The organism is Acidovorax sp. SRB_14, from assembly GCF_012932145.1.
Classification (GTDB): Bacteria; Pseudomonadota; Gammaproteobacteria; order Burkholderiales; family Burkholderiaceae_C; genus Simplicispira.
In genome coordinates, this window is record NZ_MWOK01000010.1 from 1 (window position 1) to 57,671 (window position 57,671).

47 protein-coding genes (1 of these 47 running past the window's edge) are annotated in these 57,671 nt (G+C 62.1%); 12 read left to right on the forward strand and 35 right to left on the reverse strand.

All coding sequences use genetic code 11. The features are described 5' to 3' along the window. Positions 1 to 139: 139 nt before the first annotated feature. Positions 140 to 1,300, reverse strand: a complete 1,161-nt coding sequence (locus tag B2J86_RS18405) for a diguanylate cyclase domain-containing protein (RefSeq protein ID WP_173025366.1) — start codon at positions 1,298 to 1,300, stop codon at positions 140 to 142. 48 nt (positions 1,301 to 1,348) lie between these two features. Further along, positions 1,349 to 2,113, reverse strand: coding sequence for a ParA family protein (locus B2J86_RS09515; RefSeq protein ID WP_173025367.1), 765 nt, complete (start codon positions 2,111 to 2,113; stop codon positions 1,349 to 1,351). Positions 2,114 to 2,311: 198 nt separating this feature from the next. On the opposite strand from B2J86_RS09515, the gene queA reads away from it, so the two are divergent. Together queA and B2J86_RS09525 are read left to right on the forward strand one after the other, a co-directional pair. Then, entirely contained in the window at positions 2,312 to 3,412 is a 1,101-nt protein-coding gene (queA, locus tag B2J86_RS09520; RefSeq protein ID WP_173025368.1) for a tRNA preQ1(34) S-adenosylmethionine ribosyltransferase-isomerase QueA, read from the forward strand. 180 nt (positions 3,413 to 3,592) lie between these two features. Then, entirely contained in the window at positions 3,593 to 4,498 is a 906-nt protein-coding gene (locus B2J86_RS09525; RefSeq protein WP_371736361.1) for a DMT family transporter, read from the forward strand. Between the two features lie 79 nt (positions 4,499 to 4,577). Here the strand turns inward: B2J86_RS09525 and B2J86_RS09530 are convergent, their stop codons facing one another. Together B2J86_RS09530 and B2J86_RS09535 are read right to left on the reverse strand one after the other, a co-directional pair. Continuing rightward, positions 4,578 to 6,206 carry a gamma-glutamyltransferase family protein gene (locus B2J86_RS09530; protein WP_305792580.1) on the reverse strand — a complete coding sequence of 543 codons (1,629 nt, stop codon included), beginning with the start codon at positions 6,204 to 6,206 and terminating at the stop codon, positions 4,578 to 4,580. A 10-nt stretch (positions 6,207 to 6,216) separates the two neighbouring features. Next, on the reverse strand, positions 6,217 to 7,200 hold the full coding sequence (locus tag B2J86_RS09535; protein ID WP_173025370.1) for a tripartite tricarboxylate transporter substrate binding protein: 984 nt from the start codon (positions 7,198 to 7,200) through the stop codon (positions 6,217 to 6,219). A gap of 187 nt (positions 7,201 to 7,387) precedes the next feature. On the opposite strand from B2J86_RS09535, the gene B2J86_RS09540 reads away from it, so the two are divergent. Then, positions 7,388 to 8,374 carry a LysR family transcriptional regulator gene (locus B2J86_RS09540; protein ID WP_173025371.1) on the forward strand — a complete coding sequence of 329 codons (987 nt, stop codon included), beginning with the start codon at positions 7,388 to 7,390 and terminating at the stop codon, positions 8,372 to 8,374. Here the strand turns inward: B2J86_RS09540 and B2J86_RS09545 are convergent. From B2J86_RS09545 to trpE, 8 genes are all read right to left on the reverse strand, one after another. Then, positions 8,301 to 9,044: a uracil-DNA glycosylase gene (locus B2J86_RS09545; RefSeq protein WP_173025372.1), complete on the reverse strand. Its 744-nt coding sequence runs from the start codon at positions 9,042 to 9,044 to the stop codon at positions 8,301 to 8,303. The two genes, B2J86_RS09540 and B2J86_RS09545, sit on opposite strands and share 74 nt — an antisense overlap. A gap of 60 nt (positions 9,045 to 9,104) precedes the next feature. Beyond that, on the reverse strand, positions 9,105 to 9,905 hold the full coding sequence (gene trpC, locus B2J86_RS09550; RefSeq protein ID WP_169170445.1) for an indole-3-glycerol phosphate synthase TrpC: 801 nt from the start codon (positions 9,903 to 9,905) through the stop codon (positions 9,105 to 9,107). Next, positions 9,902 to 10,087: a hypothetical protein gene (locus B2J86_RS09555; protein ID WP_169170436.1), complete on the reverse strand. Its 186-nt coding sequence runs from the start codon at positions 10,085 to 10,087 to the stop codon at positions 9,902 to 9,904. Before B2J86_RS09555 ends, trpC begins: the two co-directional genes overlap by 4 nt. Further along, entirely contained in the window at positions 10,087 to 11,121 is a 1,035-nt protein-coding gene (trpD, locus tag B2J86_RS09560) for an anthranilate phosphoribosyltransferase (RefSeq protein WP_173025373.1), read from the reverse strand. The genes B2J86_RS09555 and trpD overlap by 1 nt, the downstream gene beginning before the upstream one ends. Positions 11,122 to 11,153: 32 nt before the next feature. Then, positions 11,154 to 11,804, reverse strand: coding sequence for a LysE family translocator (locus B2J86_RS09565; protein ID WP_173025374.1), 651 nt, complete (start codon positions 11,802 to 11,804; stop codon positions 11,154 to 11,156). A gap of 103 nt (positions 11,805 to 11,907) precedes the next feature. After that, positions 11,908 to 12,492: an aminodeoxychorismate/anthranilate synthase component II gene (locus B2J86_RS09570; protein ID WP_173025375.1), complete on the reverse strand. Its 585-nt coding sequence runs from the start codon at positions 12,490 to 12,492 to the stop codon at positions 11,908 to 11,910. A 5-nt stretch (positions 12,493 to 12,497) separates the two neighbouring features. Then, positions 12,498 to 12,827 carry a chorismate mutase gene (locus B2J86_RS09575; RefSeq protein ID WP_173025376.1) on the reverse strand — a complete coding sequence of 110 codons (330 nt, stop codon included), beginning with the start codon at positions 12,825 to 12,827 and terminating at the stop codon, positions 12,498 to 12,500. Then, positions 12,827 to 14,326, reverse strand: coding sequence for an anthranilate synthase component I (trpE, locus tag B2J86_RS09580; RefSeq protein ID WP_173025377.1), 1,500 nt, complete (start codon positions 14,324 to 14,326; stop codon positions 12,827 to 12,829). The genes B2J86_RS09575 and trpE overlap by 1 nt, the downstream gene beginning before the upstream one ends. Positions 14,327 to 14,686: 360 nt before the next feature. Here trpE and B2J86_RS09585 point away from each other — a divergent pair, with 360 nt between their 5' ends. After that, positions 14,687 to 15,274 (forward strand): chalcone isomerase family protein, encoded by a 588-nt coding sequence (locus tag B2J86_RS09585; protein ID WP_173025378.1) that lies wholly within the window; start codon positions 14,687 to 14,689, stop codon positions 15,272 to 15,274. A gap of 84 nt (positions 15,275 to 15,358) precedes the next feature. Here the strand turns inward: B2J86_RS09585 and gph are convergent, their stop codons facing one another. From gph to B2J86_RS09630, 9 genes are all read right to left on the reverse strand, one after another. After that, positions 15,359 to 16,084 carry a phosphoglycolate phosphatase gene (gph, locus tag B2J86_RS09590; protein WP_173025379.1) on the reverse strand — a complete coding sequence of 242 codons (726 nt, stop codon included), beginning with the start codon at positions 16,082 to 16,084 and terminating at the stop codon, positions 15,359 to 15,361. Between the two features lie 78 nt (positions 16,085 to 16,162). Beyond that, the gene (locus tag B2J86_RS18410; protein WP_173025380.1) at positions 16,163 to 17,821 is read right to left on the reverse strand and encodes a nucleotidyltransferase family protein; all 1,659 of its coding nucleotides are present in this window, start codon (positions 17,819 to 17,821) and stop codon (positions 16,163 to 16,165) included. A 7-nt stretch (positions 17,822 to 17,828) separates the two neighbouring features. After that, positions 17,829 to 20,606 carry an XrtA/PEP-CTERM system TPR-repeat protein PrsT gene (gene prsT, locus B2J86_RS09600; RefSeq protein WP_173025381.1) on the reverse strand — a complete coding sequence of 926 codons (2,778 nt, stop codon included), beginning with the start codon at positions 20,604 to 20,606 and terminating at the stop codon, positions 17,829 to 17,831. Between the two features lie 22 nt (positions 20,607 to 20,628). Then, the gene (gene prsR, locus B2J86_RS09605) at positions 20,629 to 21,990 is read right to left on the reverse strand and encodes a PEP-CTERM-box response regulator transcription factor (protein ID WP_169167525.1); all 1,362 of its coding nucleotides are present in this window, start codon (positions 21,988 to 21,990) and stop codon (positions 20,629 to 20,631) included. A gap of 8 nt (positions 21,991 to 21,998) precedes the next feature. Then, complete coding sequence (prsK, locus tag B2J86_RS09610; protein WP_173025382.1) at positions 21,999 to 24,080, reverse strand: XrtA/PEP-CTERM system histidine kinase PrsK; 2,082 nt, start codon at positions 24,078 to 24,080, stop codon at positions 21,999 to 22,001. A gap of 22 nt (positions 24,081 to 24,102) precedes the next feature. Further along, positions 24,103 to 25,491, reverse strand: a complete 1,389-nt coding sequence (locus B2J86_RS09615; RefSeq protein WP_173025383.1) for a TIGR03013 family XrtA/PEP-CTERM system glycosyltransferase — start codon at positions 25,489 to 25,491, stop codon at positions 24,103 to 24,105. Between the two features lie 172 nt (positions 25,492 to 25,663). Beyond that, a complete protein-coding gene (locus B2J86_RS09620; RefSeq protein WP_254068036.1) occupies positions 25,664 to 27,463 on the reverse strand; it encodes a hypothetical protein in 1,800 nt (599 codons plus the stop codon). A 131-nt stretch (positions 27,464 to 27,594) separates the two neighbouring features. Further along, positions 27,595 to 28,800, reverse strand: coding sequence for a pyridoxal-dependent decarboxylase, exosortase A system-associated (locus tag B2J86_RS09625; RefSeq protein WP_173025385.1), 1,206 nt, complete (start codon positions 28,798 to 28,800; stop codon positions 27,595 to 27,597). After that, the gene (locus B2J86_RS09630) at positions 28,772 to 30,394 is read right to left on the reverse strand and encodes an acyl-CoA ligase (AMP-forming), exosortase A system-associated (protein ID WP_254068050.1); all 1,623 of its coding nucleotides are present in this window, start codon (positions 30,392 to 30,394) and stop codon (positions 28,772 to 28,774) included. The genes B2J86_RS09625 and B2J86_RS09630 overlap by 29 nt, the downstream gene beginning before the upstream one ends. Before the next feature lie 171 nt (positions 30,395 to 30,565). Between B2J86_RS09630 and B2J86_RS09635 the strand changes: the two genes are divergently transcribed. The 3 genes from B2J86_RS09635 to B2J86_RS09645 are packed head-to-tail and all read left to right on the forward strand — an operon-like array spanning position 30,566 to position 32,522. Then, positions 30,566 to 30,826 (forward strand): phosphopantetheine-binding protein, encoded by a 261-nt coding sequence (locus B2J86_RS09635; protein WP_169167520.1) that lies wholly within the window; start codon positions 30,566 to 30,568, stop codon positions 30,824 to 30,826. Next, entirely contained in the window at positions 30,823 to 31,674 is an 852-nt protein-coding gene (locus tag B2J86_RS09640) for a hydrolase 2, exosortase A system-associated (protein ID WP_173025387.1), read from the forward strand. Before B2J86_RS09635 ends, B2J86_RS09640 begins: the two co-directional genes overlap by 4 nt. After that, positions 31,671 to 32,522 carry a hydrolase 1, exosortase A system-associated gene (locus B2J86_RS09645; protein WP_173025388.1) on the forward strand — a complete coding sequence of 284 codons (852 nt, stop codon included), beginning with the start codon at positions 31,671 to 31,673 and terminating at the stop codon, positions 32,520 to 32,522. The genes B2J86_RS09640 and B2J86_RS09645 overlap by 4 nt, the downstream gene beginning before the upstream one ends. Before the next feature lie 107 nt (positions 32,523 to 32,629). Here the strand turns inward: B2J86_RS09645 and B2J86_RS09650 are convergent, their stop codons facing one another. From B2J86_RS09650 to B2J86_RS09665, 4 genes are all read right to left on the reverse strand, one after another. After that, entirely contained in the window at positions 32,630 to 34,072 is a 1,443-nt protein-coding gene (locus B2J86_RS09650; protein WP_173025389.1) for a hypothetical protein, read from the reverse strand. Between the two features lie 6 nt (positions 34,073 to 34,078). Then, entirely contained in the window at positions 34,079 to 34,804 is a 726-nt protein-coding gene (locus B2J86_RS09655; protein ID WP_173025390.1) for a PEP-CTERM/exosortase system-associated acyltransferase, read from the reverse strand. Positions 34,805 to 35,063: 259 nt separating this feature from the next. After that, positions 35,064 to 36,071 carry a GNAT family N-acetyltransferase gene (locus B2J86_RS09660; RefSeq protein ID WP_254068037.1) on the reverse strand — a complete coding sequence of 336 codons (1,008 nt, stop codon included), beginning with the start codon at positions 36,069 to 36,071 and terminating at the stop codon, positions 35,064 to 35,066. Positions 36,072 to 36,094: 23 nt separating this feature from the next. Beyond that, a complete protein-coding gene (locus B2J86_RS09665; RefSeq protein ID WP_173025391.1) occupies positions 36,095 to 37,417 on the reverse strand; it encodes a UDP-glucose/GDP-mannose dehydrogenase family protein in 1,323 nt (440 codons plus the stop codon). 1,215 nt (positions 37,418 to 38,632) lie between these two features. Here B2J86_RS09665 and B2J86_RS09670 point away from each other — a divergent pair. Beyond that, positions 38,633 to 40,870: a hypothetical protein gene (locus B2J86_RS09670; protein ID WP_173025392.1), complete on the forward strand. Its 2,238-nt coding sequence runs from the start codon at positions 38,633 to 38,635 to the stop codon at positions 40,868 to 40,870. 13 nt (positions 40,871 to 40,883) lie between these two features. Here the strand turns inward: B2J86_RS09670 and B2J86_RS09675 are convergent, their stop codons facing one another. Genes B2J86_RS09675 through B2J86_RS09685 form a run of 3 tightly spaced genes read right to left on the reverse strand, consistent with a single transcriptional unit; the run spans position 40,884 to position 44,142 of the window. Next, a complete protein-coding gene (locus tag B2J86_RS09675) occupies positions 40,884 to 42,107 on the reverse strand; it encodes a TIGR04063 family PEP-CTERM/XrtA system glycosyltransferase (protein ID WP_173025393.1) in 1,224 nt (407 codons plus the stop codon). Between the two features lie 25 nt (positions 42,108 to 42,132). Continuing rightward, on the reverse strand, positions 42,133 to 42,939 hold the full coding sequence (locus B2J86_RS09680) for a glycosyltransferase family 2 protein (protein ID WP_173025394.1): 807 nt from the start codon (positions 42,937 to 42,939) through the stop codon (positions 42,133 to 42,135). A 12-nt stretch (positions 42,940 to 42,951) separates the two neighbouring features. Then, a complete protein-coding gene (locus B2J86_RS09685) occupies positions 42,952 to 44,142 on the reverse strand; it encodes a glycosyltransferase family 4 protein (protein WP_216842345.1) in 1,191 nt (396 codons plus the stop codon). 203 nt (positions 44,143 to 44,345) lie between these two features. Between B2J86_RS09685 and B2J86_RS09690 the strand changes: the two genes are divergently transcribed. From B2J86_RS09690 to B2J86_RS09705, 4 genes are read left to right on the forward strand one after another with little or no spacing between them, the layout of a single operon-like run. Next, positions 44,346 to 45,683: a FemAB family XrtA/PEP-CTERM system-associated protein gene (locus tag B2J86_RS09690; protein ID WP_216842346.1), complete on the forward strand. Its 1,338-nt coding sequence runs from the start codon at positions 44,346 to 44,348 to the stop codon at positions 45,681 to 45,683. A 5-nt stretch (positions 45,684 to 45,688) separates the two neighbouring features. Further along, the gene (locus tag B2J86_RS09695; RefSeq protein ID WP_216842347.1) at positions 45,689 to 46,858 is read left to right on the forward strand and encodes a glycosyltransferase family 4 protein; all 1,170 of its coding nucleotides are present in this window, start codon (positions 45,689 to 45,691) and stop codon (positions 46,856 to 46,858) included. Positions 46,859 to 46,916: 58 nt separating this feature from the next. Further along, a complete protein-coding gene (locus B2J86_RS09700; protein WP_173025396.1) occupies positions 46,917 to 48,071 on the forward strand; it encodes an acyltransferase in 1,155 nt (384 codons plus the stop codon). A 43-nt stretch (positions 48,072 to 48,114) separates the two neighbouring features. Beyond that, positions 48,115 to 48,963 (forward strand): hypothetical protein, encoded by an 849-nt coding sequence (locus tag B2J86_RS09705; protein WP_169167510.1) that lies wholly within the window; start codon positions 48,115 to 48,117, stop codon positions 48,961 to 48,963. 15 nt (positions 48,964 to 48,978) lie between these two features. Here the strand turns inward: B2J86_RS09705 and B2J86_RS09710 are convergent, their stop codons facing one another. The 7 genes from B2J86_RS09710 to wecB form a co-directional block, all read right to left on the reverse strand. Next, positions 48,979 to 49,698 carry a class I SAM-dependent methyltransferase gene (locus tag B2J86_RS09710; protein WP_173025397.1) on the reverse strand — a complete coding sequence of 240 codons (720 nt, stop codon included), beginning with the start codon at positions 49,696 to 49,698 and terminating at the stop codon, positions 48,979 to 48,981. Positions 49,699 to 49,753: 55 nt separating this feature from the next. Next, a complete protein-coding gene (locus B2J86_RS09715; RefSeq protein ID WP_173025398.1) occupies positions 49,754 to 50,770 on the reverse strand; it encodes a hypothetical protein in 1,017 nt (338 codons plus the stop codon). A 24-nt stretch (positions 50,771 to 50,794) separates the two neighbouring features. Next, positions 50,795 to 51,739 carry a GNAT family N-acetyltransferase gene (locus B2J86_RS09720; protein WP_173025399.1) on the reverse strand — a complete coding sequence of 315 codons (945 nt, stop codon included), beginning with the start codon at positions 51,737 to 51,739 and terminating at the stop codon, positions 50,795 to 50,797. Then, a complete protein-coding gene (locus tag B2J86_RS09725) occupies positions 51,736 to 54,021 on the reverse strand; it encodes a polysaccharide deacetylase family protein (protein ID WP_173025400.1) in 2,286 nt (761 codons plus the stop codon). Before B2J86_RS09725 ends, B2J86_RS09720 begins: the two co-directional genes overlap by 4 nt. Then, positions 53,999 to 55,300, reverse strand: a complete 1,302-nt coding sequence (locus B2J86_RS09730; RefSeq protein WP_173025401.1) for a putative O-glycosylation ligase, exosortase A system-associated — start codon at positions 55,298 to 55,300, stop codon at positions 53,999 to 54,001. The genes B2J86_RS09725 and B2J86_RS09730 overlap by 23 nt, the downstream gene beginning before the upstream one ends. Before the next feature lie 191 nt (positions 55,301 to 55,491). After that, on the reverse strand, positions 55,492 to 56,712 hold the full coding sequence (gene wecC, locus B2J86_RS09735; RefSeq protein WP_169167504.1) for a UDP-N-acetyl-D-mannosamine dehydrogenase: 1,221 nt from the start codon (positions 56,710 to 56,712) through the stop codon (positions 55,492 to 55,494). Continuing rightward, a protein-coding gene (gene wecB / locus B2J86_RS09740; RefSeq protein ID WP_173025402.1) for a non-hydrolyzing UDP-N-acetylglucosamine 2-epimerase crosses the window boundary here: on the reverse strand, positions 56,713 to 57,671 show its 3' portion. Its footprint extends 181 nt past the window's final position; only the last 959 of its 1,140 coding nucleotides appear in the window; its start codon lies beyond the right edge, outside the window; its stop codon occupies positions 56,713 to 56,715.

The following is a 57,671-nucleotide window of genomic DNA, read 5'->3' on the forward strand; positions in this document are numbered from 1 at the left end:
GGCCGCGGGCGCGGCCGCCCTGCTGGAGCCGGGCACGGCCCTGGCCCAGGCGGCCGACGTGCGGCGGCTGCACCGCCAGGTGGTGGTGGAGGCGGTGTAACAGCGCAGGCGCGGCGCCGGCAGGCTGCGCGCGCGGGGGTCAGTACGGCGGCGCCAGCAGCCAGCAGTTGCGGCCCGCGGCCTTGGCCTGGTAGAGGGCGCTGTCGGCCTCGGCCACCAGCTGCGCGCCGGCATCCTGCAGGCGCGGCACACGGCCGACCGCGCCCACGCTCACGCTGACATGCGGCGCCACCGAGGCCGGGTGCGGCAGGCGCAGCGCCGCCACGGCGGCCACCACGCGCGCGGCGACGGCGGCGGCGCCGGCTGCATCGGTGTCGGGCAGGAGGACGGCCAGCTCCTCACCGCCGTAGCGGGCCACCAGGTCGGTGCTGCGCTGCATCGCATGCTGCACCGCACGGGCCACGGCCTGCAGGCAGGCATCGCCCGCGGGGTGGCCGAACTGGTCGTTGTAGCGCTTGAAATCGTCGACGTCGATCATCAGCAGACCGAGCGGCACTTGGCGCCGGAACGCGCTGGCGCAGGCCTGCGCCAGGCGGTCGTCGAAGCAGCTGCGGTTGGCCACCTGCAGCAGCCCGTCGGTGCGGGCATAGGCCTCGAGCCGTTCGTTGGCCTGCTGCAGCGCGACGTTGGCCTGCGCCAGCTCGGCCGTGCGCTGCGCGACGCGGTCTTCGAGGCGCTGGTTGGCCTGCACCAGCTCGTCGTTCTGCGCCGACAGCACCTGGTAGAGCTTGCCGATCATCTTCAGCAGCACCTGCGTGCTGTTGTCGTGCGCCGACATCTCGCGCTCATAGGCCTGGGCGGCCGGCAGGCCCTGCGCGATGGCCGCGATCTGGCGCGCCAGCGACTGGTCGATGCCCAGGATGTGCAGGCCCAGCCATGCGGTCAAGAAGTGGACGATGGATTCGGCCGGCGCGGCCATGGTGGCGCGCGTGGCCCAAAAGGTGTGCACCTGCTGCACGAACTGCCGGTGCAGCGCCACGTGCGCCTCGGTGTGCCGCGCATCGACGCCGGCACTGTGCATCAGGGCCTCTTCCTCGCTGAAGTGGTATTCGGTGTAGGCCACCAGGCGCTCGAAGATGCCGCGCAGCAGCGCTTCGCGGCCGACGCCGGGATCGGTGTCGGCCTCCGAGACGAACAGCGAGCGGCTGAGCTCGTTGAACAGGTCCACCAGGCCCCGGTGCTGCTCGTCCACATCGGGCAGGCCGGTCACGAAATGCTGGTCCCAGACGAAAGTTTCCACGCGCTCAAGCCCTTCTTTGACAGTGTGAATTTCCCAGTATGGCGGCGGCTATGCGAGCACGCCGTGGATCGCCACCAGCGCCTGCGTGAGCTTGTGCCCGGGGTCGAGGTGGATCATGGGCCGCGCCAGCTGGTGCGATTCGCGCACCTTGACCGACTGCGGCAGGTAGGGCTGCAGCACCGGCAGGCCCTCGTCGAGCAGCTCCTGCACGAGCCGCTGGGGCAGCTTGGCGCGCGCCTGGAACTGGTTGACCACGATGCCCTTGATCGCCAGCTGGGGGTTGTGGTCGGCGCGGATCTCCTGCACGTTGGCCAGCAGCGTGTAGAGCGCCTGGCGCGAGAAGTCGTCGCAGTCGAACGGGATCAGGCAGCCGCGCGCGCCCATGAGCGCCGAGCGGGTGTAGAAATTGAGCGCCGGCGGGGTGTCGATGTAGATGCGGTCGTAGTCCTGGCCCAGCTGCGCCAGCGCCTCGCGCAGCTTGTAGATCTTGTGGCGCGATTCGAGCTTTCCCTGCAGCTCGTCGAGCCGCGCGCTCGACGCCATCAGGTCCAGGCCCTCGAACGGCGTGCGCACGGTGAACGCGGACGGCGGCGCCGGCGTGAAGCTGAAGCCCAGCGTCTGCTCGAAGAACCCGGCCACGCCGGGCAGGTCCGCGGGCGGCGCGGTGCCCAGCAGGTAGGCGCTCGAGTTGCCCTGCGGGTCCAGGTCGATCACCAGGGTGCGCAGGCCCTGGTGGGCGCTGATCGCGGCCAGGTTGCACGCGATGGTGGACTTGCCCACCCCACCCTTCTGGTTGAAAACGACGAGCGGCATGGAGGTTCCTTGTGGCGTGGCGTGTGCGGGCAGCCGAAAAGCGGGCCGTGCGGCGCGGCCCCAACGGCGCGCGGTCGCAGGCAATTATGGAATACCGGCCATGGGACAATCGCCCTCCGCCCACAGCGGCAGCGCCCCGCGCCGCGCCGCTGCCACCGCTTTTCCCTTGGCACGGGCCTGTCCGGCCCTCAAGCACCCATGACCGATACGGCACCGACCTACACGCTCAGCGATTTCGATTTCGCGCTCCCCCCCCACCTGATTGCCCAGCACCCCGCGCCCGAGCGCAGCGCCTCGCGCCTGCTCGACGGCCGCGCCACGCAGCCCGCGGACCGCATCTTCAAGGAACTGCCCGGCCTGCTGCGGGCGGGCGACCTGCTGGTGTTCAACGACACGCGCGTCGTCAAGGCGCGGCTCTTTGGCGAGAAGGCCAGCGGCGGCAAGCTCGAGCTGCTGATCGAGCGTGTGCTCGAGGGCGGCGAAGTGGTCGCCCACATGAAGGTCAGCAAGAAACCCCAGCCCGGCACCGTCGTGCACATGGCAGGCGGGCTGCACGGCGGCGGCTTCGACGCGCTGCTGCTGGGCCGCTGGCCCGACGGCGACGGCCCGCTGTTCCGCTTCGCGCTGCGCGGCCCGGCCGGCGAGACGCCCTGGGAGCTGATGGAGCGCCACGGCCACCTGCCGCTGCCGCCCTACATCGAGCGCCAGCAGCAAGGCGGCAACGACCCCGACGCCGCCGCAGACAGCGAGCGCTACCAGACCGTGTTCGCCCGCGCCCCCGGCGCCGTGGCCGCACCGACGGCGGCACTGCACTTCGACGCGGCCGTGCTGGCCGATCTGGCCGCGCGCGGCATCGACACTGCCTGCGTCACGCTGCACGTGGGCGCCGGCACCTTCCAGCCCGTCAAGACCGAGAACCTGGCCGAGCACCAGATGCACAGTGAGTGGTACGAGGTGCCGCTGGCCACGCTCGCCGCGCTCGAGCGCTGCCGCCAGCGCGGCGGCCGCGTCGTGGCCGTGGGCACGACGACGGTGCGCACGCTCGAATCGTGGGCGCGCAGCGGCCAGGCCTCGGGCGACACCGCCATCTTCATCACGCCGGGTTTCAGGTTCCAGGTGGTGGACCTGCTGCTGACCAACTTCCACCTGCCCAAGAGCACGCTGATGATGCTGGTCTCGGCCTTCGCGGGCTACGCGCATGTCATGCAGCTGTACCGCCACGCCATCGCCCAGCATTACCGCTTCTTCAGCTATGGCGATGCCATGCTACTGGAGCGCCTCCCGGCCGACCGCTCCTGAAGGAGGAGCAGCAGGCGCCCACCCTGCCTGCCTTTGAAAGCCGTATGGCGTTGAAATGCAGGCACCACCAGCGCCATGCGCTCCTGATCCATGAGCAGGCGCGCCCTACAATGCCCTGCGCCGCGCTCCCCGCGCCGGTCCCCGCCGGGGGCCTCGGGCCGCCGGCTGTCTGCCTGCCCCGTGACCTCCGACCGCACTTTCAGGCCCGCCGCTGCGGCCCACCGCTCCGCCCTGGGGGGCATCGCCCTGGCCACCGCGGCCTGCGCCCTGTTCGCGCTGCTGGACAGCGCCACCAAGTTCAGCGGCCAGGTGCTGCCCATGCTGATGGTGCTGTGGCTGCGCTTTGCGGCCCAGGCCCTGGTGACCACGGCCATGGTGCTGCCGCGCCACGGCTGGGCCGCCTGGCGCACGGCCCACCCGCGCTTCCAGATCGGCCGTGCGGCCAGCGGCTTTCTGACCTCGGTCTTCGCCTTCTTCTGCATCCAGAGCATGCCGCTGGCCAACTTCACCGCCACCTGGTCGGCCGTTCCCCTGCTCATCGTCGTGGCCTCGGCCTGGCTGTTCGGCGAACGCGTGAGCCCCGCGCGCTGGGGGCTGCTGCTGGTGGGGCTGGCCAGCGTGATCGCCATCGTGCGGCCCGAGGGCGCCGGCCAGGCCCTGGGCTGGCGCGCCCTGCTGCCCCTGGGCCTGCTGCTGTGCGGCACCACCTACCAGCTGCTGGGCAGCCGCATGGCGCGGCTCGATCCGCCCACCACCACCCAGCTCTACACGACCTGGCTGCCGCTGCTGGCGACCACGCCGCTGCTGCCGCTGTTCTGGCAGAGCGTGCCCGACGGGCCGGTCTGGGCCGCCGTGGCGGTGATGGGGGTGTGCAGCGGCGTGGGCCATTTGCTGCTGCTGCAGGCCTATGCGCACACCACGCCGGGCGCCATCGCGCCGTTTCTCTACAGCCAGATCGGCTTTGCCATGGCCATGGGCTGGCTGTTCTTCGGCCAGAGGCCCGACGCCCAGTCCCTGGCCGGCATGGCCGCGATCACGCTGTGCGGCCTGGCCAGCGTGTGGCTCAGCGTGCGCGGGCGCAGCTAGGTGCCGGACGCCGGTCTTCTGACGCTATCCGGCGCTGGCGCTTGCCGCATCAGCGCCGGACGCTCTGTTTTTGAGAGCATCAGAACGCCACGGCGCACCCGTCCTTGCGCGGGTCCGATCCGCCCACATAGTGCCCGCCCTCGCGCAGCACCAGCTGGGCCCCGCCGAAGGCGAAGACGCCGTTGCCCTCTTCCACCGTGACCTCGTGGCCGCGCGCGCGCAGCCCGGCCACCACGGCCGGATCGAAGCGGGGCTCCACGGCCACGCCCTTGCCGCCCGTGACACGCCAGCGTGGCGCATCGGCCGCGGCCTGCGGGTTCTGGCCATAGCGCAGCACGCGCAGCGCCATCTGCAGGTGGCCCTGCGACTGCATGGGTCCGCCCATGACGCCAAACGCCATTTGCGGCGTGCCATCGGCGTGCATGGCGAAGGCCGGAATGATGGTGTGGGACGGCCGCTTGCGCGGGCCGACTTCGTTGGCATGGCCGGGAACCAGATTGAAGCCATGGCCCCGGTTCTGCAGGCTGATGCCCGTGCCCGGCACGACCACGCCCGAGCCAAAGCCCATGTAGTTGGACTGGATGAACGACACCATCATCCCGGACGCGTCCGCCGCCGCCAGGTACACCGTGCCGCCGGGGCGCGGCGCGCCGCAGGACGGATCGCCCGCGCACGCGGGATCGATGAGGGCCGCACGGCCGCGCAGGTAGTCGGCATGGAGCAGATCGGCCGGCGCCACCTGCATGGCATCGATGTCGGCGTTGTACTGCTGCAGGTCGGCCAGCGCGAGCTTCATGGCCTCGATCTGCAGGTGCACGCTGTCCACACCATCGAGCGGCTGCTGGCCGACGCCCACGGCATCGAGCATGCCCAGCGCCATCAGCGTAGCGATGCCCTGGCCGTTGGGCGGGATCTCGTGGATGACCGAATCGCCGAAGCGCTGGCTCACCGTGCCGACCCAGTCGGCCCGGTGTGCAGCGAGGTCGTCCAGGGCCATGGCGCCGCCGTGCGCCTGCGCGTGGGCCACCATCTGCCGGGCCAGATCGCCGCGGTAGAACGCCTCGCCCTCGGTGGCGGCGATCAGCTCCAGTGTGCGCGCATGGGCTTCGCTGCGAAACATCTCGCCCGCGCGCGGGGCGAGGCCGCCGGGCAGGAAGCACTCGGCAAAGCCCGGCTGGGCGCCGAGCTTGGCAGCGCCCAGCGCCCACAGCCGCGCGATAGTCGGCGAGACCGGAAAGCCGCGGCGCGCGTAATCGATGGCGGGCTGCGCCAGCTGCGCGAACGGCAGCTTGCCCAGGCGCTTGGACAGCGCCACCCAGGCCGACACGGCGCCGGGCACGGTGACGGCATTCCAGCCCTTTTCGGGCATGCCACCGCGCTCGGCGAAATACTGCGGCGTCCACGCGGCAGGTGAGCGGCCCGAGGCGTTGAGGCCGTGCAGTTCCTGGCCGTCCCAGACGATGGCGAAGGCGTCGCTGCCCAGGCCGCAGCCCGTGGGCTCGACCACGGTGAGCGCCATGGCGGCGGCGAGCGCGGCGTCCACCGCATTGCCGCCCGCCAGCAGCATGCGCAGGCCGGCCTGGGCCGCCAGCGGCTGCGAGGTGCTGACGATGTTGCGCCCCATCACCGCGCTGCGCTGGGAGGCATAGGGCAGCGCCCAGTCCATGGCGGAGGGACTGGCGTGGAGCGCAGAGGCGCGGTCGTTCATGGCATGCCTTTCATTCGAGTGTGATCTTGTGCTGGCGGATGACGCTGGCCCAGCGCGCGCTGTCGGTCTGCACCATGGCGCCGAACTGGGCCGGGCTGCTGGGCGCTGCAGGCTCGACCCCCAGCTTGGCCAGGCTGGCAGCCACCTCGGGCGCCAGCATGGCCTTGGCAAAAGCCTGGTGCACACGGCTGACCAGAGCTGGCGACGCACCGGCCGGCAGGTACACGCCAAACCAGGTCACCGAAGAATAGCCAGGCAGGCCCGATTCGGCCAGGGTGGGCAGCTCGGGCGCCAGCGCCGTGCGCTTTTCACTGGTCACGGCCAGGGCGCGCAAGCGGCCGCTGCGCGCATGCGGCATGCCGGTGGGCAGGGAGTCGAACAGCACATGCACCTGGCCGGCCACCAGATCGGGGATGGCCAGCGCCGTGCCCTTGTAGGGCACGTGCGTCATCTCGATGCCCGCCTGCGCGCTGAAGGCGGCGGAATTGAGGTGCACGATGGTGCCGTTGCCGCTGGTGGCGTAGTTGAGCTTGCCGGGATGGGCTTTGCCGTACGCCACCAGCTCCGCCACGGTCTTGACCGGCAGCGACGGGTTGACCAGCACCACGCTGGGCGCGTCGGCCAGGTGCACGACCGGGGTGAAATCCTTGCGCGCGTCGTAGGCCAGGCGCGGCAGAAGGTGCGGCGATATCGCATGCGTGCTGCTCGTGGTCAGCAGCAGCGTGTAGCCGTCGGCCGGCGCCTTGGCGGCCTCGGCCGTGCCGATGGTGCCGCCGGCCCCCGGGCGGTTGTCCACCACCATCTGCTGGCCCAGGTCGGCCGCCACGCGCTGCGTGACCACACGCGCCACCAGGTCCGTGGCGCCACTGGCCGGAAACGGCACGATCACCCGTACCAGCTTGTCCGGCCACGCGGACTGCGCATGGGCCCCTGCCGCCAGCGCCACGCACAAGGACACCGCCAGCGCACCGTGGCGCGAGGAAAACAAACGCATGGAAACACTCCAGAAAGGATGGATCGGGGCACGCAGCCGGCCGCCAGGCCGAGCCAAGGTAGTTATCACGGCCTATCTTAGAAATGCGCCATGCCGATGACCACCAGCAAATAGGCAAACAGGTTTGCCGAAACAGCAAACCGATCGATACTTTCCATCTCCGATCAGCAACACACTGCGACCCGCCATGCGACCCCACCTCCTGCTCGACACGGCGCTGCGCTACTTTCTCGAAGTGGCGCAGAGCGGCTCCCTGACGCTCGCGTCCGAGCGGCTGCATGTGGCGGCCTCGGCGCTGAGCCGCCAGATCGCCGGCCTCGAGGGCCAGCTGGGCACGCCCCTGTTCGAGCGCCATCCGCGCGGCATGGTGCTGACGGCGGCCGGCGAAATCCTGGCGCGCCATGCGCGCCGCACCGGGCTCGATGCCGAACGCGCGCTGGGAGAGATCGGCGCCCTGCAGGGCCTGCACGCCGGGCAGGTGCGCCTGGCCACGTCGGACGCGTTTGCGAACGATCTGGTGCCGCGCCTGTGCGTGGACTTCAAGCGCCTGCACCAGGGCATTCAGTTCAGCGTGCAGACGCTGCCCACGGCCATGGTTCCGACGGCGGTGCGCAGCGGCGCGGTCGATATCGGCCTGTGCTTCAGCAGCGCGCCGCACAAGGACGTCGTGGTGGTCTACCGCCAGAGCGCGCCGGTGCTGGCGCTGCTGCCGCCGCAGCACCCGCTGGCCGGCCAGCCGCGGCTCACCCTGGCGCACCTGGTCCCGCACGCGCTGGGGCTGCCGCCGCCCGAGACCACGGTGCGGCAAATGATCGACATGGCCTGCAGCCGCCAGGGCCTGCGGCTGCAGCCGGTGCTCGTGAGCAACCATGTGCAGACCCTGATGAACTTCGTGGTGCAGGGCGGCGGCGTGGCCTTGTCGAGCGAAATCGCGGCACGCCACCTGATGGCCTCGGGCGCCCTCGTGGCCCGGCCCGTGAGCGACGAGGGCATGGACCTGCGCGACGTCGAGGTGCAGACCCTGGCTGGGCGCAGCCTGCCGGTGGCGGCGCAGGCTTTCCTGGCGCTGCTGTCCGAACGGCTGCCGGGGCCGCAGGACGTCAGTGCGGCGGCGGCGTGTGCGCCTGCGCCTGGCGAAACGCCCGCGCCCGGCCGAAGTGCGCGCAGCCGATGAACGGCACCGGCGGGCGCAGCGCCGACAGTGGCGAGGGGTGGTTGGCGCACAGCACCAGGTGGCCGCGGTCTGCGGGGATCAGGGCGCGCTTGCTTTGCGCGTGCGCGCCCCAGAGCATGAACACCACCGGGCGCGGGCCCTCGGCGACCTGCGCGATCACGGCGTCGGTCAGCACCTCCCAGCCCTTGCCGGCGTGGCTCGCGGGCCGGCCCTCTTCCACCGTCAGCGTGGTGTTGAGCAGCAGCACGCCGTTCTGCGCCCACTTGACCAGACTGCCGCCGGGGTTCGGAAAGGCCGGCGGCGGCGTGCCCAGGTCGCGCTCGATTTCCTTGAAGATGTTGCGCAGCGAGGGCGGCAGGCGCACGCCGGGTGCGACCGAAAATGCCAGCCCCTCGGCCTGGCCACGGCCGTGGTACGGGTCCTGGCCGAGGATCACGACGCGCACCTGATCGGGCGGCGTGAGTTCGAGCGCGCGCAGCGGCCGCGGCGGAAACACCACCGCGCCCGCACCGAGCCGCGCCTGCAGGAACGCGCACAGGCGCTGGCCGGTGGCGCTGGCAAAAAAATCACCGACCAGCGGCTGCCAGCCGGGCGCCACCGGCCAGTCGGCCGGGTTCGCGGTTTGCAGCTGCGTGGCGCCACCGGCGCCGGGGTGGGGCAGATCGTTCATGGTCAAAATGGCCTCCAGCGCTTGTGTGGCTTGCGCTTACAGCTATGAATTCAGGTGCATTCAGGCAAACAGCTGCGCCAGCGCCGTGCCCGGGTCGTCGGCGCGCATGAAGGCTTCGCCGACGAGGAAGGCCTGCACGCCGGCGTCGCGCATGGTCTTGACGTCCTGCGGCGCGAGGATGCCCGACTCGGTGACGAGCAGGCGGTCTTTCGGCACGTCCGACAGCATGTCCAGCGTGGTCTGCAGCGTGACCTCGAAGGTGCGCAGGTTGCGGTTGTTGATGCCGACCAGCTCGGTCTTCAGGCGCAGCGCGCGGTCGAGCTCGGCGCGGTCGTGCACCTCGACCAGCACGGCCATGTCGAGGTCGCGCGCGATGGCCTCGAAGTCCTGCATCTGCGCGTCATCAAGGCTGGCGGCGATCAACAGCACGGCATCGGCGCCCATGGCGCGCGACTCGTAGATCTGGTAGGCGTCAACCATGAAGTCCTTGCGCAGCACCGGCAGCTGGCAGCTGGCGCGCGCCTGCTTGAGGTAGTCGGTGCTGCCCTGGAAGAACTGCCGGTCAGTCAGCACCGAAAGACAGGCCGCGCTGACCACGCCGTCGCCCTCGGCATAGCTCTGGGCGATGTCGGCGGGTTCGAAGTCGGCGCGGATGACGCCCTTGCTCGGGCTGGCCTTCTTGATTTCGGCGATCACGGCCGCCTGGTTCCTGGCGATCTTGGCGCGCAGTGCGCCGACAAAATCGCGCGTCAGCACGCGGCTCTCGGCGTCGGCGCGCATGGCGGCCAGCGGCAGGCGCTTTTGCGCTGCGGCGACTTCTTCGTGCTTGACGGCGACGATCTTTTTCAGAATATCGTTCATGGGGTTTCGCGCCTTTCAGGGTCTGCGGGGTGTGCGGAAGATTCGGGGGAAGGCGGCGCAGGCGGCGGCCGGCGCAGGATGCGGCGGAACACCACCGACATGGCCACGCCGACCGCCACCGAGACGGCGGTGGCGCCCAGCGCGATCCAGGTTCCGGGGTCGCTCCACAGCGGGTGAGCCATCAGGCTGCCGCCAGCGCGTGCGTGCGCGCGACCAGCTCAGCGAGCTTGGCGCGCGCTGCGCCCGAGGCCAGTGCCGCGCGCGCGCGGTCCAGGCCATCCTGGATCGAGCCGGCCACGCCGGCAGCGTAGAGCGCCGCGCCGGCGTTGAGGCAGACGATGTCGCTGGCCGCGCCCGGCTGGCCCTGCAGCACGGACAGCAGCAGGTCGCGCGACTGCTCGGGGGTTTCGACCTTGAAGGCGCGGTTGCTCGCCATGGGCAGGCCGAAGTCCTCGGGGTGGATTTCGTATTCGCTGACCTGGCCGTTCTTGAGCTCGCCCACCAGCGTGGCGGCGCCCAGGCTGATCTCGTCCATGCCGTCGCGGCCATAGACCACGATGGCGTGCTCGGCGCCCAGCCGCTGCAGCGCGCGCACCTGGATGCCAACGAGGTCGGGGTGGAACACGCCCATCAGGATGTTCGGCGCGCCGGCCGGGTTGGTCAGCGGCCCGAGGATGTTGAACAGCGTGCGCACGCCCAGCTCCTTGCGCACCGGCGCCACGTTCTTCATGGCCGGGTGGTGGTTGGGCGCGAACATGAAGCCGATGCCGACCTCGGCAATGCACTGCGCAATCGCGGCCGGCGCGAGGTTGATGTGCACGCCCAGCGCATCCATCACGTCAGCGCTGCCCGATTTGCTCGAGACGCTGCGCCCGCCGTGCTTGGCCGTCTTGGCGCCGGCCGCAGCGGCGACGAACATCGCGCAGGTCGAGATGTTGAAGGTGTTGGCGCCGTCGCCGCCCGTGCCGACGATGTCGACCAGGTGCGTGGCGTCCTGCACCGGCACCTTGGTGCAGAACTCGCGCATGACCTGCGCGGCGGCGGTGATCTCGCCGATGGTTTCCTTCTTCACGCGCAGGCCGGTGATGATGGCCGCCGTCATGACGGGCGAGAGCTCGCCCTTCATGATCATGCGCATCAGATGCAGCATCTCGTCGTGGAAGATTTCGCGGTGTTCGATGGTGCGCTGCAGCGCTTCTTGCGGTGTGATTTGCATGGGGGTTCCCTGCGCAATAAAGGTGGAAGAAATCAGGCGGCGGGCGCGTCGCTCAGCGCGAGCCGGGCGCCAAAGCCGACGAACAGCAGGCCGGCGCCGCGTTCGATCCAGTGCATGGCGCGGGCCACGCGGCCGGCGTGCCGGCCCAGCCAGGCGGCGGCCAGCGCCCAGCCCAGGTTGACCCACAGGCCATTGAAGTTGAACAGCAGGCCCAGCAGCACAAAAGCCAGCGGCTTGTTGCCGACCCCTGGCGCAATGAACTGCGGCACGAAGGCCAGGAAGAACAGCGCCACCTTGGGGTTGAGCGCATTCGTCCAGAAGCCGCGCAAAAAGATGCCTTTGAGCGCTGTAGCGCCGGCTGTGCCTGCGCCGGCAGCTCCTGTTTCGATAGCATCCGGCGCGCGCGCCAGCAGCATGCGCAGGCCCACATAGACCAGGTAGGCCGCGCCGACCCACTTGAGCAGCGTGAACGCCGTGCCCGACGCCGCCAGCAGCGCGCTCACGCCCACGGCCGCCGCGAAGATGTGCACAAAGCAGCCCGCCGTGATGCCGCAGGCCGCCACCATGCCGGCGCGCGCGCCCGAGCGCAGCGCGTTCGCCATGATGTAGAGCACATCGGGCCCCGGCGTGAGGTTGAGCAGCAGGCCGGCGGCGATGAAGAGCAGCAGTTGTTCGGTGGCCATGGCGCGTCGTTCAGGCGCGGGGTGCGCTGCAGAAAATACAGGTCATTTCGGCACCAAACGCTGACCCATCAAGCGCTGACAGCTACAAATACCGAAGCACGCGTCATGCGCGCTGCTCGAGGAAGTTGCGCAGCATGGCGTGGCCGTGCTCGGTCAGGATGCTCTCGGGGTGGAACTGCACGCCCTGGATGGCCAGCGTTTTGTGGCGCACGCCCATGATCTCGCCGTCGTCGGTCCAGGCGGTGATCTCGAGCACCTCGGGGCAGCTGGCACGCTCTATCGACAACGAGTGGTAGCGGTTCACCGTGAACTGCTCGGGCAGGCCAGCGAACACGCCTTTTTGCGTGGTCGTGATGGTGCTGGTCTTGCCGTGCATGAGCTGCTGCGCGCGCACGATCGTGCCGCCGAACGCCGCGCCGATCGCCTGGTGGCCCAGGCACACGCCCAGAATCGGCAGCTTGCCGGCAAAGTGCCGGATCGCCGCGACCGAGATGCCGGCCTCCTGCGGCGAGCACGGACCGGGTGAGACGACGAGGCGGTCGAGACGGCCAGCAGCCAGGCGCGCGTCGATCTCGGCCACGGTGATCTCGTCGTTGCGGCGCACCTCGACCTGGGCACCCAGCTCGCCGAAGTACTGCACGATGTTGTAGGTAAAGCTGTCGTAGTTGTCGATCATCAACAGTTGCATGGCGCTCACCCCGGTGTGTGCGCGGACCCGCGCTGGCGCGCGAATTCGCGGTGTTCGAAGGCGATGTAGGCCTCCATCATGCTGCGGTAGATGGCCTCGATCACGTCGGGCTCGCCGCCCTCGAGGGCCGCACGGTCGCGCACGCGCGCCACGATGGCCTCGATGCGCTCTTCGTCGCGCACCTGGTTCTCGTCCTGCTTGATGCGCGCGGCCTGCGTCATGTAGCCGCCGCGCGTGACCAGGAGCGGCACCAGCACGTCGTCGAGCGCATCGATGTGGCGGCGCACGTCGTCCATGGTGATGCAGTGCTGTGTGTTGTCGATCGCGCGGGTCATCATTCCAGTCCTTCTTCAACGAGTTCGGCGGCGCGCAGCAGCGCGCGGGCCTTGTGTTCGGTTTCTTTCCATTCGAGCTCGGGCACCGAATCGGCGACCACGCCAGCCGCCGCCTGCACATAGAGCTGGCCGTCCTTGACGATGCCGGTGCGAATCGCAATCGCCAGGTCCATGTCGCCGGCGTAGCTCAGATAGCCGCAGGCGCCGCCATAGAGGCCGCGCTTGGTCGGTTCGAGCCGGTCGATGACCTCCATGGCGTGCACCTTGGGCGCGCCCGTGAGCGTGCCGGCCGGAAACGTCGCCTTGAGCACGTCCATGCTCGTCATGCCCTCGTGCAGCAGGCCCTCGACGTTGCTGACGATGTGCATCACGTGGCTGTAACGCTCGACGGCAAAGGCCTCGGTCACCTTGACGCTTCCAGTCTGGGCGATGCGGCCGATGTCGTTGCGCGCCAGGTCGATCAGCATCACGTGCTCGGCGCGCTCCTTGGGGTCGTTGACGAGCTCGACCTCGGCGGCCTTGTCGAGTTCGGGCGTGGCGCCGCGCGGGCGCGTGCCGGCGAGCGGGCGGATCGTCACCTTCTGCCCGTCGGGCGTGCGCTCCTGGCGCACCAGGATCTCGGGGCTCGCGCCCACCACATGGCTGTCGCCGAAGTGGTAGTAGTACATGTAGGGGCTGGGGTTGAGCGAGCGCAGCGCGCGGTAGAGGCTCAATGGCGACTCGGTGTAGCGCTTGTGGATGCGCTGGCCCACCTGCACCTGCATGAAGTCGCCCGCGGCGATCAGCTCCTTGGCGCGTTCGACGGCGGCGATGTAGTCGGCCTTGGCGAAGTCGCGCTGCGCCGGGTAGCTTTGCGAGGCCTGTACCTGCGGCGCGCTGACCGAGTACTTGAGCTGCTCGCGCAGCTCGCGCAGGCGCTTCTTGGCGTTGCTGTAGGCCTCGGGCCGCGCCGGGTCGGCGTAGACGATCAGGTAGAGCTTGCCCGAGAGGTTGTCGATGACGGCCAGCTCTTCGCACTGCAGCAGCAGGATGTCGGGCATGTCGAGCGCATCGGGCGGGCACGAGGTTTCGAGCTTTTTCTCGATGTGGCGCACGGCGTCGTAGCCGAAGTAGCCGGCCAGCCCGCCGCAGAAGCGCGGCAGCCCGGGGCGCAGCGCGACCTTGAAGCGCTTCTGGTAGTCGGCGACGAAGTCGAGCGGGTTGCCCTGCGCGCGCTCAGTCACCTGGCCGTCGGTCACGACCTCGGTGACGGCGGCGGCACCGAAGCCGCGCGAGCGCAGCAGCGTGCGCGCCGGCAGGCCGATGAAGCTGTAGCGGCCAAAGCGCTCGCCGCCGACGACGGATTCGAGCAGAAAGCTGTATTTGCCGCCGTCTTTGCTGTGCGCGAGCTTCAGGTACAGCGACAGCGGGGTCTCCAGGTCGGCGAAGGCTTCCGCCATCAGCGGAATGCGGTTGTAGCCTTCGCGGGCCAGGCTTTTGAATTCAAGTTCGGTGATCAAGGGGAAGGCTCCCAGCTTGGGCGGCGCATCTCCCTGTGCCAGAGGCGCCGCGGTTCATTCGGTTGGCCCCGGTGGGGCCACGGGTGCACGCTGGGGGCCCAGCGTGCCATCAGGGGTTCAGGCGGACAGGCTTGCGCCAGGGCCAGGCCCCCCGGTCGCTGCGACCTGTGGTGAACACGCGGTGAATGAACATGGGCCAAAGTGTAGCAAATGGGGCAGGCGCCACCGCCCTCTCCCGCCTCCCACCTGCCGCTTCGGCGCGGCGCCATGCCGGAGCACCCTCTGGCAAACCCTGTGGCAGGGAAATTCACATTTGGCAACAATTCAAAAAGAACGACCGTTCTATTTCAGGAGGCGTGCATGAAGATTCGGTACAACAACCTGGCGGCGGCGTGGGCCGCCCTGCTGGCGTGCGCCGCACTGGCGCAGCCGGTGACGGTGGCCGATGTGGCCTACCCCAACCCCACCGAGGTGCAGGGCAGCAAGCTGGTCCTCAACGGCGCGGGCGTGCGCTACAAGGCCGTGTTCAAGGTCTACACCGCCGGCCTGTACCTCGAAAAGAAGGCTTCCACGCCGCAGGAGGTGGCCACCCTGGCGGGCGCCAAGCGCCTGTCCGTCACCATGCTGCGCGACATCGACTCGCGCGAACTGGGCAAGCTGTTTTCGCGCGGCATGGAGGACAACCTGGACAAGGCCTCGTTCTCCAAGCTCATTCCGGGCGTGCTGCGCATGAGCCAGATCTTCTCGGAGCACAAGAAGCTGCAGGCCGGCGACCAGTTCATGATCGACTGGGTTCCCGGCACCGGCACCGTGATCACCGTCAAGGGCCAGCCCCAGGGCGAGCCTTTCAAGGAGCCCGAATTCTTCCACGCGCTGATGGGCATCTGGCTGGGCCAGCAGCCGGCCGACTGGAAGCTCAAAGACGCCCTGCTGGGCAAGCCCACCTGAGGTAGTGCGCCGCGCCGGTACCGTGGCGTGGAATCCTGAATGGATAGCTGCCGGCGCTGACCCCATCGGCGTTTCAGCCACTTTTCACTGGATATCTTCGGCCACAGACGCCGGTACGAGCTGCATCAGGGAATCGACCCAGCCGTCGGCATCGACCGCCGTGACCGGCTGTCCGTGGTTGTAGCCGTAGGTGGTCAGCACCACCGGGCAGCCGGCGGCACGCGCGGCCTGGGCATCGTTGCTGGAGTCGCCGACCATCAGCGTGCGCGCCGGCGCCGTGCCCAGAGCCGCGCAGGTCTTGAGCAGGGGCAGCGGATCGGGTTTTTTGCGCTCGAACGCATCGCCGCCGAACACATGTTCAAAGAACCCATCGAGGCCCTTGGCGCGCAGCAGCGGCAACGCAAAGGCCGTGGGCTTGTTGGTCAGGCACGCCAGGCGCAGGCCCGCACCCTTGAGCGCCTGCAGGCCCTCGGCGACGCCGGGGTAGAGGCGCGCATATTGCCCATTGATGGCCAGGTAGTGGTGCTGGTAGCGCTCCCAGGCACGCGGATAAAGCGCTTCGACTTCGACCGCTGTGGGCGCTTGCCCGGCCTGCCCGAGCACGTGCTGGAGCACCGAGCGCAGCAGGTGTTCGGAGCCCTTTCCGACCATGGGCTCGATGCGCGCTGCGGCAAGGGCCGGCAGCGCCAGGTCGCGCAGCATGCGGTTGAGGGCCTCGGCAAAATCGCCCAGGGTGTCCACCATCGTGCCGTCAAGGTCGATGATGGCGGCGTCCAGGGGGGTGTGGTTCGATCCAAGAGAGTTCAGCATGGGCCAGCAGGGGATTCAAGACAATGCGCAGCATGTTACTGCGACGCCGCCTGGCGGCCAGGCGCGGGCCACGCAGTGCTACCGGTGCCGCGCCATCAGATCGAGCACATAGCGGCTCGGAATCGCGTACGAAATGCCCGAGGGCTGGCTCATGGCCGATTCGCGCGTGGTCTTGATCAGCACCATGTTGATCACGCCGAGCACCGCGCCGCTGCGCGGATCGAACAAGGGGCCGCCGCTGTTGCCGGGGTAGGCCGTGGCGTCGAGCTGGAACACCTTCAAGGGCCCAGCGCGCAGGCTGCGGATGGCGCGCTCGCTGAGCTGCTGGCCGGTCGGGCTGGGCAGGGCCATGGTGGTGATGGACGAGACGGTGGCGCGGTGGGTGACGCTCGAAAACCCCAGCAACCCGCCGATCGGAAAACCCATGAATGCCAGGTCGTCGCCTTCGCGCACCGGCTCCGATGCGCCCACCTTGAGTGCCGCCGCTGGGGGCCCATCGATCTGCAGCAGGGCCAGATCGTGCTCGGGGACGGTCTCCAGCACCCGCGCCTGGCGCATGGCCCACAGGCCCGCGCCCGCGCGCAGCTGCACGACCAGGGCCGGCCCGTCGGCGCCCACCGCACCGAGGGCCGCCGTCACGTGGGCATTGGTCACGACATGCAAGCCGTCGCCCACGACGAAGCCGGTGCCCACATAGCGGAACCGCGGCGTGTCGGTCGCCAGGTACGTGCCCACCAGCACCACGGCGGGCTTGACCCGTTCGACGGTGTCGGGCAACTGCGCCAGCGCGCTGCCGCTCCCTGCCCCGAGGAACAGAAAGACGGGTGCCCAACGCACCCACCAGCGTGTGTGGTTCATGGTTTCTCCTTGGGAAGCAGTTGGCGCACTGCCTTGCGCAGCAGGTGGGGCCGCAGCAGGTGCAAGGGCATGCGCAGGCGGTGGCCGTACAGGTACAGCAGGCCGCGCGCCAGCGGCGTCCACCTGTCTTCGGTGGTGGCGTGGGCAGAGGCCGCCAGCGCGGCCTCGGCTCCGGCCGGCACGGGGGGTGTCCATGAGGGCCTGCGCACAGCGCAGCGCCTGGTGCAGCGGCCACTGCAGGTCCAGCGCCGCGGCCCGTTCGAGCAGTTGCGGCCAGAAACCGGGCAAGGCGGCGAACTCGCGCAGCAACGCATCAAAGTCGACCACGCTGCGGAATCCGTGCGCGAAGTCGCATTCATGGAACAGATGGGCCGCGCTGTGCAACACCATGTCGGGCGGGGCGAGCACGCGCACGCCCGGCTGACCGGGCAGCGGCTGCGCCGCCTGCAGCAGGCGCTGCGTGCTGAAACGGGCCTTGGCGGTGGCGGGCACCACGGCGTGGTGCACATCGAGCACCGTGCCGCGGCGCATGTGCGGCAGCGGCGGCAGCTCGTGCATCCAGGTGCGGTAGTCGTGCTGGTCGTGGGCGCCATGGTGGGTGTGCACCCAGCCGGCCATCATGAGAGCGGTCTCGACGTCGGCCAGGCGCTCACGCGGCACCAGAATGTCCACGTCCGACACCATGCGCCCGAGCGGCGCCTGCATGCCCGTCAGCGCATAGGCGCCGCCTTTGAGCAACACGAGGGGCAGGCCGGAGGGCTGCAGCGCGCGCTCGATCTGCGCCACCTCGAACCGCAGCTCGCGTTGCTGGCGCGTCGCCAGGGCCAGGGCCGACGCCAGGGGCTGGCGCGGCGCGGGGATCGACCAGGCTCCGCCCACCGAGACCTCAAAGCTCTTTCTTGAGACGTTCCACTTCGGCCTGCTCTGGAAACTGCGCTCCTGCGGCGCCGAGTTCGTCGAGCAAGGCGCGGGCGGCGTCCTTTTTGCCCGCTTTAATTTCGATTTTTGCCAGATTGAGCTTGAACGTGAGCGTCTGGGGTTGCAACTGCACGACCTTCTTTTGCAGCTCAAGCGCTCGGTCATGCTGATTGGCTGCGGACAGCAGCATGGCCCAGGTGTCCATGAGCGCAGGCTGGTTGGGTGCCAGGGAGTTGGCGCGCTCGGCATCGGCCAATGCACCGTCACGCCCCAACTGGCCTTTAATCCAAGCCATGTTGTTCAGGGCGACGGCGTTGCCGGGCTCTAGCGCCAAGACACGCTCAAACTGGCGCAGACTTTCTGGCAACTCGTTGTCATTGAGAGCCCGGCTCCCCAGGTAGAAGGGGAAAGCCGCATCCTTGGGCTGGGTGCGCAGCCATTCAGCGGCCCACCGATCGGCTTCGGGCTTCTTTCCGCCCGACACCAGCACATCGTGCAGCCGTACCGCCAAATCCGGGCTGGCCACCTGTTTGAGCCCGGTGCGGAAGGCGTCGATGGCCTTGTCCCACGCCTTGTTCGCTGCGTGAATCTCGCCTTCGAGCACATAGCCTACTGACTCCTTTGGCCTTTGCTTTTGCACGGTGCGGCTGATGGCCAAGGCATCGCCGGGCTTCTGCGCCGCCATCGCCAAACGGACCAGCCCTTGCTGGGCTTCCAGCAAATTGGGTTCGATCTCCAGTGCCTTGCGCAGGTTTTGGCCGGCAGCAGCGCGGTCTCCGGCGACCAGGTTGGCGCTGGCCATGCGCAGGTAAGGCCGCGGAGACTGCGGCTGCAGGGCTGCCATCCGATTGAAGCTGGTCTGCGCCTGGTTGTGCTCCCCGTTGGCCGACTGCGCACGCCCCAGGACATCGAGCAATTGCAGGTTGTCAGGTACTGCGGCCACCGCTTGCTGCGCCACGGCCAGTGCGTCTTTCGGTTGCCCGTTGCGCAAATAATGCTCTGCCAGGACCAGGCGGGGGATGGGGCTGTTGGGTGCCGCATCGACCGACTTGCGCAGAAGGTTTGCCAGCTCCGTCTTGTCCGCGCCGTTGGCTGCACGCAACTCCACCAGCGCCAGATGGGCCTGAATGTTGCCCGGCTGGCGCTTGATGGCTGCCTCCAGGCGCGCACGCGCATCGTCTGGTCGCTTGTCGGCGTTGTCGAGCACCGCCAGCACGCCCACCGCAGGAAAATAATTGGGGTCGATTTCGAGCGCACGCTCCATGGCCTTGCGTGCGCCGGCTGCATCGCGCTTGAGCAGCAAAGCGCGGCCGCGCAAGAATACAGGCAACACATCCGCAGGGCGCTTTTTCTCCAGTGCATCAATGGCTTTGAGCGCCTCGTCGACCTTGCGCTCCTGCAGCAGTGCATTGATCAAAGCCATGTCTGCCACCACGCCATCGTCGGAAGCCGCGATGCTCTGCAACTCACCCAGCGCGGCACTGCTCTGCCCAGATGCCAATCGGCTGACCGCCAGCGATGTGCGCTTGGCCGGGTCTTTGGGGTCCAGACTGGATGCCCGGGCAAAGTAACGCTGTGCACGGTCGACATCCCCATGGAGCATGTATACCTGCCCCGCCAGCGCCAGCATGCTGGGGTCGCGGTCATTGCGCTCTACATCGGCAGGCAGTGCGGCCATGGCTTTGTCGAGCCGGCCCAGGCGCACGTATGCAGTCACCAGGCCGCGCCGAGCCAGGGGCAACCCGGCCTCCAATTGCAAGGCTTTGGCCAGCAACACCTCAGCCTGGACGTTGGATCCCAGGCGCAGCTCCGTCATGCCGGCCAGCTCGAGCGCGCGAAAATTGTCGGGCGTGAGACTCACCAGCTTTTGCGCGTATTCCTGCGCCGCTTTGAGGTCGTTTTTGGCATACGCCAACATGGCCTGCAAATACACGGTTTGCGGCTTGCCGGGCGCCGCCTTGGCCAACCCCTGCAAGACCTCGGCGGCAGCATCGGTCTTGCCCTGGAGCAGCAGCAGTTGCACGACGGCAGCCTGGCCCTCTTTGTACGAAGGGTTGACCTGGAGCGCTTCCCGGTACGCGACCAGCGCCGCATCCATGTCGTGTTTGCCGTACAACAACACGTCTCCGCGCAGTTTCAGCGCCTCATCGGCGGCAGAAGACTGGCGGGGGATCTTGTCCAGGCCTGCCAACGCACCATCGATATCGCCGTGCTGCGCACTGGCGCGTGCCAGCTCGATCAGCGCAGGCGGGTGGTCGACCTTCGCTTTGAGCGCTTCGTCGAGGCTGGCGCGGAATTTGTCTTCCTGGCCCTGCCTCTGCCAGGCGATGGCCACGATGGTCTTGAGACTGGCCTGGGCCTCGGCACTGGCAAGCTGCAGATCTGCATAGTCGGCCGTGATCTTGCGATATTGCCGACCGAGCAGCATGGCTTGGGCCAGTTGCGGAACAACTTCGTCAGGGGCTGCGCCCAGCTCCTGCGCTTTTCTCAACTCGGTTTCAGCGCCCGCCGTATCGCCATTGGACTGCAAAGCCTGTCCCAAAAGGAGGCGCGCTTTTGCGGAGTCCGGACGCACCTTCAATGCATTTTTGAGCTGGATGATGGCCGCTGGTGCATCGTTGCGGCTCATGTAATCCTGCGCTGACGCCATGAGCGCATCCGGATTGTCGCTACCGCATGCAGACACCAGCAACGCCACTGTAAGAGCGGCCACAGGAGCGAGGGAACGGGAAACGGAAACCTTCATCGTCGTTCTCCAGAGAAAATCTTCAAGGCTTGAGCCCCAGGCGGTGCATCAGGTCGTACAGCGTCGGGCGGCTGACGCCGAGCAGGTCGGCCGCCTTGGCCACTGTGCCGTCCGCCCGCGCGAGCGCCGCAAGCACTGCCCGCTGCTCGGCGGCCTCGCGCGTCACACGCAGGTCCAGCGATCGGTCTCCCTCAGTACCGTCGGCGACCGCGAGCCCGACATCGTCTGCGGTGATCTGATTTCCGTCGGCCATGATGGTGGCGCGCTTGATGCAGTTCTCGAGCTCGCGGATGTTGCCGGGCCAGGGATGTGCCTCGATCGCACGCAGCGCGTCAGCGGCGAGCGTCAGGGTGCGGCGGTGCTCCTCGCCGAAGCGGCGCACAAAGGAGTGGGCGAGCAACGCCGCGTCTCCTACGCGTGCGCGCAAGGGGGGAATCTCGACCACGATCTCCGCCAGACGGTAATAAAGGTCTTCGCGAAAACGCCCTTCTTTGACGCATTGCGTAAGGTTTTGGTGGGTTGCGCATACAACGCGCACATCCACCGCAATTTCTTGGCGCCCGCCTACGCGCTCGACGACACGTTCCTGCAAGAAGCGCAGCAGCTTGGCTTGCAAAGGCATCGGCATGTCCCCGATCTCATCGAGCATGAGGGTGCCACCGTGCGCTGTCTCGATCTTGCCGGTCGTGGTTTTCGCCGCCCCTGTGAAAGCCCCTTTTTCGTAGCCAAAAAGCTCGCTCTCCAAAAGATTTTCAGGAATGGCGGCGCAATTGATGGCCACAAATTTTCCGGTCTTGCGCAGGGACTGCTGGTGCAGGCTGCGTGCCAGAACCTCCTTGCCTGTCCCGCTTTCGCCCAGCAGCATGACGGAAGCATTGGTATTGGCAACCTTTTCGATGGTGCGACATATGCGAAGCATCTGCGGGTCGCGCGTGAGCAGGCCCGAGATTGCATCGGGCATCTGCATGGCCTGCAGCCTCCTGTTCTCGGCCTGCAGCGAGTGCAGTCTGAACGCACGCTCGACATTCAGGTTGAGCACTTCAGGCTCAAAGGGCTTGGTCAAAAAATCGTATGCGCCCATGGCAACAGCCTTGAGCGCATTGGACTGGTCGTTTTGTCCGGTCAGCACGATGACCTTGACGTCAGGGTCTGCAGCCAGGATCTGTGCGAGCAGTTTGAAGCCCTCTGATACCGAGTCTGCATCGGGTGGCAAGCCCAGGTCCATGGTTACCACGGCAGGCGCGTGCCGGCGCAGCTGCGCCATGGCGCTCTCGCGGTCGTGGGCCGTGACGGCTTCAAAGCGATCCAGGGACCATTTGATCTGCTTTTGCAGCGCCACGTCATCTTCCACGATCAACAGCGGCTGCAGCTTTTCCACATCCATGCCTGCTCCTAAGCTGGGGTATCGGAATCACCAAAGACTTCAATCGAGGGGAGCAGGAGGCTCACCACTGTCCCCTTGCCAACTTGGCTGTCCACGGAAACCTTGCCACCGAGCTCCTGCACATACTGAAAGCTCTCATAAGTGCCAATTCCCATGCCAGACTCCTTGGTGGTCTGGAACGGCTTGAACAACCGCGTTTGCACAAATTCTTCGGTCATGCCCTGGCCACTGTCACCCACTTCAACCCGCGCATGGCTGGCAAAGCGATCGACTTTGATCCAGACCCGGTCATCGACATCGGTGGCATCCAACGCGTTGTGCACCAGATGCCCAATGATGCGCTCCACGCGCTCAGCCTGTCCACGGGTAAACACGCGGGGCGCTAACTCCAGCGTGACTTGGCGCCCTCGGCCCAAAGCACTGGCCGCCAGCCGCTCAGCAATCTTTCCCAGGTTAACGCCCACGGATGAAGCACCGGATGTACCGCTTCCACGCAACTGAAGCATCAATTGGCGCATGCGCTCCAGCGAGTTCTCAACCGTCATCAGCATATCGGCTTGGAACTCTGGGTTATCTTGCAGGCGCTTGGCATTTTTGAGCATGAGAGACAGCTGGGCGATGATGTTTTTTAGATCGTGGACCACAAAGGCCGACATGCGGTTGAAAGCTTCAAACTTGCGCGCTTCCAGCAGTGCCTCGGTAGCCTGTATTTGCGCCAGCAAGCTCGCTGCCTGTCGCCCGGCAGTCTTGAGCAAGTCATTGACTTCCCAATTGACGTCCACCGGCGTGCGTGGACTGGCCAGCACGACAAACCCCAGCATGCTCGTGGATTGCCAGAGCGGCACGACCAGCCAGGCTTGTGGATATTCGGACAACCACTTTGGCAGGCGCAGGTCCCGGTATCGCCAGGGCGCGGCGCGAAACTCCTCCAGATTGACCACCCAACCGGTGGATTGCATGAAAGTTGCGAGCTCAGCATGCTGGTCTTCGGTGTGTGTGGTCGGAGCCATGTTCCACACGGTCACCTGCCGATATTGATCTTCTTCCGGACGCAACAACCACAAGCCACCCGCAGGGCTCTCGAGCATATCTGCAAGACCTTTGACCACATGGCGGCCCGCTTCTTGCGGACGGGCCTGGCTCGAAAGGGTTGCTGTGAATTTCAACCACTCCTCACGGTAATCAAAACGGTAGCGAAAGAAGTGTTTTCCCAGCAACACCCGCAACCGGGCACGCAAGGAACCAGAAAGTGCCAGAGCGCTTGCCAGTACCAAGGCCACAAAGACGAGGCCGACTTGCAAGGCACCGCCCCAGTCGCCGCCAAAAAAACGCACGTAATAACCTACACCTGCAATGAAAAGCAGATACAGCCCAACCAATGCCAACGTTGCCGAGTGAAAAACGACTTTGCGCGAGACACGTATTTTGGAAATCCAGTTGCGGTGCCGCGTGGTGGCCAGCAGTAGCAGGGGCACCATCAGGGCGTGCACGAAGGGCCGCACGCTCAAAGCGTCGAGATCTATACCGCGGAAAAGTACTCCTTGGGAAAACAGGTAGAGGTCGAACACAAAGGTTCCGGCCAAGCCGAGACATACAGGTTTGGCGCTCCAGACCGAGTCTTCGGGAAGATTGCGAAACAACTGCTCGACCATTACAAGAGCGCCGAGTGCCAGCAACACCATTAAAAATGTGTTTCCCAAGGGCCCAACCAGCGCATGCACGGTCTCAATCAGCAGGGGAACGCCGAGCAGAGCTGCCAGCATCCAGCCTGGCCACCAGCGGCCAGCAGCGCTGTGCACCCAACTTGCACCAGGCGCGAAAAACAGGGCCAAGAATATGCCCCAGCACAGGTAGCGCAGCATATCGGCCGCTTGCGCAGCCAACCACCATCCGGGGTTGACAGCCAGAGCCAGCAAACTGAATCCGCTCCAAAGCACCGTGACCAGTGCGGCCGCCAGCATGGTTGCAGCTATGCGATTGACAGGCTTGCGCATGGCACCCTGGCGAATCAAGCGCAGCACCAAAATAGCATACGCAATACCCGCAAGCCCCAAGCTCCAGTAAATCAACGAGGGCTCGCTCTGATTCATGATCTTGGTGCAAAAATCCGCTTTACTGTGCGCCTTTTCCCGTCAGTACCACGCCCACCGTTTCGAACAGAATGACCACATCAAGAAACCACGAATGGTTTTTAACGTAATAGAGATCATATTGCAGTTTTTGCGTGGTATCTTCGACCGAGGCTCCATAGTGATAGCGCACTTGGGCCCAACCAGTGAGTCCAGGTTTGATACTATGGCGAATGGCGTAATAGGGAATCTCACGCGTGAGCTGGTCCACAAAATACGGCCGCTCCGGTCTGGGCCCTACAAGGCTCATGTCGCCCTTGAGTACGCAAAACAGCTGGGGAAGTTCATCAATACGCATCTTGCGCATCAGTTTGCCCACACGGGTAACGCGCGCATCTGCGGCGCTCGCCCATCTGGGCATACCGTCTTTTTCTGCGTCTTGGCGCATGCTACGAAACTTGATCACATTGAAGATGCGGCCATGGAGGCCAATGCGTTCTTGGCGGTAAAATATGGGTCCTCCGCCTTCGATAAAAATCAGGAAGGCTGCCACAACCATCACGGGTGCGGCCAACAACAACAAAACAGTCGCGCCAATCACGTCAAACGCCCATTTGATGATGGATCGCACGAACCCTTGCCTGAAACCATCCCCAAAAATTAACCAACCGGCAGATACGGCTTCAAGATGGATTTGCCCCAAAAATCGCTCGAAGTGGGTGGCAATATCTATGACTTGTATACCTTTCAGCTTGCAATCCAGCAGCTCACTCAACGGCATGCTGCCACCGCGACGCTCATTCAACGCCACCACAATTTCATCTACGCGATTTTTTTTCACTACCTCCGTAAGGCTAGATTCGCGAGAAAAAATACTTCTCACGGCCACATCAGATTCTTTCTCTTGGGAGCCTAAAAAGTATCCAACCAATTCGACACTAGGGTCATTCCTTTGGAGCGACTGGCCCACGATACGCGCCCGATTTCCAGTGCCAAAAATCAATACGCGCTGAACGCTGTAGGCTGTGGGAAGTATGTCTCCACCGAAGAATCGAACTACTAGCATGCCGCTGGCTATCAGCAACAAGGCACCCCAAGCGTGTGTATTATGGTAAGGGGGCTGCAATGGCAGAATCATCAATATTCCAGCCGCAATGGCCAAAAAACACAAAAAGGATAGCACTGCGCGAGCACGCACCTGACCGAGCGTTAGTTTGTTAGGGCGCTCATAAAGTCCGAGTGCGAAATTGACGGTCAAAATTCCGGCCGCCATCAAGCCGCCCCGACCCAAACTTGCAGAAATGGCAACGGCATTGAACATACCCGCCTGCAACGCCAGTGAAATACTCAAGGCGCCAACAATCAACGCTGAATACACCATGATTTGCCACATGGTGCGCCGATGAAAATAATGGCTGAATATCTTGATCATTTCGCTTCCTGCTATTATTTTCACTCGGCAGCAAAAAAACATCTCAAAAATCAAACACTATCGGCTGTTTCACAGACGTATCCGTTTTGCCCGAGCATTGAAAGACCCACAGAAGACCGCTTTTAGCGCGAAAACCCGGTGCACGCGGAACGTGTATCCACCAGACAACGTGTCAGTCATCGATGACCAGCGGAGACACCGCAAGCAACAACCAGAGCATAATGGATACACGTGGGATTTCAATAAAACTTACAACGCTTCCCAGCACAAACACTGCCGACATTGCCACCCCTATGACGGGTGCTAGCGGGCTGTAACGCTGCATGCCACGAACCGTCATTGCCAAGGCTCCCGAGGCAAGAACCATAAAAACCCCCAAGCCAACCAAGCCACGTTCTATCAGCAATTCGAGAAAAAGATTGTCCATATGCCATGGCAAAAAATTTCCATCGGCAATGATGTTCCAATAGCGTTCGCCTAATAAGAAAGACGGATTTTTAATTACCTGCTGGCCATAGGGATCCAGCAGCTCTATTGCATGCAACCCTACAGACTCGTCTGGACCAAGTACGGTGACAGAAAGCACCCCATAACGCACTCCGGAAAGCACACGGGGCGGTGCAAGATCAGGCCCTTGCAAAGCAAGCTCTAGCCCAGTTATTCGCGCTTCCCGACTTAGGGGCACATGCACCAAACGCGTTTGGCATTTAAAGGCGTACAGCAGATGCCGCTCGCACAAGCGCAGCGCCATCCGTGCAGAGCCTGAGACCTCAACGCCAAGGCGGACCTTGTAAGTCCCTCCAGATACCAGAGGTACCCGCTGGACAAGCGCAACTTCACCTCGCATATCTGGCCCGGCCGGACCCGCGAGCCACGCCTGGGTGCTACCGTCAGCGCTGTGCTTCCATCGCACTTGCCCAGCCGGAGCACCGGCAAAAGTTTGGGTGCTGTAGTGCGCGGGCAGTCTTCCCACTCCCAAGCCCAGGAGCCACTGCGTTGGCGTACGCAGCAATGCAACGCCGCGCTGCCAGTGCGCCATACGCTGGGACAGGTCCGCACCGGAGCGCGCAAGGCGATCCGACATGAAAGAGCCGCCCAGCAGCACCGTCAGCGTTTCGACTACCAAGATTGCAACCAGGCAGACAATGGCCCGCCAGTGCCACACTGAACGATCGGGAGAGACTATGCGGTATCTGTGCAACAGCACCGCCAGCGCAGCCAGCGCCAGCGACACAGATAGATAGACCCCACGAGAATAGGTCGTCAGGACAGCATAGATAGCCACAACCAACAACGCTGCCGCGGCGACCCAACGCCAACCCCGCCGCGCCACCAATGCGGCCCACCATGCGAACGGCAATGCCAGCGCCAGATAGGCGTCGATAGCGCCACCACCGACATGCATTTCCCAAAACCATGCGCTGGTGCGATAGGGCTCGTTGAAATCAAGGCCGTCGGCATAAACGCACCGCTCCCACAAGACGGCTGTGCAAACCACAACCAGTCCAGCGACCATGCCCCGCGCCAGCCGCAGCGCAGCACCTTGCCCCCAGCGGTAAAGCGCAGGCATCAGCAATAGACCCCATGCCAGGCTTTTGGCAACGCGCAGCGTGTTGCCTGGCAGGTCATAGTCCCCATAAAAACCTTGCGCCCAAAGATCGGACAGCAGTGCCGCCCAAGGTTCTGCACCGCGCGCATCGTCCAGGCCGCGCCATACACCCAACACCAGCAACGGGGGCAGGACCAGATATACCCAACAGACGCCATACGGCAGTTGTCTGGATGCCGCCGCAGGCTGGCTCCAGACATCCCACCCCCACCGCAGGTACGCAGCGCCCAGCGTGGCAAGCACCAGCAGGTCAGACTCGTCTGCCAACCACCAGCCCGTCCAGGGAGTGAAGCTGGCCACGGGCAACACAGCGGGCAGCAAAAACCATATGTCTCCGGGGCGCCGCGCAATCCAAAGTGCCATGCAACCCAGTGCCAATACGGCGCCTCCGGGCGCCACCGGGTGGTGCACAGCGGCTGCGAAGGCCGCTGCCGTGAACGACAAGCCTCCCAAGACGGGTAACCCCATCCGTATTGCGGTGGCCGCGAGACCGTCTATACCAATACTTCGGGACAAGGTGGGTGCCCCAGAAATGCCTGCGGGCTCGCCGTCGCACCGTAGGCCCCGGACTGGAAAACAACCACCAGATCACCCGGCTGCGCCACCGCCAAGTCCACGTGATCGGCCAGCACATCCAGGGGGGTGCACAAAGGCCCTACAACGCTCGCGATTTCGCGTTCTTTTGCCTGCAGTCGCGTGCCTATCACCACGGGATAGTTGCGCCGTACCACTTGGCCGAAATTGCCCGACGCGGCCAGATGCTGGTGCATCCCTCCGTCTGTGACCAGGAACACCTGGCCGCGCGAGACTTTGCGGTCGATCACACGGGCCACATAGATACCCGCCTCGCCCACCAGATACCGGCCGAGCTCCAGCACCAATTGCGCGGCGGGCAGCGTGCGCTGTAAAGCGCCTTGCACCTGTGTGAGCGCTTCGACCACAGGATCCAGATCCAGCGCAGCTTCACCCGAGAAATAGGGGATGCCCCAGCCACCGCCCAGGTTGACATGGCGCACAGGCGCCGGCACCTCGTCAGCCAAACGCAGCACGAGATCGAGCGAGCGGTGCAGGCTCTCGGCCACCGCGCTGCCCCGCAGGCTTTGCGACCCTGCGTAAAGATGGAAGCCCTCGAATACCAAGCCCTCGTTGACCAGGCCGCGCAGTACGGCGGGCACCTGTTCAGCATCCATGCCGAAGGGTTTGGCCCCGCCACCCATGCGCATGCCAGCGCCGCGCAATTCGAAATCGGGATTGACGCGCAGCGCCACACGCGCCGGCCGCCCCAGGGCCTGCGCAGTGTCGGCCAGGACTTGCAGTTCACGCACCGACTCGACATGCAGCAGCACGCCCGAAGCCACGGCTTGCCGCAATTCACCATCGCGCTTGCCCGGCCCCGCAAAGCCGATGGACCGGGCATCCGCACCCGCGTCCAGCGCGAGCTTCAGTTCGCCAGACGAGGCCACATCCATGCCATCCACCAGGGAACGCATAAACCCCACCAGTGCGGGCATAGGATTGGCTTTGATCGCGTAGTGCAGGCCCACCCCTTGCGGCAGCAATCGGCGCACGGCTGCTGCGCGCGCAGCAATCAGAGACCGGTCGTAAGCGTAGAACGGTGTCTGGCCGACCCGTTCGGCCAGCAGGGACAGTGGCAGGCCTCCCACCCGCAGCTCATCGAGGGACGTGTCGAATCGATCCATGCTCCAGCCTCCAGCGTTGGCGGTCCAGCTTGCCATTGGGGCTGCGTGGAAGCGGTTGGTCGACCCAGAGCAATGCCTTGGGCCACATGAACGCTGGCATGTGTTCACGGCAATGCGCCAACACAGCCGCCGTGTCTTTGTCAGCATCACCGCTGGCCGTCGGAAAGGCCCACAGGGCCGCGCAGATGGCGCTGCCGAGTGCGTCATCCGGCACCGCATACACCAGTGCCTCGGCCACCAAGCCGCTGGTGTACAGCACCTCTTCCACTTCGGTCGGACTGACCCGGTAGCCCGAGGTCTTGATCATTTCGTCGCGCCGGCCCACAAAATACAAAAATCCGTCGGAATCGCGCCGGACGGTGTCGCCCGAATACACCGCGCGCTCGGGCGCCAAGCCGTCGCTTTCCGCAGGCAGAAGTGCTGGCGGCCAGGGCTTAAAGCGCTGCGCGGTTTCCTCGGGTCGGTTCCAGTAGCCCAAGGCCACCAATGGCCCCCTGTGCACCAGTTCACCAGGCTCATCCACGGCACACTCGCTGCCATCTTCGCGCAGCACGCGCACCTCGGCATTCGGTATCGCCCGACCGATGGAATCGGGCCGGCGGTCCACTTCATCGGGGGGCAGATAGGTGGAACGAAATGCCTCGGTCAATCCATACATCAGATAAGGCAATGCCGCGGGCGCCAGCGCGCGCAGGCGCTGCAGCGTGGCCTTGGGCATACGTCCGCCGGTGTTGGCCCAATAGCGCAGGTGTTGCGCGGCACCGGCAGGCCAGTCCAGTGCGGCCAGTTGCATGTACAGCGGCGGCACGGCCGTCAGCCCGGTGATCTTTTCTCCCACCATGGCAAGCAGCACATCGCGTGGCAACAAATAATTGAGCAACACCACGCGCGCGCCCACCAAAAAAGCCGTGGTGAGCTGGCTGAACCCTGCATCAAACGACAGCGGCAACGCAGCCAGCAAGGTGTCTTCGGCGCGGTTGTGCAGGTAGCCCGCCACACTCGTGGCTCCGGCCACCAGATTGCGGTGCGACAGCACTACGCCCTTGGGTCGGCCGGTGCTGCCCGACGTATAAAAAATCACGGCCACATCTGTTTCGAGCACGGCGGGCGGGTCGGCGAACAGGTGGGTTGGCGCATCAGACCATGCATGCACACCCAAGCCGGCTGGCAAGTCTTGTTCAGCGGTCGGCAAAGCCGTGTCGCAAACCACCACGTGTCGAAGAGCCACGCAAGCGGCGAGCACCGGGGCCAACGCCGCGAGCCGTGCTGCAGACGTCACCAGCACCTGGGCCTGGGCATCTTGCAGAATATGTGCCACCTGTGCCGCTTTGAGCAGAGGGTTCACAGGCACCAGCACACCGCCTGCAGCAGGCGCGGCAAAGCTGGCCACGACGGTTTCGACTCGCTTTTCCAGAAACACGGCGACGCGTGCTCCGCGCGCCAGACCCAGGGCCAGCAAATAGGCCGTGCAGCGCGCAATGTGCGACTGCGCAAGGGCGTATGAAACATGTTCGCCGCCCACCGTCAAGGCCGTCCGTTCAGGCCAGCAGACCGCAGCGCGGGCCGGCAGTTCGTGCAGCAGCACAGGGGGCATTCCCGTGCTGAATTCTGGCGCTTTAGGCATGAGAACCATGTTAAGTCATTGCCATGCCGGATGGCCGCCTGCTGTGTTTTGCACAACAGTCTCTAGAATCAGACCGCGCCTGCAAACTCTGCCCACTAGCCGGACCCAGTGTGCAGCCTTGTCTTTGACCGACACCGTGCCATGCATCTGAACGAACCCATCCTTCGCATCCTCGACGACGCACTCGGACTTCAGGGTCGGGCCATGGGGTTTGAGCGCGACACCGCCCTGCTCGGCGCTTTGCCTGAACTTGACTCCATGGCCGTGCTGGCCCTCATCACCGGCATCGAAAGCCACTTCGGCATCACCTTCTGCGACGAGGACCTCGACGCTTCGGCATTCGCCACCGTGGGAAGTCTGATGGGCCTCACAGAGCAGGCGCTGGCAAGACAAGGCCCATGAGCTCCTCTTGCCGTGTCGCTTTGCCCGAGGCTTTTTTTCTGCCAACCGGCTCCGGGCAACGCTTTTGCTTGTTCTACCCCCCCCAAGGAGAGGCACCGCGGGGCAGCATCCTTTACTTGCACCCATTTGCCGAAGAGCTCAACTGCACGCGGCGCATGGTTGCACAGCAGGCGCGCTCGCTCGCGCAAGCCGGCTATGGTGTGTTGCAGATCGACCTGCTGGGCTGCGGCGACAGCGAAGGGGAGTTTGCCGACGCCACCTGGGAAGCCTGGCTGCAGGACGCACGCCATGCGCACTGCTGGCTGCGGGAACATGCCAGCGGCCCGCTGTGGTTCTGGGGCCTTCGCACAGGCGCCCTGCTTGCGACGGCGCTGGCGAATGCCCTGGCCGAGCGGTGCAATTTCTTGCTCTGGCAGCCCCCCCCTAGCGGGCAGCAAATGCTGCAGCAGTTTCTGCGCCTGCACACGGCAAGCCAGTGGCTGGACGCTGGCAATGCGAGTGGGCAGACGCCAGCGAATATGCTGGACAACGGCCAGCCGGTGGACATTGCCGGCTACACCCTCACCCCCGCTTTGGCGCGGGGCTTGGCCGCGGCGCGGCTCGAGCCTCCCTCGCAAAATCCGGGACAACTGGTCTGGCTGGAGTTGTCAGCCCAGGCGGAGCCCGTTCTGAGTCCCGCCTCCGAGAAGCAGCTGGCCGGTTGGCGTGACGCTGGCTGGGCGGTATCCGCACAGGTACTCACGGGCCCGCCTTTTTGGCAGACCGTGGCCACCGAGGAAGCCCCTAGCCTCGTGCAGGCCACACTCGACATGCTGGCCAAAACTGCCGCGCACACCACGCCGCCATGACCAGCCACGAGCGTCCCCTGGTCATTCACGGGCCGCATGCGCGCGACATGCTGGGCATCGTCAGCCTGCCTGCGCCCGACACGCCGCAGCAGACCACGGGCGTGGTGATCGTGGTGGGTGGCGCGCAATACCGCGTCGGCAGCCACAGGCAGTTCGTGCAGCTCGCCCGCGGTCTCGCCGCCGCAGGCTATCCCGTCTTGCGCTTTGACTTCCCCGGCATGGGCGACAGCCCGGGAAGTCGCGTGCCGTTTGAAGACTCCGCCCCCCACATCGCCGCCGCCATCGATGCCTTGCATGGCCGCCACGGCAAGGTAGACAAGGTCGTGCTCTGGGGCTTGTGCGACGGTGCATCGGCCAGCCTGCTCTACATGCAGGCCACCGGCGATTCCCGCGTAGCAGGCTTGGCTCTGCTCAACCCTTGGGTACGATCCGACGCCGGACTGGCGCGTGCACGAGTGAAGCACTACTACCGCCAGCGCCTCCTGGAGCCCGCCTTTTGGCGCAAGCTGGCAGCCGGTGGCGTGGGCTGGCAGGCACTGCGTGGCCTCGGGAGCAACCTGCGCACCATGCGGCAAAAAACGCCAGAAATACTCACATTTCAGGAGCTAATGGCGCAAGGATGGCATGCCTTTGAAGGCAAAATGATACTGATACTGAGTGGGCGGGATCTGACAGCACAGGAGTTTGTGGAACATGCAAAAATGCACCCCGCCTGGCGCGGATTGCTCGCACGCCCTGGTGTCAGCGAATACCAGATCCATGGAGCGGATCACACCTTTTCCGGCACGTTAGCGAAGCGGGAAGTGGAAACAGTGATGCTTGCCTGGCTGAAAAGTTTGCACTGCTGACCATCCGCAGCCGCAGGTCGCGCTTGCAAAACAAAGGGGCCGCGTCGAAGTGTGCGCCCTTATTTTTCCAACACTGCCGACGAGCAGCGCCTCACTCCATTCGACAATCACAGGCGATCTGCGGCGACATAGTCGAACTTTCTCTCGAAGTCCAGCAGCGGCCGCCACGGAAAGTCTTCAGGTTCAACCAGAACCACCTCAAGGTTCGCAAATCCACACCGGGAGCAGAGTTCCAGTAACTGGGTCTGCAGCGCTGGAGTCACAGCGGTGGCGGCGTTGGCCTGCAGGGTGAGCTGGATGCCGCCGCTGCTCGTGGAGGCGAGACGAAAAGCGCCGGTCAATTGGTCGGCAATGGCGTGGTCAAGGTACAGCAGCTCTTTGACGCTTTCGACCGAAGGCAATCCGGAGAGCCGGTCTTTGATGCGCCCCTGAATGGCCACCAGCGGTAGCCAAGGCGGCTCAGTTTCCGCCATGGCAGCCGCCGTGGCCGTTTCTTGCGGATGCATGAGCCTGCCCAGATCGCCGGTGGCATAGCGCGGCAGCGGAATGACGGCATGGCGGTCGAGCAAGGTAATGCAGAGCTCACCGAAGCCATTCGCGTCAGGGTTCAAGATTTCAAGGTAAATGCGCAGCGGGTTGTAGCAAAAAACGGAGGGGATGGCATCCACTGCCGCTGAGCCGCAGAGCACACGCACCAACTCCGGCTGTGCGCGCATGGCGCGGCGCATGCGAATCGTCTCGCGCGTTTCAAACAGCAGGTTCAGACCCAGTTCTCCCACCCCGAAAGAGCTGCCCACCAAACGGTGCGGGTCTTGATCGATGTCGATACCCATGCGCGCAGCAATATAGTCGCGCTGGGCTTCTACCAGCACTTCTTCGCCCACGATCACACTGGTGTTGAGCGCGCGCCAGTCCACGCCCGACCTGTCGGCTTCATCCAGCAACCGGCGAATGAACAAGGGATCTGTACACAACAAGGTCTGCTGAAAACCAGGTCCCACGTCGCGCAAGATGGAGCACGCCATGTCTTCGCGCACACTGACGTTGGCGACCGCCACCGCCCGGGAGCGGAACACCACTCCCATGGGCAAACAATTGACCAGCAGTGTGGACGTATCGTCCACGCCGAAGACATCCTGGAGACCCAGATCGATGGAGAACCAAGCCTCTTCGTGCTGTTCCCGCGCCGTCAGCCGGAAACCATAACTGCGGCCACCTCGGCCAGAACTGGTAAGCACGTCGGCCAACATGGTGGCCGGCAATGGCCGCGAGAGGTGGGCCAGCGGGAAACGTTCGAACGTGTTGGCTTTGGTCAAGACGGGCAAACTGACCCACTCGGTCTGGGAACCCAGTTTGCCGAGATCGACACCCTGCTCTTGCAGCAAGGTTCTGTATGCCGCGCTGTGTTTGGCGGCGTCAATGCTGGTGCGGATCGCGCGGGCTTTTGAGGCCTCCAGCATGCGACTGCTGCCCATGCGCCGGCCCTGGGCCAACAGGAGTTTGCGCAAACCACGGACTGCGCCCTCAGGCAGAAGCGAGAGCAGGCCCATTTGCACTCAGCACAAGACACAGGAGCTACGCATCCACGCCAGCAGTGCCGGATTTCGCTGACTCAATTGGTACTCGAAGACACGCAGGTCCGCCACGTACGGAGCCACGGGACCATAGTAATCAGTGGCTGGTCCTATCTGCTGGAAACCAAAGTTCATTCGCGCCAGTATCCGCGCCAAAGAGCGCTCCATCGCGGCATACCAATAGCGAATTCCGTTGCGTAAACTGTATGCATACATTTGGCGATACAGGCTCAGCAGAATTTCGGGCGATGGATTGCGCAGTTCGTGGGCACGCGCGGATTCAGCCTCATCCGTTGATACGCCGCTGGGGGGCCTCTCGCCATGGCGACGACGGTAATCTTTGCGTACCATAAGACGGCTGATCTCGGCCGATTGTGCCGCTGGTGGCAGTATCACTCCCTCCAGCAGGGCCACGCAGTGGTTCTGAAACGGAAAGGTTTGGATCGCGTCGGGATGCACCAAGCGCACATAGCCCGCCAGCTCTTGCTGCAGACTCAACGCAGCGAAGTGGGCCGAATTGACGTCATGCTCATCGCTCTCCCTCCCATCGGGACATTCTTCTGGACGAAGAAAGCGGCATTCTTCGCAATAAACTTGGTAGCGCAACTCCTCTGCTGCACGCAATAAGGTTTTGTCCCGTTGGGGCACAACCTGACATCCCAAAAAATGGGTGGAGAACTCTTTTTGAGGATGGAAAACGGCATTCATGCGGACAATCCTGCGTTGTATTGAGCTTTGCTTGGAAGCATGGAGTCAACGTTGAAGGGCTCAGACATACCAATAGGGTGCAAGATCGTTCATTTCGATCCTGTTTGGCTGATGATTCACCAAGATAGCGATCGATACGTAACACTTGGTGCACAAGGTCGTCTCCAAGCGATCCTCTGCACAGCGAAGGAGAACTGCGAAGCCTATGCGCTCCGTTGGTTACCGAACTCCTATTGAATGTTGCGAAACAGCGTCTCGGCTACCGCACCGCGCCGGAAACCAGACTGCGCAAACGTCCCAAACGATGCCGGCCCCACGCTAGGAAGCCACGCCAATGGCGCCGGTCGAAGGCCATGAGCCCTATGCGTTCACGGCGCTGGGCCATCCAGTCGCGCTTATAGGCGTCGTCACCGCTGAGGTAGTCGACTTCCAGCACCCTGTCGACGTCCATGGCATGCTGCATCAGTGCTGCGGTGAGGACCGAGCCAGGGGAAAAGCGATCTTGGCCTTGCACATAAGCCAATTTGTAGATGTTGGCCTTGTGGGCATGCACCAGCCAGACTTGCGCGGCCAAGGGCTGATCACCCGCCCACAATACGCCCAGGCGCAACCAGCCTTGGCGAGCTGCTGTGTGCACCAGTCCAGGCATGAAAGCAGGACAGGGTTCGGGCTGCTTCCAGCTTTGGGAATAGACTGCCTCGTAGGCGGACAAAGCGCAGTCCAAATGGTTCGACTCGCCGGTATGGATATCGACGCGCCATTCTCCAGCGCGAGACAGGCGACGCCGGCCACGTGACACGCTGTGCCGCAGGGCAGACGGACGCTGTGCCCAATAAGCCCCGAAACCACCGTGCGGGACGGTTTGGTACCAATTGCCAAAACAAAAATAACGATTTGTCCAGTATCCCGCTGCTTGCAATCCGCTCTGCAGCGCTGCAAGCCACGGGCTATCGTCATCCAACGGTTGTAAACGCAACACCTCACCACCGGGTATGTGCCGCAGTGCCTTGGCCGCCGCACGCCACTGCCCAGCCGAGAGGCCGTGGATGGCCTCCAGGGGACCTGTTGGGCCATAAAGACAGCTGTAGTAATTGCTTAAAGCAGACAGAGGCTTGCCAGGCGTTTGCTGCATGAGGTGCAAGTAGGCCGTCCCGCCATCTGATGACACGGGCAATGGCCATTTCCAATGCTGCTGGGGCGCGCGTTCGAAGCCGTGGGCGAGCAGGTTGGCAAACCACGCCTCGGTTTCGAACACATCTTCGGGCATGGTGCCTACCCTGCTTTGAACGATCAGCGGCCTATGGCCAGATAGTCAAACCCCTGTCTGCGCACCAATGCAGGATCGTACAGGTTGCGGCCGTCCACGATGAGGGGTTGCTTGAGCCGAGCCTTGATCAGGTCAAAGTCCGGGCTGCGAAACTCTTTCCATTCAGTCACGATGACCAATGCATCCGCGCCTTCCAAGGCGTCGTTCGGAGCGTGCGCATAGTGAATGCGCGGATCGTCTCCGAGCAGGCGCCGTGCCTCGTACATGGCTGCAGGGTCATAGGCAGCAATGGTGGCGCCAGCGGCCAACAGATCGGCGATCAACTCCAAGCTCGGCGCCTCGCGCATATCGTCGGTGTTGGGTTTGAATGCCAGCCCCCACACGGCGAAATGCCTGCCCGTCAGGTCGTCTCCCATCCTTTGTCTGATCTTGCAGCCGAGTACATGCTTTTGCGCATTGTTGGCTGTCTCAACGGCATTGAGCACCTGCAGATTCATGCCGGCTTCCGTAGCGGCCGTTTTGATCAAGGCTTTCACATCCTTGGGGAAGCAGGAGCCACCATAGCCGCACCCTGGGTAGAGAAAGTGGTAGCCAATGCGCGGATCAGAGCCCATGCCCTGGCGCACCATCTCAATGTCGGCGCCCAGGCGCTCTGCCAGATTCGCCAACTCGTTCATGAAACTGATGCGTGTGGCCAACATGGCATTGGCCGCGTATTTGGTCAGTTCAGCGCTGCGCACGTCGGTCACGATCAAGCGCTCACGGTTGCGCTGGAAGGGGGCATAAATCGCGCGCATCAGCAAAATGGCCTGCTCATCGGATGCCCCTACGATGATGCGATCCGGACGCATGAAGTCTTCTACCGCCGCCCCCTCCTTGAGGAACTCCGGGTTCGACACCACGGCATAGGGAGTCTCCATGCCACGCTGGAACAGTTCCTCGGCGATGGCGGCATGCACTTGGTCGGCGGTGCCCACGGGAACCGTGCTTTTGTCCACCACCACCTTGTAGTCGGTCATGAAGCCGCCAATGCTGCGCGCGGCGGCCAAGACATACCGCATGTCTGCGGAGCCGTCTTCACCGGGCGGCGTTCCTACGGCAATGAATTGAACGGTGCCGTGGTGCACGGCCTGCTCTACGTCGGTGGTAAAGCGCAGGCGCCCTGCAGCTACATTGCGCTGCACCATTTCTTGCAGGCCAGGTTCAAAAATAGGGATACGACCTGATTCCAGGATGCGGATCTTTTCAAAATCCACATCCAAGCACAACACGTCGTTGCCCACTTCGGCCAAGCACGCTCCGCTAACCAAGCCTACATAGCCTGTTCCAACCACGGTAATTTTCATGGTGTCTCACTGCAACAGTCGTATATGGCGAAAAATGCATCATAGCAATGACGCATGGATTATTTTCATGCAACTTACTAGGCATTTGCAATTATTGCAAAAAATGACTTTTTTAGGTTAAAAATCCACAATGCATGCCCTGCTTGGAAAGCCTGCCAAGTATCAAATTGGACCAAGGAAATGCGTTCCGTTTAGGAAAGTTGCCACCAACGGCAAGGCCACAGTTCCATCGTGCTGACCTCGACACAAGCGCAGTGAGGATGGCTTTGTCGCCGGCTTCTTGTGTGTTGATGCAATAGCTCTACGAGTTAGCCACGGCACTTCTTAGCGTGACAAGTGAACATGGTCCCACTTGGATTTATCGTTGGGGACCACTCGATAGGCACGATAAATCAATTAACTGCTGCAGAAGGCATAAAGGCAACATTCCTGTACGCTTTCGGTACATATCGGCATGACAGAAAATATGCATCAAAGTGTTTCTCAGCCTCATGAGGATCCCGTATTTGTTGCCTCATATGATGAAGCTTAGCATCCAGGCCCTTTAGGAATGTCGATATGTTGCCTTTCGCGATAGTCAACTCCTTTCAAAGGCATGCCCAGCATAGATTCAGCGCTATAAGCTTTCCAACATCTGCCCTGTGACGAAGAGACTTGGCCAAGACCTCTCAACCACCCAAACGTAAGAGCCAAGGACAGTGACAATCAGTTTCTTCGAGACTTTAGCCATCTCGAACAATATCGATCAGGCCTTGGGCTGGACACTATCCCTTATCTGCTGGGAGTGTCATAACACAAACGCTTGTCGCACAATCTCCCAACGTAGCTGCGCTGATCTAGTGCTCGGGTGCTAGGCGTAGTCCTGCGATGTCTAAAACATACTGCAGTACCCAGCAGCAAAATTTGCAAGCTAAGCATCAAATATCTTCCGTGAAAATTCTTACAGTTCGAACGCACACGCTCCGCCACGCAAGTCGAAAGTGGCTATCTGGCTTATTTTTTCTAACCGCCATCACGGGCTGTGGAGGCGGCAGCGACAGCGCCGCTACTCCCTCAGAGGAACAACGAAAATTAGCGTCCCCGTCCACGGCTGTAGCGCTTCCACCCGCGCTACCGCCCGCACCCGTTCTCATTGCAACCGCACCATTCCGCTGCGCGGCGGGGGCCATCACCTGCATCGAAGTAGCCTCAACCAGCCCACAACCTCAGGCTAGCGTGCCAGTCACCTTTGGGCAACCCTTCAAGACCGGTGACTGGAAACACAAAGAAACAGGACTGGTAGCTCGAGACAATTTCAATCAGCCGGTTCCCCTGCAATACGATGACATCTCCTCTCACAGAGATGGCTCAAGCCGTTTTGCGGTACTCAATGCGCAACTTTCTGGCCTGCAAGCGGGGGAGCGTCGAATCATCAACCTGTTCACCGGTTCCGCCAGTGCTCCGCCTCAGCTCTTGCCTAGCAATCCGGCGTGGAATCTGTCTCTCGAAGCCAAGATCTACAACCAGCAGGTCAACGTGGTCACGTTTGGTGACCGCAACGGCCACACGGATGGCACACCGTTTCTAGTGGGCGAGAAGATCGTCATGACGATCACCGGCCCCACCACAGAGAGTTTTCAGCAAACAATCACGTCTGACATGGCTGGCGGGGGCTACATCACACTCACTAAGATTGCCGAGGCCTTCCAGCAACTGGTCAACAGCCAAAGCCAGACGTACATCGGGGAAAAGATCGGTGGGGGCTACGAGAAACTGTGGCTCAAGACCAAGAATCCTTCCCAAGGCGCATTTCAGGTCAGCTTCAGCTACAGCGGCCAAGCCAAGATAACGCAAGTCAACCAATCGAACTACGAGGCTCCTCAAACCTGGGTCATTGATGGGCAGGATCTGCTGAAACAGCAAATCTCCATGGCCAATGCCAGCCAGTCGAGCGCGAATCGTCGATTTCACGGTCCGGTGGCATCCGAATTCAAATTGGCAATACCTTTCAAGAACGTATCCACGGGCAAGACACACGACTTTCTCACCGCGCGACTGGACACACGGATGTTTGAAGGAGGCCAAAAAATCCGTACCAACGTGATCATCGAGAATAACTGGACGTTCAAGGCCAACCCCAAGAACATCACGTATGAGATGGCCTTCAAAGTGAACGGCGCTACGGTGCACCAACAACCCATCTTTACCCACTATCACCATGCGCGCTGGCAAAAGGTGTTGTGGACGGGCGTCGAGCCCAAGGTACAGCTTCGGCACAACATGCGGTATTTTCTGGACAGCCGCGCAGTCTGGAACTACGACTTGAGCATACGGGTATCCGAAGCCACCCTGGCTGCAGAGGCGACAAATCTTGCGCGAGCGCGCACCCAACAAGCCACTTTGGGTCCGATGGGCAACGCATTCTTGGAACCGAGCTTTGGTTCCACCGGCGGTCGTCCCGAAATTGGCCCACTCCCACGCTGGACTGCCCTCTACCTGATTTCGCAAGACGAGCGGGCGCGCGCCAGCATGATGGCCGTGGCCGATGCTGCCGCTGCCGTACCGATTCACTTCCGCGACGAGAACACCGACAGCCCCATCAATACGGTCGCCAACCCGAACGTTTCGACGCACTTCAACAGCAACAACCTACCGGACAGCACGGACCCAACCATCTGGGGACCCGACACCGCCCACCAAGCGTCGTATGTCTATGTTCCCTACCTTCTGACGGGCGATAATTTTTACCTTGATGAGGCGATGTTCTGGGCTTCGTGGAACGTTTTTTCGATGCCTGCAAGCTACCGCGAGTTTGGGAAGAGCCTGATCAATCGCCAGCAAGTGCGCGGCTCCGCCTGGGCCTTGCGCTCGATTGGCGAAGCCTATCGGATCGTTCCAGACAACCACAGCATGAAGTCGTACTTCAAGACCGTTCTGGACAACAACCTCGCCTGGTACAAGCAGAACTATGTGGTCAACCACCTGGGCTCACCAATGGGAGCCATCCAGCATGAGGTGGGCCAGACACCGCCGTGGCAGAACGACTTCGTGGGCACGGTGATGGCGCTGCTGGCCGAGAACAACGAGCCCAACGCGAAAGATGTGCATGACTGGTTCAGCCAGTTCAACGTGGGCCGCTTCATGAACGATGCGAACGGCTTCTGTGCAGCGCATGCACCGGGTTACTACTGGAAAAATGCGGACGCACAAGGCAATTACTTCACTACTTGGAGCCAGCTCTACGCCGCCAACTACCCCGCCGATGTAGGCAAGGCCTGCAGCAGTCTCACGCTCGCAGATGGCTATCCCGACAATGCCGGTGGATATGCCGCATACGCCCGGGGTATGCTGGGCGCTGCAGCGGGTGCTCAAGCAACAGGAGCGGTCGCCGCCTACGCCAAGTGGAAAGCTATGACACCCTTGATGGACGCTGAGTTCGCCAAGGATCCGAACTGGGCCATCGTCCCGCGCTGATTGAACTCAGCGACTAATGCGCTGGTGCAGCCGCCGCCTTCACTGCACCAGCGTAGACAGCGTCATACACCGCCACGCTGCTGCGCCAGTTGCGCTCTTCACGCACAAAGCGCTCGCCGTTCGCTTGCAGATGGCGCTGCAGCTCTGGATTTGACAAGAGTCTTCGAACCGCCTCCACCAGTGCATCCACATCATCCGCCTTGAAGAGCACGCCAGTCTCACCATCCTTGATCAACTCACGATGGCCGCCCACATTGGATGCGACGAACACACGGCGCTGCGCCATGGCTTCGAGCGGCTTGAGTGGCGTCACGGTTTCAGTCAGACGCAGCGATTTGCGGGGATAGACCAACACGTCGATCACGGAATAGTAGTGCTCGACTTCAGCGAACGGAATCTTGCCAGTGAAAACCACCTGCTGCTGCAACCCGAGCGTCTGAACCAGTTCACGCAAAGCGTGTTCCTGCAGCCCTCCGCCCACCAGCACCAACTTCATGTCGGGGTCTTGCGCCAGGAGGCCCGGCATGGCGCGAATCGCCAGATCGAGTCCCTCGTAATCGTAGAACGATCCGATGAAGCCGAGCGTGTGGCCCAGTTGCAGTCCGTGCTTGTCGGCCAACGCCGTGTCCCGAGCAGTAGGTAGTGCAAACCGCTCGTGCTCGACAGCATTGGGCACTACCGCCACAGGTTGGCCGCAGAGTTGTCGCGCCTCGATATCCAATCGGAGCCCTTCGCAGATGGCCACGACACGGTGGGCACGCCTGAACACATGGTTTTCCAGTGCCCGCGTGAGCCGGTACCGCAGACCATGCTCGGCGCTGGTTCCCTGATCAACCGCAGCATCCTCCCAGAAGGCGCGCACCTCATATACGAGAGGTAAGCCAAAACGCCGCGCGGCCCAGTAGGCTGCCACACCGTTGAGCGCAGGTGAGTGCGCATGCACGACGTCGGGCCTCAGTTCAGGTATCAATTGGTTCAAGCGCCGGTACATGAGCCAAATCGTCCATAGCTGCCGCAGCACCGGTAATTGGGACCCCAGAGATGGCTGCTCCCAGGTTCGCCGGAATGTGATACCTGACACCACATCTTCTCCATCGGCGAATGAGCCTTGCCTTGGGCCGGTCACCGGAAGTACCTGCCAGCCGCGCGCCTTCTGCTCCTGCAAGATTGCCCAACTTCGGGTGGCATAGCCATCTTGAATGGGCACCGAATGATCAAAGACGTGAAGTATTTTCATGGCTGTGTCGAAAGCCGGATAAACATCAGAGCGATCGATTGAGGCGCCGATGCAGGCCGCGCAAAGAAAGCCCGTAGCGGTGTTTGAAGAACAGGTAGGCAAGGCCCTTGGCGTGGCGCAGCGCGAAGCTGTTGATGCTCAACCCTTTGGGCCGCGAGATTTCCTGCGCATCGTGAACCACCGACACCTCGGGCAGGTAGTGCACTTCATATCCAGCCTTCCACAGCCGGATGCAATAGTCCACATCTTCGGGAGAATAGAAGATGCGCTCGTCAAGCAGCCCCGTGCGCTCCACAGCCTGCCCGCTGAGCAACCAGCAGGCGGAAATGGCGTAATCGACCGGACCTGGGCGGGCCGGTGGCTCGCGGCTCTCCAGCTCGCGCAGCGCTACCAGTCGCTGGAGCTTGCGCCCGACGGTGGGAAACATATCGACGCTCAGCTGGAATTTTCCCGAAGGGTAGATCAGCTTGGGCGCCACGAGCCCGGCCTGGGGCTGCGCCTTCAGGTAGTTCAGCAAGGCCACCAGGGCCTGCGGATTCATGTAAGCGTCCGAGTCGAGCACCAGGATGGCTTCTCCCGTGGCCTTCTTCAGCGCCAGATTGCGCGAGCGGGTGGTGCCGGTGTTTTGTGGCAGGTAGGTCACCTGCAATACCGCCCCCACCTCTTGCTGCAGTGCCTTGAGAATCTCCACGCTCCCATCGACGGAGCCGTTCTCGATCACCAGGATTTCCAGTGAAAGCCCGGTGACATCGCGGCAGTGAACGAGGCTGCGAACACACTTGTCGATGTAGCGCTTGGAGTTGAACGACAACACGACCGCTGAGACATTCATGCGTCACCTCGATTACTTCGCGGCTAGGACGGAAGTGAACAACTCGCATTGCATGCGGGTGGTGTCTTCCCAGGAAAAGAGTTCGGCGTAGGCACGCACTTGTGCCTGCTCGGGGTAAGCGGCCAGCAGTTCGCTCAGCGCCTTTTGCAAATGGGCCACGTCGCGCACACAGGCCAGACGACCGGCGCGCGGGCTGGCCACCACTTCGGGCGTGCCGTTGACCCGAGTGGCAACGACCGGGGTCCCACAGGCCATGGCCTCCAGCAACACATTGGCCCATCCCTCGCGGCTTGAGGCCAGCACCAGAGCGTTGGCCGCGCTGTAATAGGTCTTGAGGTGCTCATTGGGTTGGGAGCCCGCAAACGTCACCCGGTCTTGCACTCCGAGCGACTGTGCCATCGACTGCAACCGCTGCAGCCAGGGACCGGATCCCACAATCATCAGGCGAGCCTCGGGCAGGCGCGACAGCAGCTCGATCACTAGGTGATGGCCCTTGACCTCTACCAGATGTCCCACAGACACCAGCACCAGGCTCTGTTCGGGCAGGCCCAGCTGCCGGCGTGCCTCGACCCGGTCCATGACCTGGAAACGCACCAGGTCCACGCCATTGCGTAACGTCAGGCTCTTGGCGGGGTCGGCGCCCAGCTCGACCATCTGGGCGACCAGATCGGTGCAGACACCGATGTTGGCCGAGCTCGCCGCGAGCGCGCCTCGAATCAAGCGGTTGGGCGTGGCGAACTGGCGATAGAGCGTGATGTCGGAGCCGCGGGCGGTGCAGACGAAGGGTTTGCCGAGCTTGCGCGCAATGATGGCCGCGGCCACGCCGTCGGGGTAGAAAAAGTGCGCATCGATCAGATCGAAGTTGAACCCGTCTCGGATCAGCCTGCGGATGGTGGGCAAAGCGCCGGCCGCCAGCACATAAGGAGCGATGTTCTGCCCGACCTTGGGCGGCAGCAGGTAACGGGGGTGATGCACTTGCACGCCGTTGCGCATTTCGTGCGCGGGCGTGGCCGCCATGCGTGCCCACGCACCGAAGGCGGAATGTTTCAACGGAAACCATGGAACCGGTGCCACCACCTGGGTTTCCACCTGACCACTCTTCAACAGTTCGCGCAACCGGGTCTCGACGAAAATGCCGTGCACGGGTCGGGCGCTGCTGGGGTAGAGGGTGGAAAAAAGCAGGGTTCTGATTTTCTGGCTCATGCAGTTTGCTCGAACGGCTCGATGACTCCGGATCACCCTGCCCGCTGATTGACCAACCACCCGGCCGGGGGGTCAGCGCGGATTGTAGGGGAACGACCTGCCCATTCGCACTGCGCCGGGGCCCGCCAGCCCGCACGAATCTTCAACCTGCGTGCGAGAATGCCCGCAATACCCCTCCTCCGCATGCATGAGCCCTCCCTCGCATGAATCAGCTCTCCCCAACCGGCCCGTCTTCCGCCGAATTGCCACCCGCTGAATCGGTTTCGTTGAGCGATCAACTGGCTCGGATGCGCCGGAAGCGCAAGCAACTGTCCCGCGTGATCGGGGCCGCCAAGAAAAACGGTGAAAACGTCGAAGACCTGCTGGAACAGTGCCGGCTTCTGAGCCTTCAGGAGAGCAACCTCCTTCAACGGATCCAAGCGGCCACCGCGCCCATCGCTTCGCCACCGCCGCCCGACAGGCCCGCCGCGGCCGTCGATGTAGCTCCCTGCGTCCAAGAGCGCAACGAGCCGGTGACGATTTCCCTCCTGGACGACGCGGAAAGCCTTGCCTGGGACACGTTCGTCGGGCGCCGTCCCGAGGCCTCCAGCTACCATCTCAGCGGCTGGCGCAACATCTGTTTCCAGGCGTTTGGCCACGCGAGCCACTACCTCGTAGCCAAGCGGGGGCAAGGCATCGTGGGCGTATTGCCCCTGGTCCAACTTCAAAGCATCCTTTTCGGCAACTTCCTGGTGTCGATGCCGTTTCTCAACTACGGAGGCGTGCTGGCCGAAGACAATGAGGTTCGGGCCCGACTGATAGCGCATGCGGCCACACTGACCCGGGACCTGGGCTGCTCGCACCTAGAGCTACGTGAAAGGGTACCCAGCGAATCCTGGCCGATGCGAACCGAAAAGGTTTCCATGTGGCTGCCCCTGCCCGGCACCGAAGAGGCGCTGTGGTCTCAGATCGGTAGCAAACGGCGCGCGAAGATCAAGAAGGGACAGAGCCACGGCCTCGCATTCGAGGTCGGCGGAGCGGAACTGCTCGACGATTTCTACCGCGTGTTTTCCACCAATATGCGGGACCTAGGAACGCCGGTGTATGCCAAGCGCTTCTTCGAACTCGTTCTGAAAGAAGCGCCGGGGCGGCCCGAATTGGTGGTGGGCCGAAACACAGGAGGCAAGGCCGTGGCAGCGTCCCTGGTGCTTCGGCATGGCCAGCGCATGGAAGTGCCCTGGGCATCCACCCTGCGCGCAGCCAACAGCCTGAACGCCAACATGGTGCTTTACTGGACGATGCTCTGCCACGCCTTCCAGACCGGTTGCACCACCTTCGATTTCGGCCGCTCTACCGCCGACGCCAGCACCTACCACTTCAAAAAAGAATGGGGCGCCCAGGTGGTGCCGCTCTTCTGGCACTACTGGATGGCCGATGGGAGTGCAATTCCCCAAATTAACCCGGGTAATCCCAAGTACAAGTTGGCAATTGCCGTCTGGAAGAACCTTCCAGTGATGCTTGCGAACCGGCTTGGCCCCCATATCTCCAGGTCGATACCTTGATTGAGATGCCAAAAAAACCCACGCTTTCTGCCTATGTGTTCGTAGTGCCTTGGTCTCTGGAACATGTGGGCGGCGTCAACCAAGTCGTGATCAATCTGGCGACTGAAATGGACAGAGCCGGATCGTTCAAGCCTATCTTCCTGATTGATGACTGGGACGCACCGAAGCCCGTGTGGGAGAAATTTGGCAATGTTCCTGTTGTTCGGTGGAGAGTCCGAACCCTGACGCCGGCCATGAGCTTGAAGCAACGGATCATGTACGCCTTGTGGATGCTGAGGTTTCGGGCGTCATTCAAGCAGTTTTGTCTCGATTACCGTGTCGCGGCTATCAACCTGCACTACCCAGGCGCCAATGCGTTTTCGTTGACAGAAATGCTTAGCCAAATTGGCATGGAAGTGCCCGTCCTGCTTTCGTATCACGGCACGGACCTGACTGCCATCGAAACAGCCTCGGCGAAGGAGCGCAAACAGTGGATGAAATTGGCCCACGACGTCAAAGCTGTCGTCGCCTGCTCAAACGATCTAAGCCGCCGGATCCACGACATCATGGGACAACCAAAGAAACTCGTCGTCATTCACAACGGAGTGAATGCCGAAGCATTCATATCCCAGGCGGCCCGGTTACCTTCAGACCCTGCTGGACGAGTAATACTTTCGATAGGAAAGTTCGATAAACAGAAGGGGCAAGACGTTCTAATCAAGACGTTCTGTGAAATATCGAGTGAATATCCAGATCTGACTTTGGTGTTATTGGGAGCATCAGGCCCAGAGCTCCATAATCTCCAGAGAATGTGTGAAACGGGAGGCATTACATCTAGGGTGTCCTTCTTATGCGACGTTCCACATGAAAAAATCGCAAACTATTTCAGCAAAGCCAGCATCTTCGTATTGCCATCGAGGCAGGAGGCCTTTGGCATCGTTGTGTTGGAAGCAGGCTGTTTCGCGCTACCTGTAATTGCATCCAAGGTAGGTGGCATCCCGGAGATCATCGACGATACGCTGACCGGGCTCCTTGTAAATCCCGATCGACCTGGTGAACTGGCGAAAGCGCTTCGTTCCGTTCTGAACGACCCTGCAAAAGGAAGAGCCATGGGCCAGAAACTTCGACTGTGCGTGATTCGCGAGTTCACTTGGACACGCGCGCACGATCAATACGTCCGGTTAGTGAACTCTTGACACCGGTGCGAGCCATCGCCTGCGCACGGAATAAATGCAAAGAAGCCGGAGTTTGTTGATGAACTGGTTCGCTCAACGTTTTGAACTGTCGCGTGGGGGCAGTCAGGACAACATCAGACCGATGGAAGGGCTGCGAGGTTTTGCTGTCTTTCTCGTATTTCTGGTTCACTATGTGTCGCTGGTTGAACCTTGGGTCGCCAAGGAATCAATCACCTGGATCATAAGCCATGCCATGCACACCATAGGCAACAGCGGCGTGGATCTTTTTTTCGTCCTGAGTGGCTACTTGATCTATGGATCGCTGATGGATCGGCAGCAGCCCTTTCTAAGATTTATGTCAAGGCGCATCGAGCGAATCTATCCCGCGTTCTTGGTGGTTTTGCTCTTGTATCTGATGCTTTCATTCGCTTTTCCCAGTGAGAGCAAATTGCCTTCCACGTTCGCAGCAGGCAGTGTCTACCTCATCCAAAATGTGCTTTTGCTCCCAGGCATTTTTCCGATCGAGCCCATCATCACCGTTGCTTGGTCGCTGAGCTATGAAATGCTGTACTACTTAGCAATCCCGGGCGTGATCATGCTTTTGAATCTGCACCACCGCAGTGCTGTTTGGCGCACAACGTTTTTTCTTGTCGTCACTTTAGCGACTACGATTTACTGCGCATTGAATGGCGGGCACATGCGACTTGTCATGTTCATTGCAGGCATCCTCCTTTTTGAAAGCACCAGAGCCACCGCTTTATCCACTCCCTCAAGTCCGCTCGCCTTGCTGCTACTGGTGGCTGGTCTTTTGGCTCTGCTGCTGCCCCTGGGTGGGTCTGTGGGAAACGCCTTCAAAGTTTTGGTCCTGTTCTTTGCATTTTTCACAACCTGTCTGACTTGCTTCAAAAATCCTTCGGGAGGGCTCGCGCAAGCGTTCACCTGGACACCGCTTCGCTGGTTGGGAAACATAAGCTACTCTTACTACCTGATACACGGCCTTGCCCTCAAGTCAGCCTTTCTTATTCTTGCGAGCGTATTTCCCAGCGCTGTTCTGGGACCATGGTTCTTCTGGCTGCTTCTTCCCATCGCATTTTTGATGACTCTGCCCCCCTCAGCTGCCCTGTATCTGCTTGTGGAGAGACCGCTTTCGATCAAACCTCCTAACCCATCCCTCATAGTCAGTCACCACAGTGCGGACGATCCATCGCCCATCGTACGAGGGCATGAGACCTGATGGGCTACAGCGCTCGACCGACACCACAAAGAACGGATGATCCATGAATTGGGAACTCATCAAGAGAAAAGAAGGCAAAAATGGCACTGGCAACTGGGGAGATTTCGATCTCCCGCTGGATGCCATTTTCGAGGCTGCAGCCAACTGGAAAAAGGAAGTTGGCAACGAGCAAAAGCTCTGGCTTTGCTGGAACATTTCGCATCGATGGTCCTTGCTGCAGCAGCGCATGGTGCTTGAAGCGGGGTGGACTCCGGTGGTGGGCCACGACCCCAACTGTCAGCCAGAGCAACTCACGACCCTGCCTGGCTCGATCTTTATCGACTTCGGCAAAGAGCTCAAACTCAAAGTTGTGTGGCCACACTTCCCGCTGGAATTCGCCTTTTTGTGGGCTCCAAAACTTGCCTTCTGGCACGCTGATCTATTGATGCCCATGGAGAAGATGCACAAGTTTTCCTCCCAGTTTGACGCCCTTGAGAATGGTCAGATGGCTGCCGTTCATTCCACCGGTGGATTGCGTCATTACTTCAATCGCAAGACACATCGTTACTGGGAACTTCTCGGCTGCACCACGGAGGCGGCCAGCAGACATCAATTTGAAAAGGGCTGCGGCTGGTGGCGAAACTTTCACATTCATCCCAATGGCCCGCCCGAAGAGAAAGCACTGCGGGCAGAGTATTGGTACGACAGTGGCGTGGGCATCTCTTACTGGGAGCAGCAGTACAAGCAGCGTGTCGTGAGGTTGCACGAACGAGAATTGACTGCTGGCCACTGCAGTGAGATTGGCTACAAGAACTACAAGAAATCGAACCACAAAGGCCTGGAGCTGGACCTTAACTTCAACCTGGATTTGATGGCCCGAAAAATGGGACTGGAAGCCATGCTGCCAGCTTGATTCAACGGTGCCGTGTCACGCGCGGCGGCGAAACACCGCAGATCCCGCCTTGGTGAACTGGTGCTCGAATACAGGCTCGCTCATGAAAAGTTCCGACTGGGTCGGATTGCTGTAGACCACCCAGACATCCTGCGAATGCGTTGACATCGCTCTGACCCACACGTCGATCACCTGGCGCATCACACTGGCGCCAAATGGGTTGTAGAGATAGCAGACAACGGGCACCAATGGAGGTCGGTATTGCGCCGCATCACCGCACAGCAACTTGATGCGATCCACGTTGGGCCATCGGTCGCGTGCTGCCGCAAGGTTCTTTTGTGCAGTTTGATGCAGCTCATCCGAGAATTCAACGCCGGTGATGGTCTGAAAGCCGGCCTGCGCAGCCAGCAGCAAGGCCCTGCCCTTTCCGGAACCCAAATCGACAAAGGCGTAGTCGGCAAGCCTAATAGGTAAAGCCTCCATCACGGATCGAAACTGCGCCTCATCAATGGGTTGGTAGGGTTCGGCGCTTTCGCCAACAGTCCCCGTGTAGCCAAGCTCGCTCAAGTAAACCGCCCGCTGGGTTTCCACCCCGGGAATATGGTCCACCGAACTGCGTGGCATTCTCAGGGAGCCATGGCGCATCCAATGCTTGGTGTAGTAGCGCAGATTGTGAAGTAACAAGGGACCGAACATGCGCCAGCCGTGCCGGCGCCAAGCATTCCGCATCCGCTTGATTATTGCTCGCAGTTTCATCGTTCATCATCCCATTCAGAAGTTCGTCACAGGACAAAAACAGGGTACACGCAGCTCAGGTCAACCGATTGGCGATCTGCACCAGTTTACGCACCAACGGCCGCGCGAAGCCAAGTTGAGGGATGCGGGTCTGGGTGTCCGTCACCAAGTCGACCGGCCGCAACGAATTGGCCAACTCGCCCAAAGTCGACACCTCGAAGCGATCGTTGTGTGCCATCAAATGATCCAGGAGCGCCGTGAAACGATTCATAACGACCCTATCGGGCCGCAGGTCTTGATACTGCGCGTCTCGGCTCTTGACGAAGCTGAAGCAATGAAGCACCAGCACCACATGCTCCATGCCCGCTTGTTGAGCTTGCTCCAGCGATGAACGAAGCTCCCAGCTGCTCATCGAGGTTGGGTCCAGTGGGCGCAGCCCCTCGCGAAGCCGGGGCTCAGGCAGCATCTGGTGGGCCAGGGTCACGGGCAGCTCGAACATGCCGTCGACAACCTGCAAGGCATTTACTTTCAGACTGGTTTCATCGAATGAGCCCTTTCCCTTCACGACATGGTTGTAGCTCGAGTCGAGAACTATGCCTTGTTGAAGCAGATCCGCGAGCAGTTCCCGACTGCATGCCCAATTGCCTGCTCGAAAGACGCGTGGGCGCTCGCCCACCAGGCGCTCGAAGATCTCACAGGCCTGGGCCAGCGTGCGCCGCCGTTCAACGTCCTCAAGGCGCACCAGATCGTCGGTGCGTCGGGTAATTAGCGTGCCTTGCGCCAGCTGCTGCGCGTAGAAGTGGAAGTTGAGGTGGGTGTGCAGCTGCACATCCTGGCCATGATCCTTGAGATACGCCATCCAACGCCTGCTGTCATCTTCCCCGAACACCTGAGAGGCAAACACTTCTGCGAAGAAAGTGGCTTTGAAATTTCGCTTGACGAGTTGCTGGCAGATCCAACCAATGCCATGGTCCGCACCACCGATCCGGCAGTGGATCCGCCGGTCTGAGGGCACTGGCCTTAGCGTGGGATCGGACCACGCGCCGCCCATACTGTTTTCGGTATCGACAGTGAAGTAGACCTTAGTCTTCATGAGTCAGATGCTTTCCTCGTGACTTCAACTCATTGCACGGATCAAACGCTTAATCCGTGACTTCATACCCACAGCTTCAAAGAGTCGCCCAAGACCTTCATTGACCAGAGACAAACTTCGATGCAGACCCACCAACAGCATGTTGAACGCAGTCATTCGGAACAGATACAGATCGACATACTCGACCTTGCAGTTGGCAAACATGGACTTGTAGAGTGCCTCCCCCGGACCAAAGTCCAGGAACTTGCAATTCGGAATGGCGTGCGCATCTTTGGTGATGTGGTACAGCAAAACGGTGCCGGGCGACAGATCCGCGCTTTCGGGCAGATATCCGACGACTTCGTACTTGAGCACATCACCGGACACGCTGCACCAAGCGTAGGCAACAGGATGGTCACCATCGTGCAATAGATAGCCCCTGGCCCTACCCTCGCGTGCGAGTTTGTCCAGGTGGGCAACAAAAGCATCGTCCGTGGGCAGTCCGCTCTTGAGCAGTTTGTGCTGATAGGTCTGCTCAGAGATGCGCAACGCTTCGCGGTGGAACCGGGGCATGTCTGCGGGTGAGGTCATCAGTTCGACGCCGTTGCTTCCTTGTTGCCTTTCTGTGAACCGCTTCACAGTGCGGCGGAGGTTCTGCCGGGACTTCCCCGTGAACTTGCTGAAGTAAGCATCCCACGATTGCTGGATTTCGATGAAATGATGGACATCGCGATTGCGCACGTAGCGCAGCCAGCGGCCATACCTACCAATGCCTACATCAAAGTGGGCCGGCTGAATCCTTCGGCACAGAACGCCAACTGCATCCGCACTCAGAAGTACCTCGTAAGCCTCTGGCGCCTGCGGACTCGCAACCGTACCAAGATCGCGTTGTTCAATGACGGCCAAGCGGGGATACCACATACCGATCGCCCATTCCCCCAGCAGGAACCGCAGGCCGATCTTTCGTGGAACGATGAGTGGGTTGTTCATGGCTGGCGCACGTCTTGGCCCATCTGGCTGGCCGGCTGTACGTTCGAACGCACCTGATCGAGCACATCGGCCAGCAATCTCGCCTGGTCCTTCCGTGAGTACCGCTTGATCTGGGCGATGTTATCGTGCGAGATATCGACTCCTCCTGACGCCGTGAACTCGGCGTGAAGTTTCAAAAGCTTATGCATCACCTGCTTCGACGAATCGATGGAGGCCAGCTCGACACATTTGAAGGTTTCGAGCTTGCGAGCCGTATCGCCTTCGAAGTCGATCAATCCCAGGATGGCGCGGCCGGTGCGCAGGTACTCGTATATCTTTGCGGGGATCTGTGGATTGAATGCCCTGCCTTGAAACACTAACAAGACATCACTGCCCAACATTTCCGAGATGGCGTCCGCATACGAAATCGGAGGCAAGCACTCGACGATGTCATCGATGTCGTGCAGACGGGCCAAAGCCATGACTTCCGATTCGTGTCGCGCTGCGCGAAAGCGGATCTTAAGAGAGGCACGAGGCAACAGGCCTTGCTCAACAATCAGCTTCACGGCTTCAAAAAGTGCTCCTGGATCGCGCTCCTGCGGATAAATGACGCCGCTATGCAAGAGCATGAATTGATTTACCGGAACGCCCACGCGGACTGGATGCGCCGAGGTGAACACATCTTCGTCGTAACCGTTTTCAATCACCACGCACTTGTTGGCTTTGTCCGGGTAGCGTAATTGAAACGTCTGGCGCGCGCGCTCGGTGGTGAACACGCAAAACTTCGCATTCTGCATGGCGTAGGCCTCAATCCCCTCCCAGAGGCGCCGTTGCAACTTGCCCGATGGATAGCCTGGACTGAGCATCGGATCTCTGAAATCGGCCACCCACGGCAAACCGGTCAAACGATGCAGGGTCGCACCAATCAAGTGGGCACTTGCAATCGGATAAGTGCTCCAAATGAGTTGTGGACGCTCACGCCGGATTTCCCGCAAACCGGCCAGCGTCCCACCCAACCACCAACTGGACCAGCGATCGGGCAGGGCGAGTACATCGAGGTACTTTCGCTTGAAGCTCAGGTGCCGGGCGGCATCCAGGGCAAAGGCGCGAACCACCCGCGTGGTAGGGGGAATCTGCCGCAAGAGATCGCTACTGCATTCCTCGTACGCACGAGGATGGGCACTCAACACGGTCGGCTGCCAGCCACTGGAGGGCAAGTGCTTGACGAAATTGAGGGTGCGCTGGATGCCGCTGCTGCCTGCCTGGGGTGGAAAATGGAAGGCAACCATCATCGCCCGGCGCCCGGCCGGCTCATCAACCACCAAGGTCTTGGGACGTTGACACAGGTTTCTTATGAGCTGTAATGCCATGCGGGTTGGCGACGGCCCCCAAGGCGTAAAGCGTGGAATCTGGAACGGCGATGTGCCCGCCGTTGCAACACCTCGATGCGTCGTCAATGCATGCGCGTAGCCAGCCCGCTGCACCATGGCAATGTGCTCCGGGCCAAAGTCCTTGCCAGGTATTCCATTGGGATATGCGAATGCCGACACACGACCTCGAATTCGTGCTTCCAGGTCTTCACGCGCACCCGCGATCTCACGGTACGCAAAGTCCTGTTCACAACGGCTCAGTATGGGGTGGGTGACCGAATGTCCACCAATGCCAAAGCCCTTCGCATGGATGGCCCGAAGATCATCGGCGGACATTACCGGGACATTATGGCGCTGCGCTCCGACATGAGCTTCCAGTTGCTCGAGCATGCGCTCTTTGCTCTCAGGGGGCTGGTACTTGAGAAAGGCATCCAGTTGGCGAATCGCGTGCTGGCGATGGAACGCTGAGTCCAGCCGGATCGGCTGTAGCCCGGAGCCCTGCAGGAGCAAGGGCGCCAAGCTGTCAGGTGCGCGCTCTATTGCATAAAGGATTCGCTCGTTCCACATCGGCAGGCCATTGAACTGACCGGTGGTCACGAAAAAAGTGGCGTGAACACCGCGGCGCTCCAGCACGGGGACCACATTGGCCAACCACTCGGGGTAGCCATCATCGAAAGTGATGCAGGCTGAGCGCGGGGGTAGCTTGTCCGTTTGCAGTGCAGAAATGGCCTCCTGCAGCGGCAGGATGCGAAAAAAATGCATGGCCGCATCGAGAATACGCTCGAAACCGGCGAGATTTAGCTCGCCGGGATCCAGGATATGGGCATGCTTGGGTACCTTGTGGAACAGCAGCACCGTGAGCTTGCCGCGGGAGATCAGGTTGAAAAGCGGCGCCATTGTGCAATCAGATTCACAAGCGCTGATGGGTTGCATGGCTCAATCGGCGCTGCTGCTGCTTGATGACCTCCAACAGCATCATGCAGACGTACGGCAGCTCAAAGTAGGCTGCGCTGAGCGTTGAGCCTGTCACCACGAACGCAAGAAGTGAGATCCCCAACATGTCAGCCAAGTCGCCGGCCCACCGTTGTTCATCACCATTGGCACGCACGAGTTTCCAGATCTGCCGTCGGGTGAGGAAGGCATTGATCAGCAGTGCCAGAAAGAGGAACAAGCCCACGAACCCCATATCGCCCATTACTTCGAACCAGATGCTGTGCGCCGCCACACCGCTGCGATTGAGCACAGGCGTATCGATGAAGCCCAATAGTCCCTGCTCCAAGCGGAACTGGTCCCACACCGGAAAGGACTGCAGAGCTCGAAATCCCCCCCCCACGAACGGGTGGGCCACAGCAATCGCGGAGCTGACCTTCCAGGCAGCGACGCGCCCCATGAAAGAGGCATCTTGGTCTGCCAACTGAATGGTCTGCATGCGTGTGGTCCAGTCGTCCGGGGCAACTTCGGTGATCAACACAGTGGCCAGGATTACCGCAGTCAAGGCAGACCATCGCCGCCGGGTCCTGAGCACCACGGCCACACCCACGACAAAGAGGCCGATCAAGCCTGCCCGCGAGTGAGTGGCCATTACGGCCAAAAGTGTAAGCACCAAGGCACCTAGAAAACTCCAACGCGCCAGTCGTTTGGCGGCGTAATGCTGCAGGTAATAAATGACCGGTAACGCCATGAGCAAGATCAGACTCAGATGGTTGTTGTCACCGAACTTGGGATTGGACTGTGCGTTGTGGGCTCCGGCGCTTGCGATGAATTTGAGACCATCAAGCACACCGTGAAAACTCAGGGCCAGCGCCATCACCACCACAATTGCATGGATGCGAAAGCGATCGTTCGCAAGCATGGGCATAAGAAGGCAGAACAATGCGGTCTTGGCCACGTTGCCCCAGAGCTCCCAATTGCGCTCAAGTCCAGGGTAGGCGAGCGCGGCACACACGAAGCCATGAGCAACAAACAGGATCATGAGCACTGCGGTCCTGTTCGGCTCAAAAGGTTGGCGAATGACACCTTTGCGGAAGAGCACGGGCGCTAGTGTGATCAGGGCAAACAAAAACACATAGGGCACTCCTGACATGAAGCCGAACAGATAAAAGTTCAACGCAATCAGCCCGCCCCAACCCCACAATAGGTAGGCCGAAAACGGATTCATGAAAGCCAGGGGCACAAAGAAGAACATTGCGCCCAAAGCGACCAGATCACGCATTGTCATGACTCCGAACGTGCCCCTGTGGGGTAGTGCCCTTGCCAAGACACCCAGTGTCCCGGTAAGTGAACAGGTTCGTCGGGAGGCGCGCACCTGGCATGTCGCGGCGCTGAACCGTCCACAGCAGCATGATCACTGCAACGAGCTCTGCCAAAAGGATTAGACCTTCGATCATCAGCGCTCTCCAAGCTTTACCGCAGCACGCCCTTGGTGTCCAGTACCACCTTGTCCTTGATCACCTGCGGATCGATATCGCTGAATTCATGGTGGTCTACCAGCAGCAACAGTATGTCAGCCTTCTTCAGAACATCCTTCAGGTCGTGCAAGGGGAATGGGGCCCTGTCTTTCGCCACATTGGGGTCGCAGGCCATGACGGTGCCGATTCCCGAATTCAATAGCATCTTGACGATTTCCATCGACGGAGATTCCCGCACGTCGTCGATATTGGCCTTGAAGGTCAAGCCCAGGCATCCAATGACCGGATCCTTGAAGCGTTCTGCTTTAGCGCGGACCTTCTCGATCACCCAGTGCGGCTTAGCGTCGTTGACTTCACGCGCCGTGCGAATCAGACGCGCTTCTTCCGGTGCGCTCGAAACGATGAACCAAGGGTCGACCGCGATGCAGTGCCCGCCCACCCCGGGACCAGGCTGCAGGATATTCACGCGCGGATGACGGTTGGCCAGCGAGATGGTTTCCCACACGTTGATGCCCAACTTGTCGCAGATGACAGACAACTCGTTAGCGAAAGCAATGTTAACGTCGCGAAACGAGTTCTCCACCAGTTTCGACAGCTCTGCCGTGCGACTGTCGGTCTCCAGAATGGCACCGTTGCAGAACGTTTTGTAGAGTGAGCGCGCCTTGGCTATGGCGGCCTTGGTAGTGCCTCCAATGATGCGATCGTTGTCCACCAGCTCGCGTAGGATGTGGCCGGGCAACACGCGTTCAGGGCAGTGTGCAGTGTGCACTTTGCCGGCCAAGTCGGGGCGCAGGCTGGTGATGATGTGCTCAACCACTTCGGTGGTGCCTACCGGTGAGGTCGATTCCAGGATGACCAAGTTGTCCTCACGCAAGTAGGGCGCAATGGCCCGCGTGGCAGCCTCCACGTACGAGAGATCAGGTGCCTTGGCATTGCCGCCCTCTTCCCTGAAGGGCGTGGGCACTGCCAAGATGAAGGTATCGCCTTCCTCCGGGGTAAGCGATGCGCGCAGATTTCCACTGTTAACGGCCGAGCGGACCAGGATGTCGAGATCTGGCTCAATGATGTGGATATGGCCGGAATTAATGGTATTTACCGCGACTTCACTCACATCCACACCTAACACGGAGTGCCCCTTGGTAGCCAACATGGAGGCGGTTGGAAGCCCGATATAACCCAACCCCATCACCACAATTTTTTGGAATTCGCGTGCCATTTATATGTTCTCTTCCATATTTAGAATCGAGTCAATAATCCGCTGCACCGCCTTGCCATCGCCGTAAGGGTTGTGTGCCATCGACATTTTGGCGTACTCATTTTTATCTGTCAGCAATCGGCGTGTTTCACCTACAATTTTTTCACGCGATGTACCCACGAGGCGCACGGTGCCGGCGTCTATTGCCTCCGGGCGCTCGGTGATGTCGCGCATTACCAGCACCGGTTTACCCAGAGAAGGTGCCTCCTCCTGCACGCCACCTGAATCCGTAATGATGAGGTCAGATCGGTCCATCAGATACACGAAAGGCAGGTAGTCCACCGGATCCATGAGGTGCACATTGTCGAGCTTTCGCGCAGCGAGGATGTCAGCTACTGGCTGGCGCACATTGGGATTCAGATGTACCGGATACAGGATCTCAACATCGTTGTGTTCAGCAGCGATGTCCGCCAGTGCATGGCAAATGTTTTGAAAACCGTCGCCAAAGCTCTCGCGGCGGTGACCGGTGACCAAGATAAGCCGTCGATTCGGATTCAGGAAAGCAAAACGGTCTTTCAGCGCCTCTTGTGTATTGGTATCATCGCGCAGTTTTTTGACGACAGCCAGCAATGCGTCGATAACGGTGTTGCCGGTCACGTGAATTGAATCGGGCGTCACACCTTCCCGCAGCAGGTTGGCCTTGGCTGCGACCGTAGGCGCGTAGTGAATATCAGCAATCGCGCCAGCGAGGCGCCGGTTCATTTCTTCAGGGTAAGGTGCCAGCTTGTTGCCAGTGCGGAGTCCGGCTTCCACATGACCCACCAGAACCCGGGAGTAGTACGCGGCCAAGCTCGCCGCCAGCGTGGTGGTGGTGTCTCCATGCACCAGCACCAGATCGGGTCTTTCTTGCAACAGAACAGGTTTAAGCCCACTGAGAATGTTCCCGGTGATGTCAAACAAATCCTGCCCAGGTTTCATGA

Coding starts and splice junctions, on each gene's coding strand:
- B2J86_RS09515 (WP_173025367.1), bottom strand. CDS start 2,113: ATGCCGCTCGTCGTTTTCAACCAGAAGGGTGGGGTGGGCAAGTCCACC.
- queA (WP_173025368.1), top strand. CDS start 2,312: ATGACCGATACGGCACCGACCTACACGCTCAGCGATTTCGATTTCGCG.
- B2J86_RS09530 (WP_305792580.1), bottom strand. CDS start 6,206: ATGAACGACCGCGCCTCTGCGCTCCACGCCAGTCCCTCCGCCATGGAC.
- B2J86_RS09535 (WP_173025370.1), bottom strand. CDS start 7,200: ATGCGTTTGTTTTCCTCGCGCCACGGTGCGCTGGCGGTGTCCTTGTGC.
- B2J86_RS09540 (WP_173025371.1), top strand. CDS start 7,388: ATGCGACCCCACCTCCTGCTCGACACGGCGCTGCGCTACTTTCTCGAA.
- B2J86_RS09545 (WP_173025372.1), bottom strand. CDS start 9,044: ATGAACGATCTGCCCCACCCCGGCGCCGGTGGCGCCACGCAGCTGCAA.
- trpC (WP_169170445.1), bottom strand. CDS start 9,905: ATGAACGATATTCTGAAAAAGATCGTCGCCGTCAAGCACGAAGAAGTC.
- B2J86_RS09555 (WP_169170436.1), bottom strand. CDS start 10,087: ATGGCTCACCCGCTGTGGAGCGACCCCGGAACCTGGATCGCGCTGGGC.
- trpD (WP_173025373.1), bottom strand. CDS start 11,121: ATGCAAATCACACCGCAAGAAGCGCTGCAGCGCACCATCGAACACCGC.
- B2J86_RS09565 (WP_173025374.1), bottom strand. CDS start 11,804: ATGGCCACCGAACAACTGCTGCTCTTCATCGCCGCCGGCCTGCTGCTC.
- B2J86_RS09570 (WP_173025375.1), bottom strand. CDS start 12,492: ATGCAACTGTTGATGATCGACAACTACGACAGCTTTACCTACAACATC.
- B2J86_RS09575 (WP_173025376.1), bottom strand. CDS start 12,827: ATGACCCGCGCGATCGACAACACACAGCACTGCATCACCATGGACGAC.
- B2J86_RS09585 (WP_173025378.1), top strand. CDS start 14,687: ATGAAGATTCGGTACAACAACCTGGCGGCGGCGTGGGCCGCCCTGCTG.
- gph (WP_173025379.1), bottom strand. CDS start 16,084: ATGCTGAACTCTCTTGGATCGAACCACACCCCCCTGGACGCCGCCATC.
- prsT (WP_173025381.1), bottom strand. CDS start 20,606: ATGAAGGTTTCCGTTTCCCGTTCCCTCGCTCCTGTGGCCGCTCTTACA.
- prsR (WP_169167525.1), bottom strand. CDS start 21,990: ATGGATGTGGAAAAGCTGCAGCCGCTGTTGATCGTGGAAGATGACGTG.
- prsK (WP_173025382.1), bottom strand. CDS start 24,080: ATGAATCAGAGCGAGCCCTCGTTGATTTACTGGAGCTTGGGGCTTGCG.
- B2J86_RS09615 (WP_173025383.1), bottom strand. CDS start 25,491: ATGATCAAGATATTCAGCCATTATTTTCATCGGCGCACCATGTGGCAA.
- B2J86_RS09620 (WP_254068036.1), bottom strand. CDS start 27,463: ATGGCACTTTGGATTGCGCGGCGCCCCGGAGACATATGGTTTTTGCTG.
- B2J86_RS09625 (WP_173025385.1), bottom strand. CDS start 28,800: ATGGATCGATTCGACACGTCCCTCGATGAGCTGCGGGTGGGAGGCCTG.
- B2J86_RS09630 (WP_254068050.1), bottom strand. CDS start 30,394: ATGCCCCCTGTGCTGCTGCACGAACTGCCGGCCCGCGCTGCGGTCTGC.
- B2J86_RS09635 (WP_169167520.1), top strand. CDS start 30,566: ATGCATCTGAACGAACCCATCCTTCGCATCCTCGACGACGCACTCGGA.
- B2J86_RS09640 (WP_173025387.1), top strand. CDS start 30,823: ATGAGCTCCTCTTGCCGTGTCGCTTTGCCCGAGGCTTTTTTTCTGCCA.
- B2J86_RS09645 (WP_173025388.1), top strand. CDS start 31,671: ATGACCAGCCACGAGCGTCCCCTGGTCATTCACGGGCCGCATGCGCGC.
- B2J86_RS09650 (WP_173025389.1), bottom strand. CDS start 34,072: ATGGGCCTGCTCTCGCTTCTGCCTGAGGGCGCAGTCCGTGGTTTGCGC.
- B2J86_RS09655 (WP_173025390.1), bottom strand. CDS start 34,804: ATGAATGCCGTTTTCCATCCTCAAAAAGAGTTCTCCACCCATTTTTTG.
- B2J86_RS09660 (WP_254068037.1), bottom strand. CDS start 36,071: ATGCCCGAAGATGTGTTCGAAACCGAGGCGTGGTTTGCCAACCTGCTC.
- B2J86_RS09665 (WP_173025391.1), bottom strand. CDS start 37,417: ATGAAAATTACCGTGGTTGGAACAGGCTATGTAGGCTTGGTTAGCGGA.
- B2J86_RS09675 (WP_173025393.1), bottom strand. CDS start 42,107: ATGAAAATACTTCACGTCTTTGATCATTCGGTGCCCATTCAAGATGGC.
- B2J86_RS09680 (WP_173025394.1), bottom strand. CDS start 42,939: ATGAATGTCTCAGCGGTCGTGTTGTCGTTCAACTCCAAGCGCTACATC.
- B2J86_RS09685 (WP_216842345.1), bottom strand. CDS start 44,142: ATGAGCCAGAAAATCAGAACCCTGCTTTTTTCCACCCTCTACCCCAGC.
- B2J86_RS09690 (WP_216842346.1), top strand. CDS start 44,346: ATGAATCAGCTCTCCCCAACCGGCCCGTCTTCCGCCGAATTGCCACCC.
- B2J86_RS09695 (WP_216842347.1), top strand. CDS start 45,689: ATGCCAAAAAAACCCACGCTTTCTGCCTATGTGTTCGTAGTGCCTTGG.
- B2J86_RS09700 (WP_173025396.1), top strand. CDS start 46,917: ATGAACTGGTTCGCTCAACGTTTTGAACTGTCGCGTGGGGGCAGTCAG.
- B2J86_RS09705 (WP_169167510.1), top strand. CDS start 48,115: ATGAATTGGGAACTCATCAAGAGAAAAGAAGGCAAAAATGGCACTGGC.
- B2J86_RS09710 (WP_173025397.1), bottom strand. CDS start 49,698: ATGAAACTGCGAGCAATAATCAAGCGGATGCGGAATGCTTGGCGCCGG.
- B2J86_RS09715 (WP_173025398.1), bottom strand. CDS start 50,770: ATGAAGACTAAGGTCTACTTCACTGTCGATACCGAAAACAGTATGGGC.
- B2J86_RS09720 (WP_173025399.1), bottom strand. CDS start 51,739: ATGAACAACCCACTCATCGTTCCACGAAAGATCGGCCTGCGGTTCCTG.
- B2J86_RS09725 (WP_173025400.1), bottom strand. CDS start 54,021: ATGCAACCCATCAGCGCTTGTGAATCTGATTGCACAATGGCGCCGCTT.
- B2J86_RS09730 (WP_173025401.1), bottom strand. CDS start 55,300: ATGCGTGATCTGGTCGCTTTGGGCGCAATGTTCTTCTTTGTGCCCCTG.
- wecC (WP_169167504.1), bottom strand. CDS start 56,712: ATGGCACGCGAATTCCAAAAAATTGTGGTGATGGGGTTGGGTTATATC.